This is a genomic window from Pseudoclavibacter sp. AY1F1 (genome assembly GCF_002931075.1).
Classification (GTDB): domain Bacteria; phylum Actinomycetota; class Actinomycetes; order Actinomycetales; family Microbacteriaceae; genus Pseudoclavibacter.
The window spans coordinates 57,672-115,016 of the sequence record NZ_PSTQ01000013.1 but is presented as its reverse complement, the minus strand read 5'-3'; the positions used below and the strand labels follow the sequence as shown (position 1 = coordinate 115,016).

The following is a 57,345-nucleotide window of genomic DNA, read 5'->3' as shown; positions in this document are numbered from 1 at the left end:
CAACTCCGCACCCCCAGCGGCAAAACCCTCACCGACCAACCCGAACACCACGACGTCTACTCCACACCCAACAACGTCTCTTCCACACCCAACAACGTCCACTTCACACCCAGCGACGACCGCATCAGGCCGGGGGAGACGTCGTCCTTGAGCGGTGGGACGACTCCGCCCGCTGCCGGGACTCCGAGGACGTCAGCAGCAGATGAACCACCGTTCTGACCGAAGCCACAAAGGCGCGGAACGCCGGCGGCGCCGCTTGGCGAGGCCTCACGACAGAGGTGGACAGCTCAGTCCCCGCCGGGGAGGAGTTCGGCGACGCAGCACGGAAAGGCGGCGCGTCGCGCGGGATCTCATCGCACGAAGTCTCATCGAACGAGATCTCGACGTACGGGACCTCATCGAACCGGACCAATTTTCGGAGACCGAATTGCAGCAGGCCGAGTCGAAGCAGTCGGAGTCGAAGTACACAGGGTTGACGTAGGCAGAGTCGACCTAGGCCGAGTCGAAGTACACAGGGTTGACGTAGGCAGAGTCGACCTAGGCCGAGTCGAAGTACACAGGGTTGACGTAGGCAGAGTCGACATAGACACGGTTGACGTAGACAGGGTTGTAGACAGGGTTGACGTAGACAGGGTTGACGTAGGCAGAGTCGAAGTAGACAGGGTTGACGTAGACCGAGCGACGCAGACCGAGTCGACGTAGGCCGAGTTCAAGTAGACAGAGTCAAACGGGGATCTTGTCGGACGGGGACCCAGCGCCCCGATGCGGCGGGAGAGCGGCGGGAGAGCGGCGTCCATCGAGGCGTGTGGGCCTAGCGGCGCTTGCGCTTCCCGCCCGAACCGCCCGCCTTCGCGCGCTTCGCGGCGAGCTGGGCGCCGCGGCTCGTGCCGGACGACGTGCCGATCCGTTTCGCGGTTGCCTTCTTCTTCTGCTGTTCCTTCACACGGCGCTCCGCCTCGGCCAGCGCCTGCTGCTCCTCGCGCTGCAGCGCCGCCGACTTCGCGCCCGTGCGGCCTCGCGAGCTCCCAGCCGTGCGCCCACGCACGATGCCGACGAACTCCTCGGTGTCGAGGCGATCATCCTCGGCAGCCCAGACAATGGAGACGGGCACGCGGGGGAGATCGCTGATAACCCGGTACGTGACGTCCTTGCGCGCATGCTGCCTCGCCACCGACTGCGGCACGATCGCAACCCCCGCGCCTCCCGCGACGAGCTCCATCGCATCCGCCGGATCAGTTGTCATAGCCGACGCACCGGAGTCGAGCCCCAGCCGTTCGGCGGCTTCCGCCCAGTCCGGAGTCCAAGGCGCGAGGACCAGCTGCCAGTCGTCAAGCTCTTCGAGCCGCAACGGCTCGTCGATGTCGAGATCCGACTCGACCGCGACCACCGCGACAACGTCCTCAGCAAACAGGTCGATGGCGTTCAGCCCTTCACGCTCGAAGGGATGCCGCACGAACGCGACCTGCGCGCCGTCGCCAAGCACAAGCTGCCGGGCCTCAGCCGCATGCAAGGTCATGAACTCAAGCGGCGTCTCTGCTCGTCGCTCCTCCCACACTCGAGACCACTTTCGCGGGTTGATGCCGGGGGCGAGAGCGACCGTGAGGTGCGTCGGAGTCTCCATGCCCGCAAGGCTACTGGGTACGATGCTCAAATGAGTGAATCAGAGGGCCAGACCGCCGCGGACCGCGGGTCGGAACAGACGATGAAGCCGGCAACCGCCGCAAAGAAGCTCGGCATCTACCTGCCGGCCACCCCCGAAGCGTTCCAGGAGACCCCGCTGAGTCGCAGCGCCTTCCTCGAACTGCAGGAGACCCCACCAGAATGGCTGCAGGAACTGCGCCGCACCGGCCCCCACCCGCGCGACGTCGTCGCCCGCAAGCTCGGCATCACCAATTCCGGCCTTGCGAGGGGCGGCGTCACCGAAGCGCTCACGACCGCCGAGATTCAGGCCCTCCTCGAGGGAGCTCCCTCGTGGCTCTCCCACGAACGCGGGGTCCAGGCCAAGGTCCGCGCCGAGAACGCCCGCGTCGCCGAACTTCACGCCAAAAACGCCAAGCGCTCCGACTGAGCCAGCCTTGGCCCAACTGCTCGCCATCTGCGCAGTCGCGCAGCTCCGCCATGACCCCGGCAGCGTCGGCGTCACCGCCATCGACAAGCGCCCCATCGAGGGCGCCATCAAAGTGGGGCGCTACGGGGTCTACGGCGATGTGCAAGCCGACCGGAAGCATCACGGCGGCCTCGACCAAGCCGTCTACGCCTACTCACAGTCCGACGCCGAGTATTGGGCCGGCGAACTCGGGCGACCACTCCAGCTCGGATTCTTCGGTGAGAACCTCCGCATCGACGGCCTCGACGTCAACGAGCTCCACATCGGCGACACCCTCCGCATAGGCGACCCGAACGCCGCGGGTTCTTCCCGTGTCGTGGAACTCGTCGTGACCGCCCCGCGCGTCCCCTGCCAGACCTTCGCCAGATGGGTCGGGGGACCGGACGAGCGCGGCTGGGTCAAGCGTTTCAGCACGGCAGGTCGCGTCGGCGCCTACCTGCGCGTCACGAAGACCGGCAAGATCGCGGCCGGCGACCTCGTCGAGGTCCTCACGCAGGATCCGAACAGCCCCACCGTGCGCGACATGTTCACCGGCGCCGACGCCTGATGTTCACCGGCGCCCACGCCTGACGTTCACCGGCGCCGACGCCTGACGTTCACCGGCGCCCACGCCTCAGCCCGACCGTCGAGCGCGACGTGTTCGCCGACGCGTGAGCGCCGGCACTTGGGCGCGGGCGCCAGCAGGCCATCATGCGTAAGGGGCCGGCGATCGCTTCTCGCGCGCCGGCCCCGAAACTTCACTGCTACTCGGGCCGCCCGTAGCCCTCGAGCAGACGCAACCACAACTCGCTCATGGTCGGGAACGACGGCACCGCGTGCCAGAGCCTGGACACCTGGACTTCGCCGACCACCGCGATCGTCGCCGCGTGCAGCAGCTCGCCCACATCGGGGCCGACCATCGTGAACCCGACCACGACACCGCGGTCCTCGTCCACGAGCATCCTCGCGGTGCCCTCGTAGCCTTCCGCGTGCAAGGAAGCGCCGGACACATTGCCGATCGGCACATCGACCGAACGCACCCGCACCCCCTGCTTCTCCGCCGCAGTGCTCGTCAGCCCGACCGCCGCCACCTCGGGGTCCGAGTAGACAAGCTGCGGCACCGCCGCATGGTCGGCCGTCGCCACGTGCGTGCCCCACGGCGCGTCGTCGAGCTGGCGCCCCGCGGCCCGAGCCGCGATCGCGTCGCCTGCCGCCCGAGCCTGGTACTTGCCCTGGTGGGTCAGCAACGCGCGGTGGTTGACGTCGCCTGCCGCGTAAAGCCAGTCACTGCCGCGCACGAGCATCGTGTCGTCCACGTCGATCCAGCCGCCTGGCTCCAGCCCGGCAACCTCGAGCCCGAGATCCTCCGTGCGCGGGACGCGCCCCGTCGCGACGAGCAGCTCCTCGCTCTCCAGCGTCCGCCCGTCCTCGAGCGTCACCGTGACCCGTCCCGCCTCGTCCCTGGCGACGCCAGAAGGGGAGGCACCCGTGATGATCGTCGCCCCGCGCGAACGCAGCGCTTCGGCGACCGCCTCCCCGGCGAACTCCTCGAAACCGCCGAGCACACGGCTCCGGACAACAAGCGTCACCTGGGCACCGAGGTCCGTGTACGCGGTCGCGATCTCGACCGCGACGACCCCGCCCCCGATGATCGTGATCGACTCAGGGATGCTCGCGACCGCGGTCGCCTCCCGGCTCGTCCACGGCGAGGCCCCGGCGAGCCCGGGGATGTCCGGGAGCAGCGCCGCGGACCCCGTCGCCACGACGACCGCAACCCGCGCCGAATACCGGGTGCCGTTCACCGTCACCTCACGTTCGCCGGTGATGCGCGCGTGCCCACGAACCAGGTCGATGCCCGCCCCCGAGAGCCACTTCACCTGTCCCTCGTCGCTCCAGTTGGACACGTACGAGTCGCGCCGAGCGAGCACCGCCCCCACGTCGAGGTCGCCGACGGCGGCCTCACGAGCGCCGGGCACCGCACGAGCCGCCCGGAGTGCCGCGCCGCTCCGGAGGAGCGCCTTCGACGGGATGCACGCCCAGTACGAGCACTCGCCGCCCACCAGCTCCTTCTCGACGATCAGCGTGCTCAGACCGCCCTGCACCGTCCGGTCGGCGACGTTCTCCCCGACGGGGCCCGCGCCGATCACGATCACATCGAACGTTGTCGCCGCCCCGGAGCCGTTCTGGTCGTCAGTGGCCACGCGTGATCCACTCCTCGAGGTGGGGCGCTTCCGCGCCGATCGTCGTCGCGTCGCCGTGACCCGTGAGCACCGCCGTCTCGGCGGGGAGGGTCAGCAACCGCCCCGAGATCGACTCGATGATCGTCCCGAAGTCGCTGTAGCTGCGCCCGGTGGCACCGGGGCCTCCGCTGAACAGCGTGTCGCCACTGAAGAGCGTTCCGAGAGCCGGCGCGTAGAAGCAGACCGAGCCGGGGGAGTGCCCAGGCGTGTGAAGCACCTGAAGGTCGACCTCGTCGATCAGGATGCGGTCGTCGTCCGCGAGCTCGACATCGGGCGCCGAGTCCGGATAGACCGCGTCCCACAGCATCCGGTCTCCGCCGTGCAGCGCGATGGGCGCGTCCACGAGCGTCGCGAACTCCTGCGCCGCCGCGATGTGGTCGTCGTGCCCGTGCGTCAGCAGGACTCGCCGCACCCGGCGAGTGCCCACGGCGTCCCTGACAGCCTGCGCGTCGTGCGCCGGGTCGATGACCACGACGTCGGCATCGTCACCCACGAGGTACACGTTGTTGTCGACGTCCCACGTTCCACCGTCTAGGGAGAACGTGCCGCTCGTCACGATGCGATCAATTCGCACCTTGCCGTGGTCGCTCACAGCTCCACCACCGACCGGAGAACCGTGCCGTCCTTCATGCGCGCGAACGAGGCCTCGATGTCCTCGATGCCGATGCGCTCCGAGACGAAAGCATCGAGGTCCAGCCGACCGAGCCGATACTGCTCGACGAGCATCGGGAAGTCGCGGCTCGGCAGGCAGTCGCCGTACCAGGAGGACTTGAGGGATCCGCCTCGGCCGAAGACGTCGAGCAGCGGCAGCTCGAGCGTCATCTCGGGCGTCGGCACCCCGACGAGCACGACGCGACCCGCGAGGTCCCGAGCGTAGAACGCCTGCTTGTAGGTCTCCGGGCGCCCGACCGCCTCGATGACGACGTCAGCCCCGAAGCCGCCCGTCAAGGCGCGAACACCCTCGACGACGTCCTCTTCGCGGGAGTTGATGGTGTGCGTCGCGCCGAAATGCGCCGCCCGCTCGAGCTTCGCAGCATCGATGTCGACGGCGATGATCGTGGTGGCTCCCGCGAGGGCGGCACCGGCGATGGCCGCCATCCCGACCCCACCGCAGCCGATGACCGCAACCGACTCGCCGCGCTTCACCTCACCGGTGTTGATGGCTGCCCCGATACCGGCCATGACCCCGCAGCCGAGGAGGCCGACCGCAGCCGCATCCGACTCCTCGTCGACCTTCGTGCACTGACCAGCCGCGACCAGCGTCTTCTCGATGAACGCGCCGATACCAAGAGCGGGGGAGAGCTCCGTGCCGTCCTCCAGCGTCATCTTCTGCGTCGCATTGTGCGTGTTGAAGCAGTACTGCGGCTGCCCCTTCGCGCAGGCGCGGCACTCGCCGCACACCGCGCGCCAGTTGAGGATGACCCGGTCGCGGACCTCGATCTCGGTCACGCCCTCGCCGATCGCCGACACCCGGCCCGTGGCCTCATGCCCGAGCAGGAACGGGAAGTCGTCGCTGATCCCACCCTGCTGATAGTGGAGATCGGTGTGACAGACACCGCTCGTTATGATGTCGACCACGGCTTCGCCTGGCCCCGGATCGGGGACCAGCACCGTCTCAATCGACACCGGTTCGTTCTTGCCACGGACAACTGCACCTTTGACACGGGAGACCATGTGGCAAGGGTAGTCGCAGTCTCCCTCAACGTATTCTTCAGCAATGGTCATCCTGATCGATCCACCCGTCTGGCCCGCGCACGGCACGACCTTCTCGCACCTCGTCTCCGACTCCGCCGTCGACGAGCTGCACGAGTTCGCCGCCCGGGCGGGCATCCGCAGCCGGGCGTTCGACGTCGACCACTACGACGTACCGGCCGAGCAGTACGAAGCGCTCGTCGCCCTCGGGGCCGAGCCGGTCTCGGGCTCCGCGCTCGTGCGACGCCTCGTCGCCGGCGGCGTGCGAGTGCCCGCCAGGGACCGCCCAAAGCGCGCCCGTCTCACGCTGCAGCGCCGCTGGGACGAGCTCGGATTGGGCAACGATCGACAGTCGGCGGCGGATGCTCTCCGGGACGACCTGCTCGACGCCTGGTCTGCCCCCTCCCGCCACTATCACGACGCCACCCACCTGCTCTCAGTGCTCGACGCCATCGACACCATGCGCCTGCGTGCCGCCGAGCTCAGCGCCCCGCTGAGCGAGCGGGAGCTGCTCACGGCACGGCTGGCCGCCTGGTTCCACGACGCCGTCTACGAGGGTGCCGCTGGCGACGACGAGCGAGCGAGCGCCGCCCTCGCCGTCAAGCGGCTCGGCGCCCTGGGCTGCGACGCGGACCTCGTCGGCGACGTCGAGCGCCTCGTGCTGGCGACGATCAACCACGAAGTCCAGCAAGGCGATGCGGCGGGGGAGATCCTCATGGACGCGGACCTCGCCGTGCTCGCCAGGGCTGAAGACGGCTACGCGCGCTACGTCGCCCTTGTCCGCCGCGACTACGCACACGTGCCGGACGAGCACTGGCGTGTCGGCCGAGCCTCCGTGCTCAGGGCCCTGCTGAGGTCCCCGCGCCTCTTCGTCTCGCCCGCGGCACCCGAGGAATGGGAGCCGCGGGCGAGGCGCAACCTCGAGCGCGAGCTGACGGGTCTCGAGGCGAGCACGAGCTGACCAGCCGCCGTGAGCTACGCCCCCACGTAGCTCGCCAGGTGCTGACCCGTAAGGGTCGAGGCATCGGCGACCAGCTGCGCCGGAGTGCCTTCGAACACGACGGAACCCCCGTCGTGGCCCGCCCCGGGGCCGATATCGATGATCCAGTCGGCGTGAGCCATGACGGCCTGGTGGTGCTCGATGACGATGACCGACTTACCGGACTCGACAAGCCTGTCCAGCAGCGAGAGGAGTTGCCGCACGTCCGCGAGGTGCAGACCCGTCGTCGGCTCGTCGAGCACGTACACGCCGCCCTTCTCAGCCATGTGGATCGCGAGCTTGAGGCGCTGCCGCTCTCCACCGGACAGGGTCGTCAGGGGCTGGCCGAGGCCAAGGTAGCCGAGCCCGACGTCGACGAGGCGAGCGAGCACCTTGTTGGCAGGGCCCGTGGAGAAGAACTCGTGGGCCTCCGCGATCGACATCGAGAGCACCTCACTGATGTTCTTCCCGTCAAGTGTGTAGGCGAGCACCTCGGCCTGGAAGCGCTTGCCCTCGCACTCTTCGCAGACCGTGGAGACCGCGGCCATCATCGCGAGGTCGGTGAAGATCACGCCGAGGCCGTTGCACTTCGGGCAGGCGCCTGACGAGTTCGCGCTGAACAGGCCGGGCTTGACCCCGTTCGCCTTCGCGAAGGCGGCGCGGATCGCATCCAGCACCCCCGTGTAGGTGGCCGGCGTGCTCCGGCGGGAGCCGCGGATCGCCGTCTGGTCCACAACAACCACGTTCGCCGACTTCGGGACCGACCCGTGGATGAGGGAGCTCTTGCCGGAACCAGCGACGCCGGTCACGACCGTGAGCACCCCGAGCGGGATGTCGACGTCGACGTTCTTGAGGTTGTGACGCGTCGCACCGCGCACCTCGAGGCTCGACTTCGACGCGCGAGTCTCGGTCTTCAGAGAGACCCGGTCGTCCAGGTGCTTGCCGGTCAGCGTTCCCGAGGCCCGCAGGCCCTCCACGGTGCCCTCGAACATCAGCTCGCCGCCTCCCGAGCCCGCGCGAGGCCCGAGGTCGACGACGTGGTCGGCGATCGCGATCGTCTCCGGCTTGTGCTCCACGACCAGGACAGTGTTGCCCTTGTCACGCAGCCGCAGCAGGAGCTCGTTCATGCGCTGGATATCGTGCGGGTGGAGGCCGACTGTCGGCTCGTCGAACACGTACGTGATGTCCGTGAGGCTCGAACCGAGGTGGCGCACCATCTTCACGCGCTGCGCCTCACCGCCGGAGAGGCTGCCCGACTCGCGGTCGAGGCTGAGGTAGCCGAGGCCGATGTTCACGAGCGAGTCGAGCGTCTCCTGCAGCGTCGCAATCGCGGGCGCGACCTGCGGGTCCTGCACGCTCGACATGAAGACCGCGAGATCGCTGATCTGCATCGACGAGCAGTCGGCGATGTTCTTCCCGTCGATGCGGCAGGCGAGCGCCGCCTGGTTGAGCCGCGTTCCGAGGCAGTCAGGGCAGGCAGTGAAGGTGACGGCGCGGTCCATGAAGCCCCGGATCGCTGGCTGCACAGCCTCCGGGTCCTTCGACAGGATCGACTTCTGGATGCGAGGGACGAGACCCTCGTACGTCATGTTCATGTTGAGGGCCGGCACGTGGACCTTCGTGGCTTCCTTGTAGAGGAAGTCGTGCAGCTCCTCGTCGGAGTAGTCCCCGATCTTCTTGTCGCCGTCGAGGAACGGCGCCTCCGAGTAGCCGCGCACCATCCAGCCGTCGACCTTGTATCCCGGAATCGTGATCGCGCCCTCGTTGAGCGATTTCGAGCGGTCGAAGACCTCGTCGAGGTCCAGATCTGTGACTCGTCCGATCCCCTCGCAACGCGGGCACATGCCTTCGGCGAGGTTGAAGCTGAAGTGGCCAGCGGGCCCGGCGGACGGAGCCCCGAGCCGCGAAAAGATGATGCGCAGCATCGTGTGCGCGTCCGTGGCCGTCCCGACCGTGGAGCGCGCGTTCGAGCCCATGCGCTCCTGGTCGACGACGATGGACGCGCTCAGCCCTTCGAGCACCTCGACGTCTGGCCTCGCGAGGCTCGGCATGAACGACTGCACGAACGCCGTGTAGGTCTCGTTGATGAGGCGCTGGGACTCTGCCGCGATCGTGCCGAACACGAGGGAACTCTTCCCGGACCCGGACACACCGGTGAAGACGGTCAGCTTGCGCTTCGGGATGTCGACGTCGACGCCCTTGAGATTGTTTTCACGGGCACCGCGCACGCGGATGGTTTCATACATGCAGTGATCGTAGCGAGCAGGCGGGGCTTCGGGGCCAACGGGTGCGGCTCCACGTCGAGCGGGAGGAATTCGGCGTGAGCAGGCAGCGCTGGGGAGGGAGCCGATGCGGCGCGGGCCACGGGCCCGACGCCTGAATGTGCTTGCATTCCCTCATGCCCCATCTCCATTCCCTCGACGATCTCGTCGAGATCGTCAGCAGCGACCTCTCACGCGGTGACCTGAGCGGGGCCGCGACAGCCCTGTCTCGCGCCCCGGTGCCGGACGTCGCCGTCCTCCTGGAGAGGCTCCCGGCGCGCGACGCCGGGGTCGCCTTCCGGTTGCTGCCGAAAGACGAAGCCATGACGGTCTTCGAGCGGATGGACGCGCCCGCACAGCGTGAGGTCGTCACGCAGCTCTCCGATGCCGACGTCGCGAGCGTCTTCGCCGAGCTCGACCCCGACGACAGGGTCGCCCTCATGGACGAGCTGCCCGCGAAAATCGCGAAACGACTTGTTCAGGACCTGCCTGCGGACGAGCGCGGCGAGACCGCCGTGATCCTCGGCTACCCGGTCGGCTCCGTAGGCAGGCGCATGAGCCCTGACTACGTTCACGTCTACCCGCAGGAGCTTGTCAGGGTCGCGCTCGAGCGCATTCAGGAGCGGGGCGGTGACGCTGAGACGATTTACACCATCCCCGTCATCGATGACGGTCGGCACCTGCTGGGCGTCGTGAGCCTCCGGGAGCTCTTCTTCGCGTCCCCGGACGAGACAGTCCAAGACCACATGGCAACCGCCCTCTACGCACACGCTGATGACGACGCCGAGGTGACGGCGCGCACCCTCGTCGACCGAGGCGTGCTCGCGATGCCCATCGTGGACAGCGAGGACCGGCTCCTCGGTCTGCTTACCGGAGACGACGCCCAACGCGTGGTCGAGGCAGCACGCGACGAGGACGAGGCGCACGCGGGAGCCTCCGAGCCGTTGAGGCGCCCGTACTTGACGACTCCGGTTTTCGCGGTCGTGCGCTCCCGGATCGTCTGGCTCTTCGTGCTCGCCGTCTCCGCCATCCTGACGGTGAGCGTCCTCGAGCTGTTCGAGGCCACGCTTGAGCAGCAGGTGGCACTCGCGCTCTTCATCCCGCTCCTCACGGGCATCGGTGGCAACACCGGCTCCCAGGCCGCGACCACCGTCACGAGGGCCCTCGCCATGGGAGAGGTGCGACCCAGGAATGCGTGGCCGGTAGCGCTCAAGGAGCTTCGGACCGGGGTTGTGCTCGGCGTCACGCTCGGAGCCGTCGCCTTCGCCATCGCGACGACCTTCTACGGCGTCGGCATCGGCACGGTCATCGGCCTCACCTTGCTGTCGGTCTGCACGATCTCCGCGACCGTCGGCGGAGTCATGCCGCTTGTCGCGAAATCGATCCGCGTGGATCCCGCCGTGTTCTCGACACCCTTCATCTCGACGTTCTGCGACGCCACTGGACTCATCGTCTACTTCTCCATCGCGAAGTCGGTCCTCGGCATCTGACATGGATGCCATGTGGGGACACGTTCCAGGTTTCGGCGGAGACACGCCCGAGCGGCAGATTCCCTCAGCGGGGCCCTTCGCCCCAAATCCCCGGTGAATTTATGGTGTTTCCCGTGTCTCCTGGTCGGAAATAGGAGAAATCGGGCAGGAAAAGGCCCACCAAATCACTGGATCCGGTGAAGCGACCCGAATGTCGATGTGAACGTATACAACGCATTTGTCCCCAAAACCGTATCGTGGACTGCGGCGCGAGACTGCAGAGCGACTTTCGGTCTCGCGCAGGACTCTGGGGGGAGTCCGCAGCGCCTGGCGCTGAGAATCAGCAGGAGAGAGAACGATGTCCACCAGCACGCTCAACGGCGACCAACGTGCGGGAGAGCCGTGGCAACTCGTCGAGCGCGACCGGCTATCCAGCCTCGCGTTGGATGGGCACGCCTTCACATTCATCGTCGGCATGCCCGGCAGCGGACGGACCACGCTCCTGAGGCAGATTCAGGGCAAACTCGAGGCCGCGCGGGAGGCCTTCGTCTGGTGCGCCTCGCGATCAGAGCTCCAACGGGTCCTCACCGAACTCGCGGATGGCCGCCACCAACGTCTTTCGGTTCTGTTCGACGACGTCATCGTCGCCCAGGATGACCAACTCTGGGCGCAGGTCAGGCAGTCTGGCTTGTCGCCGAGCGGCCGCACCGATCCGAGCCACCAGAGCGTTGGCGTGCGTTTCTTCATCTCCTCGCTGTCCATGCCGGACTGGGCGTACACGCTCGGGCGCGACGGGGTCGTCATCCAGCCGAGAGAGCTCGCCTTCGACGCCTCCGAGATCGGAGAAGTCCTCGAGCGCAACGAGCCGGGCGCGCCGGCGGAGCTGCGCACCCAGCTCCTCGACGTGCTTGCCGGCCACCCGCTGACGACCCGTCTCGCCCTCGAGCGCTTCCGTTCCGGCGCCAACGCGGAAGGGTGGTCCATCGTGAGCGGCACCTCGAGCGCCGCGATGACCCTGCAGGAGCTTCGGCGTTTCGATCCAGCAGAGCTGGAACGGGTTGATGGCGTGCGGATGGTGCGTGCCATGAGCGTGTTGCGTCGCTTCTCGAGAGAGGACCTGCACCTGCTTGCCCCGGAGCTCACCGGCGACCACTGGTTCGACCAGCTCGCGTCGTCCCCGTACGGGACGACCGAGGTCAACCCGATCTCGCTCGATATCGAGTTTGTGTGGCACGCCGACACCTTCGGGCGCCTCAGCGCCGAGCGCTCGCCGCAGGAGGTCAGAGCCCTCGCCGCGCGTGCGGTCGCCGCGTTCCCCGGTGAGGGAAACGTCATGCAGAGGCTCTTCCTCGCCCTCCGCGCCCGGGCCTGGGGTGAAGTCGAGTCGATTGCCCAGCGTCACTTCAGGACCCTCTACGAGTACGCCCCGCGAGAGACCGTCGAAGAGATGCTGCAGGCACCGGCCAGCGTTCTCCCACGCCTCGTGAGCACGCACCTGCTCATCGCCCTCTTCCGCTGGCGCAGTTTCGGCGCGACGAGGGGTGTCCTCCACAGCCTGCGCGAGTCCAGCATCGCGACGACGCGGATCGCCGCGAGCGACCCCGTCGGGCTCTTCTCTCAGGTCACCAGGCACTCCCTGGCGACGTCCTTCGGCGGCGACCGGGCGGCTGCCGAGCGATGCCTGCGCGACGCGAAGGCCCTCATCCGCGACTCAGACGGCAAGCTCCTCGGGGCCCTCCACAGCTCGCCCATCGCCCGGGGAAGGTTCGCGGCCGACTGCCTCGTGCTGATCTGGTCGGCGACCCTCGCCGACGACCTGCCCTTCGCACTCGAACTCGCAGAAATAGCGGCGGAGCACGGCGAGAGCTACAACCGCACCGATCTCGACGCGCTGAGGCACATCGAGATCATCGGGGTCATCTGCGGCGTGCAGCAGACCGACGCGGAGAAGCTCACGGGGCGGAGCCTGCCGGGATTCGCGGACTGCTTCGACCTGCTCGACAATGGCGAGGAGGCGACCGCCCGAGACCTCGCGAGGCAACTGCGCGACCTTCCCCGCACCGTCCTCCCACACGACACCGGTGCGAGCGTTCGCATCCTGCTGGAGGCTCTCGTCGGCGATGAAGACCCCATCGCGGAGGTCGACGAGCTGCTCGAGCTGAGCGCGACGTCCTGGCGGGACGGCTTGCCTTCGACGCTGCTCACCCTGGCTGCGACGACCTTCTACCTCACGCGCGGCCAGAGCGTCCGAGCTCAGAAGGCAGCCGACTACTCCGGCGCGGAAGGTGACTGCTACGTCAGTCTCTCGCGCGCCCTCGTCGAGCTCGCCAACGGTCGCCCCGGCGAGGCACTCGTGCACGCCGAGGCCTCCCTCGCCGACGACAAGATCGCCCCGAGGTTCGCCTCCATCGGCCGCACGCTCGCGGCGCTCTCGATGCTCCGGCTCGGCAACCTCGACGCGGCTGCCAACCGCATCGCGACGATGGCGACGCAATGCCTCGACGATCGCAACGCGAGGTTCGCGCTTCGATTCGCGACCACAAGCGACGCCGTCCTCATGACCTCGATCAGCGACAAGCTCCCGAAGCGCATCGCGGATCTGCTTATCGTCTCGGCGCTCGATTCCCGACCGCTCTCGGACTCCACCGTCGGTGAGGAGCTCTCGAGCGCCGAGATCGAGGTGCTGCGCCTCGTGGGGAGGAACTGGACGAACGCCCAGATCGCGGCGCAGCGTTTCGTGTCAGTGCACACCGTGCGCGCGCAGCTGCGCAGCGTCTTCCGCAAACTCGGGGCGAGCGACCGTCGCTCCGCGGTGGTCGCAGCAGAGCGGCGCGGACTCCTCGACTAGCGGGAGCGCGAGCTGCTCGGTGCGCGAGTCCCTCGCGCGTCCGAGGCCGCCGCCGTGTGGTCGGCGAGCCGCTGCAGGCCCTCCTCGAGCGACACGGCCGGCACCCAGTCGAGGTCCTCGCGGGTCCGGCGTTGATCAAACCAGTGCGCCGTCGAGAGCTGCTCGGCGAGGAACCTCGTCATGGGTGGCTCGTCCCGGCCGGGGCGGATACGCCACACGGCCTCGATAAGGGATCCGGCCGCGCGCGCGAGGCCCGCGGGCACGCGAAAGCGGGGCGGCGGGGCGCCGCCGGCGCGGCAGATGCCCTCCATCAGTTCAGCCACCGTCCGTGGCTCGCCGTTCGTGACGACGTAGCTGTTGCCGTGAGCTACTGGCACCCGTCGAAGCGCCGCCGCTATTGCCGAGGCTGCGTTGTCCACGTAGCAGGAGTCGATGAGGGCCGCCCCGCGGCCGAGCAGCGGCAGGGTTCCCCTCGTGGCGCGGTCGAGGATGCGGGCGATGAGCTGCGTGTCGCCCGGTCCCCAGACGAGGTGGGGGCGCACCGCGACGACACCGAAGCCCGCGACGTCGGCCGCTAGCGCCAGGAGCTCCGCCTCTGCCTTCGTGCGCGCGTAGTTTCCGTGCGCGAGCTCGGGGCTCGCCGTGTCCGCGCCTGCCCCGTGGATGGCCGCACCGAAGTGAGCGACCGAGGGGGAGGAGACCATCACGAAGCGCGTGGCGCCAGCATCTCGAGCCGCAGCGAGCAGTCGCCTCGTGCCGGCGACGTTGACCGCCTCGAACTCGGACTCCTGGCCGCTCAGGGAAACCTTGGCCGCGAGGTGGACAACACCCTCTGCCCCCATGACGGCACGTGCGACGGCGCCCTCGTCGGTGATCGATCCGAGCGCGTCCGTGACGCCCTGGATTCCGCTCGCGCCGCGCTGCATCGTCGTGACCTCGTGGCCTTCGTCACGCAGCTGAATGGCGACGGCTCGTCCGAGCATGCCGCTCGCACCCGTGACGAGCACCCTCATGGGGCCGAGACCCGCTCCCCGGACAGCGCACGCTCAGCCCAGCTGGCGAGCGCGGACCGGTCGATCTTCGAGTTGTGCCTGATGTCGGTGGGGAGCTCCGGCACGATGAGGGCGGCCGCGAGCGGCTGGGTCGTGGAGGCGCGCAGAGCGTCGGCAAGCGCAGCCTCGGCGACGCGCACGCCGCGGGAGCGCTCGCGCGTCTCGAGCACGGCGACTGCTTGCGCCGTGCCAGCCGGGCCGACGCCGACGACGGCGGCGCGACGCACCCAGGGCAGCGTCTCGAGGTCCTGCTCGGTGCCGACGGGGGCGAGCGGGCCATCCACCGTCACGAAGACGTGGGGGAGCCGCCCCTCGACCCAGAGCCGGCCTTCGGCGTCGAGGTGTCCGACGTCGCCCGTGCGGTGCCAGCGGACCGGCACCTGTCCGTCCTCAGCCTGCAGCTCGCGCAGAGCGGCACGGTCCGTCATCGCGAGCCGGTCGTAGCGCTCCTTGAGGTGCGGGGCGCTGATGATGATCTCGCCGAGCACCCCGGGTTCGTCGGAGGGCGCCCCGGTCGCCGCGCCGGAGGTGTCGAGCGCGCTGACGCGGACGATGTTGCTGCCGATCGGGGTGCCGACGCACACGCCGTCGTCTGGCGCGAGCGCCGCGGACGAGATGCCGTCTCGGTCGATGTCCGTCACGAGCAGGCACTCGGTCATGCCGTATGGGGTGTGCGCTTCGGCGTTCGGCATGAGCGCGCACGCATCGTCGAGCAGCCTCGCACCGATCGGTGCGCCGGTCGAGAGGAACGTGTCGACCCGACCGAGCGCCTCGCGTTGCGAAGAATCGAGGGCGTCGCGCGTCGCGACGACGTTGAGGATCGCGGCGGGCGAGAGGAACACGATGCGCGCATCCGCTGCCACGACCGCCTCGGCGACGGCGGTCGCCGTGAGCGTGCGAGGGGAGGTCACGTCCATGTCCGGCGTCACGGAGCGCGTCCCGAGGGCGGGCCCGAGGAGGGCGAACGGGGCGAACCCCGTCACGAGGCCGGACTCTGCCGTCACACTGTACGTGTCACGGAGGGTGTCCCTGACCGCCTGGAGCTGGCGGTGCGTGTAGACGACGCCCTTGGCAGGCCCCGTCGAGCCAGACGTGAAGAGCACGGCCGCGAGGTCCTCTGGGCCCGGTGCCTCAGGCAGCACGGCCCCGCGGCCGAGGTTGGCGATCTCGGCAAGCGAGTGCGCAACGCCGAGCGCCGCACGGCTGCTCGCCGGGATGCTTGTCGCGCTGATGCGAAGTCCGGGCCAACCGAGCGCCTTCGCCGCCGTCAGGCCAGGAACCTGGCCGATGATGACATCCGGCCACGCGCCGCGGACGGCGCGCGAGAGTCCCTTGACGCCGAGGCCCGCATCCGCCACGACGACGACCGCCCCGATGCGAAGGCACGCGTAGACGATGGCGGTCAGCGTGACGCCGGGCGTGACGAGCAGAGAGACGCGGTCCCCTCGGCGCACGCCGACGGCACTCAGGCCAGCGGCGATCTCATCGACCCGCCCCGCGAGTTGTCGCCAGGAGACCTTGAGCGGCTGGCCGCCCGGCCCCCGACCCATCTCCAGCGCGGCCACGGCTTCATCGTCCCGGTGTTCGTCGAGCGCGGCCCACATCGGCGCGGACTTTCTTGTGCTGTCCTCCGCGCCGCGGAGCGCCGGCTGCTCGCGGCGGCGGGCGCTGCCAGCCGCCACGTCGTCGAGCCAGGCCAGAAGGTGCCCCGCGTACGGAACATCCTCTGCGATGAGGTGACCGGCGCCCTCGAAGCGGTGCACCTCCGCGTGGGGGAGCCGTCGCATGAGGTCGCCGAGGTAAAGGTCAGTGAAGATCGGGTCGCGCGGGCCCCAGAGGAGCAAGGCGGGGACGTCGAGCCCGGCCACACCCGAGGAGACGGCCTGGAGGGCGTCGTAGCTCTGCGTGTTCTCGTCGACAGGGATGTCGGCCACGAACTGCTCGATGCCCAGGCGCGAGGCGCGGTCGAGGTACGGAGACGAGTAGGCGGCCTTCACGTCAGCTGAGAGAGGCGGGTTCGCGAGGGCAAGCGTTGTCTTGAGGAACGCCGGGCTCGTCGACGTCGAGGCGCGCAGCACCGGACCGAAGCGCGCGAGGCGCAGCGCCGCCGGGATGGGCAGGTCGCTCGGCTGGTCGACGGCCGTGTTGAGGGAGGCGACCGCGGTGAGCAGCTCGGGGTGACGCACCGCCCAGCCGAAGGCGACGACGCCGCCCCAGTCGTGGCCAAGCGAGATCACGCTGCCACTGAGGGCAAGTTCATCGGTGAGCGCGCCGAGATCGAGGATGCGCTGCTCGAGCGTCCGGCGGAGATCTGATCGCTCCGAGAAGCCCATGTCGAGCTGGTCGACCGCGATGACCCGCCAGGCGGTGCCGCCGGCCTCGGCGGCCGCGAGCGACTCATTGACCAGCGAACGCCACAGGTAGGACCACGTCGGATTGCCATGGACCGCGAGGATCGTCCCGGTCGGTTCCACTCCGAGCTCGGCGAGGGCTGCCCCTGTATCGAGGATGTGCCAGCCGCGGCGCGAGCCGGCGTCATCGCCGACGCCCGGCGTCTCGACGATGCGGCTGAGCCGCTCCTGGAGGCCGGGCAATCCGGCGGGTGGGCGCTTGGCCGACCTCACCACTTGAGCTCCATCATGGCCGTGTTGAGGCCGGAGCCAACGCCCATGAGCAGCACGCGGTCATCGCGTTTCAGTGTCTTCGACTGCAGGTCGAGGGTGATCGGGATGGAGGCCGGCCCCACGTTCCCGAGCGTCGGGTACGTCGTCGGCACCCGCTTCGCGTCGAGCCCGACCGCTTTCACGATCGCGTTTGTATGCACACGCGAGACCTGGTGGGTGATGTAGTGGTCCATCGACGACCAGTTCCAGTCGGTCTGCGCCTCCTTCCAGGCGGAGACGACGAGGTCGAGGCCACCGCGCAGCAGGGCCTTGGCGTCGGTGAACATTCCCTGGACGCTGCCCACGCACAGCTCGTGGAACTGGGTTGCCGCCCGCGTCACGCCGCCGAGGATCTGGTGGCCCTCCGGATGCTCGTCGGTGCGGCCGAGCACCGCCGCCGCGGCACCTGAGCCGAGCGTGAGGCTCGCGAACTCGCTCATGAAGTCCTCGCGGCCGATGTCGTCGCGCAGCAGGCGGTTGATGGTGTTGACCTGGATCTCGTCGGCGTCCTCGCCGTTGACGATGATGGCGTAGCGGATCTGACCGGCCTCGATCATCTGCGCGGCGAGCGTCATGCCGTTCACGAAGCCGAGGCACGCGTTCGCGATGTCGAAGTTGACCGCAGAGCTCGGCATGCCGAGTCCGTGGTGCATACGCACGGCGACGGAGGGCTCGAGGTGCGTGCGGGTGACGGAGGTGTTGATGAGCAGACCGATGTCGCTTGCGTCGACTCCCGCTCGTCGCAGCGCTTCCTGGCCTGCGGCGACGGTCGCCTCAGTGAACGACTCGCCCTCCGCCCAGTTCCTTCGCTCCGTGACGCCTGCCACGCGCTCGAGAAGGTTGCCAGGGAGCTTCAGCCGCTTCAAGCCGGCGGCGAGCTTGCCTTCGATGTCCGACGAGGCCGTGGCCTTCGACGGGAGGTGGCTCGCGACCGACAGCAGCGAGACGTTGTGGAAGCGAGTAGTCGCGTTACCTGTCATAGATGTAATTTGCGTCCTGAGCCGTGCAAAGAGTGTGGAGGGGCGTAACCAGGTCAGTCTAGGCGCACCACGATGACCGAACTCTCAGGCCGGATCAATAGCGTGCAGAGATGTTGCCAAGTGATATTCCTACCCATGAAGATCTGCTTGAACTCACCGAGTACCGGGGCGAGGGCAGCGTCAGCATCGCCATCCCCGCCTCGAGCGCTCCGAGTGAGTCGGAGGCCCTGCGGCTGGAGCTGAGGGCGGCTGTGAGTCAGGCCGCCAAGGAGCTCGAGCAGCTCGGTCTCGACAAGTCTCGGATCGCGAAGACCCTCGATCCCGCGAAGCAGCTCGAATCCGATCCGGAGTTCTGGCGGGCCCAGTCCCGCTCCCTCGTCATCCTCGCCTCACCCGACCGCTTCCGCACCTTCCGCCTCGCCAATCGCCTCGGGCAGCACGTCGCCGTCGGCGATCGGTTCGATGTCGGCGCCCTCCTGCGCGCCACGACGTTCCCGAACTGCGGGTTCGTGCTCGGGCTCTCGCGCGGCGAGGTGACGCTCTTCGAGGTGCTCGCCGACGCCAAGCCGCGCCAGCTTCCCATCGAGGGTCTCCCGGATGACCTCCCGACGGTGCTCGAGCACACGACCACTGGAGGGCGATTTGATCGGCAGCGTGCGCAGGGGACAACCGGCGACCGCATCGGCCACGAGCGCTTCGCGCGCATCGTGCAGGAGCAGGTCATCCCGATCCTTCGCGAGTCCGGCGCCCCGCTCATCCTCGCGGCGACCGGCGACTTCGATACCGCCTACCGTGCCGTGAACGAGTACCCGGGGCTCCTCGAGCAGCGCATCGGCGCGCATCCAGGGTCGCTTGCAGCCGGCGAGCTCGACGCCAAGGCCAGGGGAATCCTCGACGACCACTACCGAGGTGAGATCAACACGTGGCGGGAGGAGTTCGGGACGAAGCGCAGCAACGGGCACGCGACGACATCGATCAACGACGTCGCGAAGGCCGCCTCGCAGGGCGCGATCGCCGAGCTCTATTTCGACATGGACTCGACGCTCGAGGGCGAGCTCGACGAGCACGGCAAGCTCACGCGCGCCGACGTTCCCGGGCCGCACACCTACGCGATCGTCGACGAGATCGCCGCGCGCGCCCTCAAGCACGGCGCCAAGGTGAGGGCCGTGAGGCGAGGAGACCTCGTCGACGGGGCCGAGGTCGCCGCAACGTTGCGCTACCCGCTCGAGGCGACGGCGTAGCAGGGCAGACACCGAGGAAGCGGGGGCGCGGGCTTAGAGGGAGCCTGAGCCCCGCTTCCGCGTGAGCGGGCTTCTTCCACCCGAGCGGGCTTCCTCGACGTGAGCGGCCTCGCGTCACGCGCCGCCGAAGCGCAGGGCCTCGGCGTCGAGACGGTGCTGCGCCTGCTCGATCGTCCGCGACGAGTAGGTGCCGGACGATCGCGCGTCGAGCAACGCGAGCTGCGCGTTGTCGAGCAGGATGCGCGTGAGTTCCCGCCGCTGGACGTGCGTGTCCTCGGCATGCTCGGCGAGGTCGACGGTGTTCGAGAGCACGCGTCCCATGCGTGAGGCGACGGCCTGCACGTGCTCGAGCACCTCCGAGTCGTACTCACCGCCGTCCGCCCGCCGCAGGTCTGGGTTCGCGAGGGACTCCTGCGCGACCTCGAACACCTCGTCGGCGAGGCTCGCGAGCTCCCGCGCGTCGGCGTCGGCGTCGGTGCCCGTCACTCCGAGCTTCCTGATGAGCAGCGGCAGAGTGCCGCCCTGCACGACAAGCGTCACGATGGCGACCGTGAAGGCGATCAGGACGAGCTGCGGCCTGTAGGGGAAGTCGGCCGGCAGCGACTGCGCCGCGGCGAGCGTGACGACGCCGCGCATCCCGGACCAGGCGAGCACTGCGCCGCCGCGCCAGCCGAGCCCTTCGTCACGATAGAAGGCGATGTCGGCGCTCGCTCGTTTCGCGCGGTCGACGAGCCGCGGCTTGGCGCCCTCGTGGCCAGGAGCCGTGACCCGCTTGAGGAACTGCTCGACCCTGGGCGCCACGAGCTCGGCTCGGCGCTGCTCGCTCCGGAGCGAGAGCACGAGCGGGATCATGAAGAGCACCCTGATGACAACAAGCGCGAGCGTCGCCAGCAGCCCGATACCAACCGCGTGCAGCAGCCCGATGCCGTCCGCGTCGCCGTCGACCGACTCGATGAGCGACGAGAGCTCGAAGCCCATGAGCAGGAACACGCCGTTCTCGAGCAGGAGCTGGGCCGTGCGCCAGTTCGTTCGTTCGCTCATGCGGTCCTGCGGACTGAAGCGGCTCGCGCTTGCATGGCCGGTGATGAGGCCGGCCACGACGACCGCGAGCACACCGGAGCCACCAACCTCCTCGGTCGGCACGTAGGCCAGGAACGGCACGGTGAAGGAGATCGCCGTCGTGAGCACGGCGCTGTCGAGCTTCGAACGGACGTAGACGGTAACCGCCCCCACGGCCGCCCCGAGCACAACCGCAAGCGTCACGGCGAGCACGAAGTCGCCGACCGCACCCCAGAACGACAGCGCGCCAGCCGTCGCCGCGATGGCGCTGCGCAGCATGACGAGGGCCGTCGCATCGTTGACGAGGCCCTCGCCCTCGAGCACCGTCACGAGGCGGGGCGGGAGCCCGAGGCGCTTACCGACGGCCGTCGCGGCCACCGCGTCAGGCGGGCTGATGACCGCGCCGAGGGCGATAGCCGCGGCGAGGTTCAGGTCGGGCAGGAGCGCGTACAGCAGCAAACCGCTACCGAATGCCGAGATGATGACCAGCAGCACGGAAAGGCCCGTGATGGAGCGCAGGTTGCGCCTGAAGTCGGTCAGCGGCACGTTCACGGCGGCCGAATAGAGGATCGGCGGGAGCACGATCGCGAGGATCAGCTCCGGCGGGAACTGGAAGTCGGGGACGCCAGGCAAGTAGCCGACGCCGATCCCCACGAGCACAAGCAGGATGGGCGCTGCCACCCCGAGCTTCGGGGCGATGGCGGCGACCGCAACGATGATGAGGATCGCTGCGACGCCGAAGACTGCGAGTTCGAGCTCCATGGAACAGCAGACTAATCGGCCAGCATCGTGAGGCGAACGCCCCCCGCGCGTCGCAATGTTGCACTCCATTTCGGCGGGTGACGTCGACGGGCCTCCCGCGCCGACGCTGCGCCATACGATCGGGCAACCCCCGAACGCTGCAGGCCTCTGCGCTCAGCAGAGTCCGGGCCCGATCCCGTGAGAGAGGCACCATGTCGAGACGCCAAAGCCCCGGACGGTTCACGATCGGACTCGCGCTCCAAGGCGCGGGCTGGCACCCAGCGGCCTGGACGGTCCTGCCGAGAGGCGACGGCGCCAGGCTCTCCGAGCTCGGCTACTGGCGAGACCTGGTCCAGCACGCCGAGCGAGCCGGCATCGATTACGTCACGTTCGAGGACGCCTTCCAGATCGAGGGGAGCGCCCCAGACTGGGAGGCCGCCCGCGAGCTGGCCGAGGTCTCGCTCGACGCGACCCTCCTCGCCGCGGCGCTCGCGCCGCAGACGAAGCGCATCGGACTCGTCCCCACGATCGGGCTCACCCACGCCGAGCCCTTCCACGCGGCCACGAGCATCCAGACTCTTGACCATGTCTCGCTCGGACGAGCCGGCCTGCGGGCGAAGCTCAGCGCGAGCGCGGCCGAAGCGGCGAGCTTCGGACGCAAGAGCTCCCTGGGCCTCGACGCGATCTTCGCGGAGGGGGCCGACTCGGTCGAGGTCATCCGCCGGCTCTGGGACAGCTGGGAGGATGACGCCGTCATCCGTGACGCCGACACCGGGCGGTTCATCGACGCCGACCGCCTGCACTACGCCGACTTCGAGGGTGAGCACTTCAGCGTCAAGGGCCCGTCGATCGTGCCGCGCTCGCCACAGGGGCAGTCTCCGGTCTTCGCCCTCGCGCAAACTGAGGAGTCCTTCGATTTCGCGGCACGGCAGGCCGACGTCGTCTTCGTCACCCCTGGCCGTTCGACGGTCGCCGAGCTGGTCGCAGCGATCAGGGAAGCAGAGCTGCGCGTCGGGCGCACGGGAGAGCCGCTGCGCATCGTCGCCGACCTCGAGATCTTCCTCGGCGACGAGGACGGCTCCACCGAAGAGCACTTCAGGGCCCTCGACGAGCGCGTCCGCGCGGATTCCGGGTACCGCAGCGACACGCGGGTCGTCGTTCGCTCGAACGTCACGACGGCCGAGCTCATCGCCAAGTACGCGGAAGCCGGCCTCGATGGTGTTCGCGTCCGTCCCCTCACGCACGGCGACGTCGCGGAGTTCGTCGACAGGGTGCGCCCGATGCTCGAGGCGCGCGGCATCGTATCGCCTCCCAACCCGCGCGAGAAGTCGCCGAGTCTGCGCAAGACGCTTGGGCTCGTTCCCCGCCCGGCGAACCGCTTCGCCACAGGAACATCCAACGCAAGAAAGGCGCAGCGCGCATGAGCGGAACCCCCCTCAAGCAGGTCCACCTCGCCGCACACTTCCCCGGCGTGAACAACACGACCATCTGGACGGACCCCGACGCGGGCAGTCAGATCGACCTCGCCTCGTTCCGCGCCTTCGCAGAGACGGCCGAGCGCGGCAGGTTCGACTACCTCTTCCTCGCCGAGGGCCTGCGGCTCCGCGAGCACAAGGGGCGAGTCCACGACCTGGACGTCGTCGGTCGCCCGAACACGCTGGTCATCCTCGCCGCTCTGGCAAGCCTGACTTCGCACATCGGCCTCGTGGGCACGCTCTCCTCCACGTTCAACGAACCCGCCGACCTTGCGCGTCAGCTCGCGACGCTCGACCACCTCTCCGAGGGCAGGGCCGGCTGGAACGTCGTCACCTCAAGCGACGCCTTCCACGGCCAGAACTTCCGCCGCGGCGGCTTCCTCGAGTACGCCGAGCGCTACGAGCGTGCGGAGGAGTTCGTGCGGCTCTCGAAGCGGCTCTGGGACTCGTGGGAGTCCGACGCGATCGCCGCGAACCCTGGCCGGGGCGAGTTCTTGCGCGCCGAGGGCGTGCACCGCGTCAACCACGTCGGCAAGCACTTCGATGTCGAGACCATCTCGAACGTCCCGCGCAGCCCGCAGCGCTACCCCGTGATCGTGCAGGCGGGCGACTCCCCGGCTGGACGCGACTTCGCCTCAGCGAACGCCGAGATCATCTTCTCGCTGCACGCCGCCTTCGAGGACGGCAAGCGCTTCTACGACGACGTCAAGGGGAGGCTGCCTGCCGTTGGCCGATCGCGAGACTCCCTCCTGATCATGCCGGCCGCGACCTTTGTTGTCGGCGACTCCGAGGCGGATGCTCGCGAGCGCTCGCGCGAGGAGGCGCTCGCCCAGGTCAGCCCGCAGACGGCCATCGCGATGCTCGAGCAGGTGTGGGGGAGGGACCTGTCAGGCATCGACCCGGACGGTCCGCTTCCCGACCTCGAGCCCGGCGACGAGCTCATCCGCGCCGGACAGGCCAACGACCTTTCGAAGCAGCGCGCGCAGATCTCGAAGTTCCGGGAGATCGCGGAGCGTGAATCGCTCAGCGTGCGCGAGCTCATGCTCAAGCTCAACACGAGGCACACCTTCGTCGGCACCGGCTCGCACATCGCCGACGAAATCTCCCGCTACGTGCAGGGCGGCGCCTCCGACGGCTTCGTGATCGTGCCGTCGCTCATCCCCAACGGCCTCGACCGCTTCGTGGACGAGGTCATCCCCGAGCTGCAGGAGCGTGGCGTGTACCGCGAGGACTACACGCCTGGCGCCACCCTGCGGGACACGCTCGGCCTGCCGGCAGACCCGCCGTCTGCCGAGGCACCCAGCGGTCAGCTGCTCGGTGCCGGCGGTGCCGGTGGTGCCTCCGGGGCGTGACGCTCGAGGAACTCGTACACCTCGACCTCATCGACTCCGGGGAACGCCCCTGTCGGCATCGCCGCGTGCAGTGAGGTGTGCATGCGCGCGTTCGGGAACGACGCGCCAGCCCACCGCGCCGTGAGCGTCTCGGACGGGCGCCTGCAGCAGTCTCCGTTCGGGCACGTCGACGTGTGCCTGCGCGTCGTCTCTCGTCCCGAGAACCATTTCGAGTGTTCGAACGCGGTGCCGACGCTCACCGAGAAGGTGCCGCGCGGGGTGGTCTGGATGTGGGAGGTGCACCAGTAGGTGCCGACCGGCTTGTCGGTGTACTGGTGATACGGGCTGAAGCGGTCTTCGACGTCGAAGACGCGCCTCGCGCTCCACTGCCTGCACACGAACTGGCCCTCGACGGCCCCGAGCGCGTCGGTGGGGAAGGTGACGCTGTCGTTCTCGTAGGCCTTCGAGATGACGCCGGACTCGCTGACCTTGAGGAAGTGGACCGGGATGCCGAGGTGGTGCGTGCTGAGGTTCGTGAAGCGGTGCGCTGCGGTCTCGTAGCTCACGCCGTAGGCGTCTCGCAGGTCCTCGACCGAGAGCGCGCGGCGCTCCTTCGCTCCAGCCATGAGCTTGGCCGCACCCTGTTCCGGGATGAGCATGGCACCCGTGAAGTAGTTCGTCTCGACCCGCTGGAGCAGGAACTCCGCGTAGTCGCGGGGCGCCTCGTGGCCGAGCACGTAGCTCGAGATGGTCTGCAGGATGATCGAACGCGGGTCCGCGTCCGGCGACTGTGCGAGGGGCACGTAGATCCGGCCGTGCCTCCGGTCGACCACGGAGCGCGTGGAGACGGGGAGGTCTCGCACGTAGTGCAGCGTGAGCCCCAGGTGTGCGGCGATGTCGGCTGCCGTGCGCTGCGACAGCGGGCCGTCCTCGTGGCCGACGCTCGCGAGCAGCGCTCCCGCTCGCTCCTCGAGCTCCGCGTAGTAGTTGTCACGTTCTCGCATGGCGAGGCGGAGCTCCGTGTTCGCCCGCCTTGCTTCTTCCGGCGTCGCCGCCCGCTCCGAGTCGATCCTCGCGAGCTCGCGGTAGAGCGACAGGATCGTCTCGATCGCCTCGTCGCTGAGTGCGCGTCGGATGGGAAGCGGTTCGAGGCCGAGGGCAAGCGCGATCCTCCCCGCCTGCACGCGCTCGAGCTCCACCTCGAGGGTCGCCCGTTTCGAGAGCGGCGCGTCGGAGAGCAGTTCGTCGACCGTCACACCGAACAGTCGTGCGAACGCCTGGAGCTCTGAGAGCCGCACCTCGCGCTTTCCCGTCTCGATCGCGGAGACCTGAGACGGCGCGCGCTCGATGGCGGTGCCGAGTGCCTCGAGGGTGAGGCCCCGCTCCTGTCGGATCGAGCGGATGCGTCGGCCGAGGGTCAGAACGTCGATGTCCATGCTGGCCACCGTGCCACACGCATCCTTCTGCACGCTAGAAGAATTAGCAGATTTCTAGCGACTATCTCCAGATTCGGCGGCTGATTCGGCACAGGATCAACACATCCCCAGTTTTTCGAGCAAAGGAGCTCAGCATGAACACGACGACCCACCAGGCAGCCGAGTCGGCGCAGGCGAAGGCGGCGGCGGCGATCGAGACGGCCTGGAAGACCGAGGCACGCTGGAGCGGCATCACCCGCGACTTCTCCGCAGAGGACGTCGTCGCGCTGCGTGGAAGCGTCGTCGAGGAGCAGACGCTCGCAAGGCGTGGAGCCGAGCGCCTGTGGGACATGGTCACCGAAGACGACGGGAGCTGGGTCGCAGCTCTCGGTGCCCTCACCGGCAACCAGGCCGTGCAGCAGGTGCGGGCCGGCCTGAAGGCCATCTACCTCTCGGGATGGCAGGTCGCGGCAGATGCGAACGTCTCCGGCCAGACCTACCCGGACCAGAGCCTTTACCCGGCGAACTCCGTCCCCGTCGTTGTGCGCCGCATCAACAACGCCCTCCTGCGAGCAGACCAGATCGAGACGGCCGAGGCTGGCGCGCCGAGCCGCGACTGGCTCGCGCCCATCGTCGCCGACGCCGAGGCCGGCTTCGGTGGCCCGCTGAACGCCTACGAGCTCATGACCTCCATGATTCAGGCGGGGGCCGCGGGCGTGCACTGGGAGGACCAGCTCGCCAGCGAGAAGAAGTGCGGGCACATGGGAGGCAAAGTGCTCGTGCCGACCCAGCAGCACATCCGCACCCTCAACGCCGCGCGCCTCGCGGCCGACGTCGCCGGACGTGCCCAGCATTATCATCGCAAGAACCGACTCTCTGGCCGCTAACCTCATCACGAGCGACGTCGACGAGCGCGACCGGGCGTTCCTGACGGGGGAGCGCACCGCCGAGGGCTTCTACGAGACGAAGCCGGGCATCGAGACCGTCCTCGCACGCGGCCACGCCTACGCGCCGTTCGCCGACCTGCTCTGGGTCGAGAGCGGCGAGCCCGATCTCGAGCTGGCCCGGACCTTCGCCGAGAGCATCCACGCGGAGTTCCCTGGCAAGAAGCTGGCCTACAACTGCTCGCCATCGTTCAACTGGAAGCGCCACCTCGACGACGCGCAGATCGCGGCGTTCCAACGCGAGCTCGCGGCGATGGGGTACACGTTCCAGTTCATCACCCTCGCCGGGTTCCACGCCCTCAACCACTCCATGTACACGCTCGCCCGCGACTACAGCGCCCGCCACATGAGCGCCTACGTCGACCTGCAGGAGGCCGAGTTCGCGAGCGAGGCCGACGGCTACACCGCCACCAGGCACCAGCGCGAGGTCGGGACCGGCTACTTCGATCGCCTCTCCTCGAGCCTCAACCCGAGCAGCTCGACCCTCGCGCTCGTGGGCTCCACCGAGTCCGAGCAGTTCTCCTGACACCGTGACCGAACAGACCGTGACCGAACAGACCGTGACCGAACAGACCTTGACTGAGCAGACAGGAATCACCACCATGAACAGCACGCCAGAGCCACGACTCAAGGTCACGGGACCCACCGGCGACCGCTTCGACGAGATCCTCACGCGGGAAGCCCTCGATTTCGTCCTCCGACTCCACGACCAGTTCGCCGGGAGGCGACACGAGCGCCTGCTCGCCAGGATGGACGGCCGGAAAGCCGTCGAGAACGGTCGCGACTTCCGCTTCCTGAGCGAGACGGCCGCCATCAGGGAGGACCGCAACTGGCGCGTCGCGGGGGCAGGCCCCGGCCTCGAGGATCGACGCATCGAGATCACGGGCCCCACCGACCGCAAGATGACGATCAACGCACTCAACTCGGGCGCCAACGCCTGGCTGGCCGACCTCGAGGACGCCACGAGCCCCACCTGGCAGAACATCGTCGGTGGCCAGGTCTCCCTGCTCGACGCTGTCAGGGAGCGCATCGAATACACGAGCCCAGAAGGAAAGGAGTACACGGTCACGGCAGAGGCGACCCCGACGATCATCGTGCGGCCGCGGGGCTGGCACCTCGTCGAGAAGCACCTGAGCTACACCGACCGTTCCGGCCAGCAGAGGCCAGCCTCAGGCTCCCTTGTTGATTTTGGGCTCTACTTCTTCCACAACGCGAGTGAGCTCATCACCCGGGGCCGCGGTCCGTACTTCTACCTGCCCAAGCTGGAGAATCACCTCGAAGCGCGCCTCTGGGACGACGTCTTCACCTTCTCGGAGCGGGCGCTCGGTATCGACCACGGCACGATCAGGGCAACCGTGCTCATCGAGACGCTGCCGGCCGCCTTCGAGATGGACGAGATCCTGTACGAGCTGCGCGAGCACTGCGCCGGTCTCAACGCAGGGAGATGGGACTACATCTTCAGCTTCATCAAGCACTACCGCTCGCGTGGCCCTCAGTACGTCTTCCCCAACCGGGACAGGATCACCATGACGGTCCCGTTCATGCGTGCCTACACGGAGCTGCTTGTGCGGACCTGCCACGCACGCGGCGCGCACGCCATCGGCGGCATGAGCGCCTTCATCCCCAATTCGCGCGAGCCGGAGGTCACGGCTCGCGCGCTCGAGAAGGTGCGGGCCGATAAGTCGAGGGAAGCTGCCGACGGCTTCGACGGCTCGTGGGTTGCGCATCCCGGTCTCATCGACGTCGCCCGCGCCGAGTTCGACGCCGTGCTCGGCGGCCGGGCGAACCAGCTCGATCGTGACCGCTCGGACGTCGAGGTGACGGCGGCTCAACTACTTGACGTCCGCTCGCTCGAGAAGCACGTGACCGACGAGGGGGTGCGCGCCAACGTGTCGGTCGCGCTGCGCTACATCGAGAGCTGGCTTCGGGGCGTCGGCGCGGTCGCGATCGACAACCTCATGGAGGATGCGGCGACGGCGGAGATCTCGCGATCGCAGCTCTGGCAGTGGATCGCTCAGGAGACCGTCACGGACTCGGGCACCAAGGTGACGCGAGGTCTCGTCGCCTCACTGCTCGAGGGTGTGCTCAGCGACGCGCCGAGGTTCGAGGGGAACCGCCTCGACGCCGCGGCGGAGATCTTGCGACGCGTGTCGCTCGAGGACGAGTTCCCGACCTTCCTGACGATCCCCGCCTACGCGCATCACCTCTGCGAGCGGCCCGTGGCACGCAGCGTGGCGCGCGAGGCCCACCTCGCAGCCGCCTAGGAGTGTCAGACACGCCCTCGTCGTCCGAGCTGCTGACGGTCGGGTCCCGTACCTGGCCGTCAGCGCTCGAGCGGCGAGAGTCCGCGTGCGTCGAGGGCGGCCTCGAGGATGCCGACGGCGCGAGGTCCGACGCCGTGGAGAGCAAGCAGGTGCTCCCGGCTGGCCCCCGCGACGTCGGCGAGATTCAGCTGCCCTGCCTCGGCAAGCGCGCGCGTCGCGGGGGCTCCGATGCCGAGGCGTGCCAGCGGCTCGGCGTCGCCAGGCGAGGCCGCGGAGGCGACTCGGTGCACGCCGAAGCGGTCCTCGGGGTCGATCCTGCCGAGCAGCTTCTGCGAGATCCGGCCGAGCGTGCTGAACTCCTCGGGCGTGAGCGCGTCGACGATGAGCTCACGCACCTTCGCGACATGGCCCGGCGCCGTCTCCTCGAGGAAGGACATGCCGGCGTCGCTGAGCTTCGCGATCTTTGCTCTTCGGTCGCCAGGGTGGCTCATTCGCTCGACGTACCCGCGCTGCTCGAGGCCGAGGACAACTCTCGAGAGTCGAGGCAGCGTGGCGTTGGTGCGCGTCGCGAGGTCGGTCATGCGCAGGCTCCGACCGGGCGACTCCGAGAGCACCGCCATCACGAGATACTCGTAGTGCGTGATGCCGGCGTCGTTGCCGAGTTGCGTGTCGAGCGCGCCGGGGAGGAGCTCGACGACCCCGATGAAGTGCAGCCAGGAGTGCTGCTCGTCTGCGGACAGCCATCTCGGTTCGGTCATGACTCCATTCTCACGACTTTTACTTGTAGATGCAAGTTTTTGAGTGCTACGGTTCCAGCCATGACGACATCAGATGGCGACAAGCTCGACGCAGGCACCGGCATGGGCCTCGTCTCCCTCCACGTCGGCGACCTCGCCGCCCAATCCGAGTACTACCGCAGCGCTCTTGCCCTTGAGCCCATCTCGGAGTCCAACGGAGAGATCACCCTCGGCCGCGGTTCAGTGCCGCTCGTGCGCCTCCGCCACACTCCAGGCCTCCCGTCCCGTCGCGCCGCGCCGCCGGACTGTTCCACACAGCCCTCCTCTTCGAGACTCCGAGCGACCTCGCCGCAACCGTGTACCGGGCGGCGCAGCACAAGCGCTCGCAGTTCGTCGGCTCCTCCGACCATCACGTGAGCGAGGCGTTCTACTTCACCGATCCCGAGGGCAACGGCATCGAGCTCTACACCGACCGTCCGCGGAACACGTGGCTCGACGCATCTGGGCGCATCGCCATGTCGACCGAGTTCCTCGACCCGAACGCATACTTGCGCGCCAACCTCGTCGAGGCGACGGCGGATGCGCCCGAGAGCGCCGGAGCTGACGTCGGTCACGTGCACCTGCAGGTCGGCGACGTCGACACCGCGAAGGGGTTCTACGTCGACACGCTCGGTTTCGAGACCACGACGACCTACCCTGGCGCACTCTTCGTGAGCGCAGGCGGCTACCACCACCACGTTGCCCTCAACGTCTGGAACAGCGCCGGTGCGGGCCCGAGGGCCGCGACCCTCGGCCTCGGCCAACTCACCATCGAGGTGCCGGAGCGCTCGGAGCTCGACGCGGTCGCCGATCGGCTGCGCGGCGCTGGCCTGCAGTTCGCCGACGATGGCGCGGCCATCACGGTCCTCGACCCCTGGAGCTCAGAGGTTGTGCTTCGCACTCGTGAGCAGGCGGTGGCCGCGTGAGCGACCTCAGCATCACGACGGCCCTGTCCTCCTTCGCCGGAAGCAAGAGCGGTGCGGTGGGCAAGCGGCCGATCCTGCTGCTCATGCACGGCTACGGCTCCCACGAGGACGACCTCACGAGCCTGCTGCCGGCGATCAGCACGGGCTTCGACTGGGCCTCGCTGCGCGCCCCCATTGTGCTGCGCGAGCAGACGCCGGACGAGGTGGGCTCCTACGCGTGGGTTCCCATCGATCGCCCTGGCCTCCCGGACCCGGCCAGCGCCTCGGCCGCGACCGACGCGGTGCTCGCCTGGCTCGACGCGAACACGCCACCGGGGGCGAACGTCATCCCCATCGGCTTCTCGCAGGGCGGACTCATGGTGACCCAGCTCCTGCGCCGAGACCCGCAGCGCTTCGAATGGGGCGCAGTGCTCTCCGGCTTCTCCCTGCAGGGAGAGCAGCCCGGCGACGAAGCGCTCGCCCGCATCCGCCCAGCCGTGTTCTTCGGTCGGGGCGACCGGGACCAGATCGTCAGCGACGCGACCTTCGAGCGGACCACCGGCTGGCTCGCAGGGCACACCACCGCGACCGAGCGGCTCTACCAGGGCCTCGCCCACGGCATCTCGCCCCAGGAGCTCCAGGACCTCACGGCGTTCCTCTCCTGAAGGCTCACCGGAACTATGTGACCCCGCATGTCCTCCTGGTACCCGAGGTTTCGGCCGCCCGCTTCCGCGGGCGGCCGTCTTCTTAGTCTCGGGACATTCCCCACCACGAAGGAGTCCAGATGACCCGCTCGACCAGATCCCTCTCCGCTGCCGCCCTCGCTGCGGTCGGGATGATGGCCCTGGCGTCGTGCGCCGGGCAGTCTGGGGCGACTCCGGCGGCGGATGCGGACCCCGTGCAAGGCGGAAACCTCCGCGTCGGCATCCTCAGCGACATCGGATGCATCGACCCCGCGCAGGTCGGGAACAACAACAACGTCAACATCGCCCGTCAGACCGTCGCGTCGCTCACGACGCAGGACGTGGAGACGGGGGAGGTGCTGCCGTGGCTCGCCGAGTCGTGGCAGATCTCCGACGACGCCAAGGAATTCACCTTCAAGCTCGCCGAAGGTCCGACCTTCGCGGACGGAACCCCGATCGACGCGGAGGCCGTCAAGGCGAACGCCGAGGGGGTCCAGGCGCTCGGCGCGAAGTCCGCGCTCGGCAACCTCTACCTCGCCGGACTCGAGTCGGTCACTGTCGTCGACCCGCAGACCGTCACCTACACGTTCGCCGAGCCCTCCGCGCAGTTCCTGCAGGCCACCTCGACCTTCACGCTCGGGCTCGTCTCCACGGAGAGCACGAAGCTCAGCCAGGAGCAGCGCTGCGCAGGCGACTTCATCGGCTCCGGCCCGTTCTCCGTCGAGTCCTATACGCCGAACGCCGAGACGGTGCTCTCCGCGCGTGAGGACTACGCGTGGGGAGCATCCACGACGGGCAACACCGAGCGCCCGTACCTCGACACCATCACGTACTCCGTCATTCCAGAGGCATCGACGCTCACCGGTTCGCTCCAGTCCGGCCAGCTCGACGTGTCGACCGACGTGTCCTTCGTCGACCTCGACCCGCTCAAGAGCGCAGGAGCAAGCGTCGAGAACCGCGCGAACCCCGGCGTCGTGTACAACCTCATCCCGAACGCATCTCACCCGATCCTGTCGGACGAGAAGGTGCGCCTCGCAGTGCAGAAGAGCATCAACCGCGAGGAGCTCCTCGCGCTCCTGACGCCGGAGGACAGCCCCGCGACGAGCGTGCTCGCCACGTCGACGCCCTACTACAGCGACAAGAGCGACATCCTCGAGTTCAACCCGGAAGAAGCGGCCAAGCTGCTCGACGAGGCGGGCTGGACCGAAGGAGCGGACGGCGTCCGCGAGAAGGACGGGCAGAAGCTGAGCTTTGAGCTCAACTACTGGCAGCCGACCACGAACGTGCTCGAGCAGGTGCAGGTGCAGCTGGCGGCCGTCGGCATCGACCTGCAGCTCCGCGAAGGCGCCATCGCCGACGTCACCGCCATCAATGACGGTACGCAGCCGTTCACTTGGGCCAACATCACGCGCGCCGACCCCGACGCGCTTCGCGTCTTCTTCTCGGCCGAGGGCGGCAACAAGTACAACTACCGCGAGGTCGGCCCGATCGACGAGGTCCTGGGCTCGCAGGCAGCCGTGATCGACGCGGATGCACGCCAGACCGAGGTCGACGCCGCCGTCACGCAGCTGCTCGAGGAGGGCTACGCCGTGCCCGTCATCCAGCTCTCCACGAACCTCGTCCAGGCGCCTGGCGTCCAGGGTGCACAGTTCGAGGCATCAAGCCGACTTGACTTCTCGGCAGCCTGGAAGGCCGCGGAGTAACTCGATGGTCCGCTACTTCGCTGCCAGGTTCGCCCTGGGGATCCTGGTCCTCTGGGCGGCCTTCACGCTCTCGTTCCTCCTGCTCTATCTGCTCCCCGGTGACGCGGCGGCTGTGGCCGCCGCCGGTGGAGGTGAGGGTGCTGCCGACCCCGCCGCCATCGAGGCGCTGCGCGCCGAGCTCGGACTCGACGCCCCGTTCCACGAGCAGTACCTCGCGGCCCTCGGCGGCGCGCTTGTCCTCGATTTCGGAAGCTCCGTGCAGAACGGAATCCCCGCGACCGAAGTGCTTGCCCGTGCCCTCCCGTCCACGGCGACGCTCGCCGGGGCGGCGCTTGTCCTCTCCATCGTCGGCGGCGTCGGCCTCGCGCTCGTCAGCAACCTCGTCCGATCATCCTGGCTGCGCGGCATCCTCCAGTCGCTGCCGTCGCTCGCCATCGCCGTCCCGACGTTCTGGTTGGGCCTGCTCCTCCTGCAGGTCTTCTCGTTCCAGCTCGGCTGGGTGCCGGCCTTCGGAAGCACCGGGTTCGTCGGGCTCATCCTGCCCGCGCTCACGCTGTCCATTCCAACGGGGGCCTACCTCGCGCAGGTGCTGACGCGCAGCCTCCACGAGACGCTCGCGCGTCCGTTCGTCGAGCAGGCCAGGGCGAAGGGCGCGGGAGACACGCGCATCCTTGTCCGCCACGCTCTTCGCAACGCAGCCCTTCCGACGCTCACGATCGGCGGTGTGCTCGTGGGCCAGCTCCTCGCCGGCACCGTCGTCACCGAGACCGTCTTCTCCCGTGACGGCGTCGGCCGCATGATCGTGACAGCCGTCGCGAACCGCGACATCCCGCTTGTCATGATCGCTGTCGTCTTCGCCGCGGTCGTGTTCGTCGTGACCAACCTCATCGTCGACGCGCTCTACCCGCTCATCGACCCGCGCCTGACGCATTCCACGAAACAGCAGCGTCCCTCGTCCAAGGGCCGCTCAGCGTCGACGCTGACCCCCGGGCTCGCGCCGAGCGAGCCAGCCAAAGCGAGCAAGAACGAGGTCCCAGCATGAGCCAGCCTCTTCTCGAGACCGTGCCGGGGCTCGCCCCGCTCAGCCGCACGGAACGCTACATCGCGCCCAGCGCCCCGGAAAACCGCGACAACCCGGAGAACCGCGACAACCCGGAGAACCGCGACAACCCGGCCGGGCAAGGTCACGGGACAGCTGAGCGGGCGCCGCAACCGGTGCCAGAAGGGGTCAAGTCGTCGTCGTTTGCACGCTTCAGCGGCCTCCTGCGCCTGCCGTCCCTCATCCTCGCGCTCGCCGTGCTCGCCACGGTCATCGCCTGGGCGATCATCCCGTCCGTCTTCACGCCGTACGACGCGATCAACGGAACGCTCCTCGACCGCCTGCAGCCGCCGAGCGCCGCGCACCCGTTCGGTACGGACAACCTCGGCCGGGACACCCTCGCTCGCTTCATCTACGGATCGCAGACCACCCTCCTGGCCTCCGGCCTCGCCGTCGTCATCGCCCTCGGCACCGGCGCGCTTCTCGGCCTCCTCGCCGGCTACCTGCGCGGGATCGTCGACGAGGCGATCATGCGGTTCATGGATGTCATCCTCGCGATCCCGGCGCTCCTGCTCTCGCTCACCATCATCACGGGCCTCGGCTTCGGGACGCTCAACATCGCCATCGCGGTTGGCCTCGCGTCCACCGCAGCCTTCGCACGCATCATGCGCTCGCAGGTGCTCTCGGTCGCGACGGCCGGGTACATCGAAGCAGCGAAGCTGTCCGGCGCCCGCTGGCCCAGCATCATCTTCCGACAGGTGCTGCCCGCCGCGATCACCCCGGTGCTCGCGCTTGCCGCCATCGAGTTCGGTGCAGCAGTGCTCGCCATCTCCGCGCTCAGCTTCCTCGGTTTCGGCGCCCCGCCGCCCCAGCCCGAGTGGGGCGCGCTCATCTCAGAGGGACGCGACTACCTGCAGGCCGCCTGGTGGCTCACGACGCTGCCCGGCCTCGTGATCGTCGCCGTGGTGCTCTCCACAGCCCGCCTCTCCCGCTGGCTCCAAGACCGAGGAGACCGCTCATGACCTTAACGCACTCGCCCATCTCCGGCGGGGATCCCGCCGAGCCCCTGCTCTCCGTGCGCGGCCTACAGCTCGCCTACAAGGGCGCTACGACGCTCGCCGTCGCCGGCGTCTCCTTCGACGTCTACCCGGGCGAGCAGGTCGCGATCGTCGGCGAGTCCGGCTCGGGCAAGACGAGCGTCGCGAAGTCGATCGTCGACCTCCTGCCGTCGAGCACCGACGTCAGCGCGGAGGCGCTCCGCTACGACGGACTCGACCTCACTGCCCTCACCCCACTCGAGTGGCGCGCCGTGCGCGGCGCGCGCATCGGCCTCATCCCGCAGGACCCCTCCGCCTCGCTCAACCCGCTGCAGACGGTCGGCTCGCAGGTTGCCGAAGTGCTCCTCATCCACGGACTTGCCACGAAGAGGGATGCACGTGCGCGAGCCGTCGAGCTGCTGGCCGATGCGGGCATCCCGGACGCCGCCAAGCGAGCAGCCCAGTACCCGCACCAGTTCTCCGGCGGCATGCGGCAGCGCGTCCTCATCGCGGCGGCGCTCGCAGCCTCGCCGGGCCTCATCATCGCCGACGAGCCGACAAGCGCCCTTGATGTGACGGTGCAGCGCCAGATTCTCGACCTCATCGCGGAGCGCGCCGCCGTCGCCTCCACGGCGGTGCTCTTCATCACCCACGACCTCGGCGTCGCCGCCGACCGCGCGGACCGCATCCTGGTCATGCAGCACGGCGTCATCGTCGAAGCCGGCCCGGCCGCCCAGGTGCTCGAGGACCCGCAGCACCCGTACACGAGGAGACTCGTCGCGGCGGCGCCGACGAGGAGCTCGACCCGGCTCGTGCCGGCGCAGGGCTCCCTCGCGAGAGACCGGAGCCGGCCAGTGCTCGAGGTCTCCGGCCTCAGCAAGACCTTCCGGCTCCCCGGCGGAGCACGCGTGGACGCGACGAAGGACGTCTCGTTCTCGATCGCGCGCGGCGAGAGCTACGCGCTCGTCGGAGAATCGGGCTCAGGCAAGAGCACCACGGTGCGACTCGCGCTGCTCCTCGAACGGCCGGACCAGGGCGGCATCCGCCTCGACGGTGTCGAGGTCGCGGGAGCACGAGGCGCCGCGCTCAGGGCATTTCGGCGCAGGACGGGGCTTGTGCATCAGGACCCGTACTCCTCGCTCGACCCGCGCTTCACCGTTGCCGAGTCCATCGAGCAACCCCTGCGCGCGTTCGGCGTCGGCGACAAGGCATCACGGCGAGCGCGCGTGCTCGAGCTGCTCGAGGACGTCGCGCTCCCCGAGAGCTTCGCCGAGCGGCGCTCCACGCAGCTCTCCGGTGGGCAGCGCCAGCGCGTCGCCATCGCCAGGGCGCTCGCGCTCAAGCCCGAGTTGATCGTGCTCGACGAGGCAGTGTCGGCGCTCGACGTCTCCGTGCAGGCCCAGATCCTGCAGCTGCTGGTCGACCTCCAGGCCGAGCACTCACTGAGCTACCTCTTTATCACGCACGACCTCGGCGTCGTCCGGCAGATCGCCGACCGGGTCGGCGTGCTCCGCGGGGGAGAGCTGCTCGAGGAGGGCACGGTTGACGAGGTCTTCGAGCGCAGCACCAACACCTACACGCGGGCGCTCGTCGACGCGATCCCCGGTGGTCGGCCCACCGAGCGAGTCCTCGAGGCCATCGCATGACATCCGCCGCCAGGCTCATCGACGCCGACAGCAGCAAGGGGGCCCGGTGCATCGCGGTGCTCGGCGCAGGACCTCGTGGCGCCGGTCTCCTCGAGCGAATCGTCGCGAACTACGACGCCGACACCACCGGCCAGCTCGTCGTGCACCTCATCGACCCCCACCCGCCAGGTGCCGGTCGGATCTGGCGCGACGCCCAATCCGGCCTCCTCAAGCTCAACTCGCTCGCGGCCGACGTCACGATGTTCACCGACGAGACGAGCACCATCGAGGGGCCGGTCCGCGAAGGACCATCACTCGTCGAGTGGGCGCAGCTGGCCACGAACGGTGAGCTGCCTGGCTACGACCTCGACGAGGAGGACCCCTTGGTCGCCGCCGAGGTGCGGACCCTCGGGCCGGCGAGCTTCCCGACGCGTCGACTCCAGAGCCGGTACCTCGGCTGGTTCTTCGAACAGGCCGCAGATGCCGCGCCGCAGGGGTTGACCGTGCTGGTGCACACCGCGCAGGTGACGGGCGTCACGACGCTCGAGAACGGCTCCCAGCGAGTCGAACTCGATACGGGCGACGGGCTGACGGTCGACGTGGTCGTCTACGCGCTCGGGCACTCAGGCACCCTCGTCCACGAGGGAACCAGGGCCGCCGAACTGAGCGACTTCGCCGCTCGCCACGACCTCGCCTACGTGCCTCCCTCGTTCACGGCAGACGCCGACTTCAGCGCAGTCGAGGCCGGTGAACCCGTCATCGTCCGCGGGCTGGGCCTCGCCGCCGTCGACCTGCTTGTGCTCCTCACCGAGGGCAGGGGCGGAACGTTCGTGCAGGGCGCAGAAGAGGGACGCCTGACGTACCTCCCGTCCGGGCGCGAGCCGCGCATCCTCGTCGGTTCCAGGCGAGGAGTGCCGTACCACTCGAAGGTCACGAGCGTGCTGCAGGGCGAGCCGTTCGAGACCCGCTACTTCACCGCAGATATCGCCAGGGAGGTCGTCGCGCAGCACGACATCCTCGACTTCCGCACCCACTTCTGGCCGCTCCTGGCGAAGGAGATGCTCCACGGCTACTACCGCGAGCTCTTCACCGGGCACCCGGAGCGCGTGCGCGTCTCCTGGGTCGAGTTCCGGGCCGACCTCGACCGCTACGGCGCGCAGTCGCCAGAACTCCACGAGGCAGTCGTCGCCGCCCTCGTCGACCCGAGCGACGAGCTCGACATCGAGACCTTCGACCACCCGCTGCGCGGGGCCGCCGCCACCGACGTCGGTTCCGTGTCCGTCGCTCTCCACGACTACATCCGCGAAGACCTGCGGCGAAGGAACAGCCAAGGGAACAGCGAGAGTCAGGGGCTCTTCCTCGCGCTGCTCTTCTCGTTCATGACGTTCGTCGAGTTTCAGGATGCGCCCAACTGGTCCCCGGCATCGCTCGCCGGTGACGTGCGTGTCTGGTGGAAGGGCTTCTTCAGCTACGTCGCGTCCGGCCCGCCGGGGCACCGCCTCGACGAGCTCCTCGCGCTGAGCGAGGCCGGCGTCGTGCACTTCCTCGGCGGCGACCTCCGCGTGTGGGAGGACGAGGAGGCCGGACTGTTCCGCGCGAAGGGCACAACGCTCGAGCGCCAGTTCTCGGCCCGCGCGCTCATCGACGCCTGGCTACCGGACTCGGACGTCGCGCACACCGACAACGAGGCGCTGCGCCAGCTCATCGAGTCCGGCGAGGGTCGCGAGCGGATCGCGGCCACCCCGGAGGGAAGCCTCGCCACCGGCGTCATCGAGGTGCGGCGCGCTGACTCGCGCATCGTGCAGAGTGACGGCACCGTTCATCTGCGCCGGTTCGCGGTCGGCCCCTACACATCGAACCCGTTTGTGGGAGCGTTCTCGCGCCCGCGGACAAACGCCGTGTCGTTCCGCGAGAACGACGCGGTCGCCTTGAGTACCTTGAGACTCATCGGCGAGATCAGCAGAGAGAACGAGGAGAGGGAGCAGCATGAGCACGCAGCAGAGCACCACTACAGGAGACCAGTTCGCCGAGCGCTGGGCGGCCTGGCACGGCAGTCGTGAGGGTGCAGTCCGAGCCCCGTACGGACCGGCAGCCCTTGTCGCCACGAACTGGCTCGCCGACGGCATCGAGCTCGAGCTCGACACCGTAGCGGGAGCCTGGACGATCGAGGACGGGGCTGTCGTCGGCAGTGGCCTCGCCGCGAGCGGGTACACGGACGCCTCCGGCGAAGCCGTCGGGGACCGGGCCACGCTCACCGCCGGCGCGGAACTCCGCGACGGCGAGCGCATCCTCCGCGCCTTCGCACGCGACGACCAGCGCGCACTCCGCGTGCTGGACCCGGCGTCTCCCGGACGCGCAGCACTCCTCGGCATCGACAGCTACGCCCCCGGCGACGACTACGTCGTCTCCGCCACCTTCCGCCCGTCCACCGAGCAGGTCGACGTGCTCCAGGCCGACGGCTACGTCTCCAAGAAAGACCTCGGCGGGAAGCTCGACTTCACGCTCGGCGGATCCCAGTTCTCGATCGACGCCGACCACTCCGAAGCTGGCCTGCAGGTTGTCTTCGCGGATGCGACCAGCGGCGACGAGAGCTACCGGTTCCGGTTCCTCACCGTCCCAGCGGCGGAAGCCGACGGCACGACAACGATCGACTTCAACCGCGCGTACCTGCCGCCGTGCGCCTTCAGCGACCAGTTCGTCTGCCCGACGCCCGCCGCAGACAACCGCCTCACGGTGCCCGTGCGAGCGGGGGAGCGCAACGCCATCAAAGGCTAGGTCGTGTCTGACTGTGTCTCGCCTCCTCCGATCGCCCTGATCGCTCGATCTGCTGTCAGACACTCCCTAGGCGGGATGCCCTCCGACAGGGCACGGGCGGCCGACACGCGTCGGCCGCCCGCTCACTCGTCTGTGTCCCAGGGCTCCGGGTCGATCTCGCGGCCGCGGATCCGGTCGATCTCCCGACGCTCCCGCTTCGTGGGCCGGCCTGCCCCGCGATCGCGGAATCCGATGGGAGCCGTGAACTCGCGCGGGGGAGGCGGTGGGGAGTTGTCGATGAGCGCTTTCGCGGCGACGGGCGCGCCGACCCGTTTCTTGAGCAGCTCCCGTGCGACGAGGATGCGATCGCGGTCGGTGCGCACACGCACCTCGTCGCCGACGTGGATGCGCTGCGCCGGCTTGGCCCGGTCGCCGTCGATCTTCACGTGCCCTGCCTTGCAGGCCGCCGTCGCCGCGCTGCGCGTCTTGTAGATGCGCACGGCCCAGAGCCACACGTCGACGCGCACGGAAGCTGGGCCTGGCTGGTGGTAGCCGTGCTCGTCGGGGTCCATCCGCTGATCGTATCGAGTTCACCGCGCGAGTCTGCTGCGCACCCCTCCCGCCTGGCCCAGCTGCGCACCCCCTCACGCGTGCCCGGTGCTCACCCGTGCCACCTGCTCACCCGTGCCCGCTGCTCACCCGTGTCACCTGCTCACCCGTGCGGGTCGAGCACCCGGCTCTCGCCGTGCGAGTCGACGGCGACCTGGAGCTTGGCAGAGATCTGCTCCTGCATGGCCTCGACGTGGCTGATGACGCCGATCGTCCGCCCTCCGCTGCGGAGGCGGTCGAGCGTGGCCATGGCTGCGCCCAGCGTCTCCGCATCGAGTGAGCCGAATCCCTCGTCGATGAAGAGCGTGTCGAGGCGAACGCCACCGGCGCGGGCCGTGACCGTTTCGGCGAGGCCCAGGGCAAGCGCGAGGGAGGCGAGGAACGTCTCGCCCCCCGAGAGCGACTCGGTGGCCCTGGAGCGTCCCGTGTAGGCGTCCGCGATGCGCAGACCGAGGCCCGACTGGGCCCCTCGGTACTGGAGGCCGTCGTCGTGCTCCAGGCTGTAGCGTCCCGCGGTCATGCGCGCGAGCTGGGCGTTCGCGGCGGCGACGATCTCCTCGAGCTCGGCTGCGAGGACGTAGGCCTCGAGGCTCATGCGCTTCTCGTTGGGCTCCTGGCCGGACAGGGTGCCAGCGAGCACGCGCAGCGTCTCCGCGCGAGCGAGCAGCGCCTCGCTGGTCGTGAGCTCCTCGGCGAGCTGTCTGACCAGCTCGCCGAGCCGGTTGGCCTGCTCGCCGAGACTCGTCTGCCTGGCGATCTGCGCTTCGTGGGCGCGCCCCGCCGACGCCCTCGCCTCCACTGCCGCCGCGACGTCGGAGGGCTCCTCCGGTAGGTCGTGCAGGCTCGGATCGGCCAGGGCGGTGGCTGCCGCAGCTGCCGCCTGCTCGTGCTTCCGGATGCGCGTGTCGAGTTCGTCGGCCTTCGCCCTGGGGAGCGTCGCGTCGCTGGCGGCGAACCGGTCGGCGAACGGCGACTCGGCGAGCGCCGCCTCGAGGTGCGCTTCGGCCTCCTCTGCAGCGTTCCTGGCTGCGTCGCGGTCGCGGGTGACGCCGAGGAGCGACACCGCGAGCTCCCGAGTTCGGCCGACGTGGTGCGCTCGAGCGCTGATCGATGCGAAGCCCTCGAGCCCGGCGTCGACTCGAGCGGTGTCGGCGAGGATGCGCGCATCAAGAGCGCTGATCTCTGCGGCCAGCTCCCCATCGCGCGATCGCGCCCTCTCCTGCTCACCCAGCAGCGACTGCTCGCGCCTTTCGAGGTCAGCGAGATCCTTGCGGTGCTTGTCCAGCGCCAGCGCCGCTTCCCTGGCGGTCGCGACCAGCTGCTTCGCCTCGGCGAGGGCAAGGTCGAGCTGCTCGCTCGACTGCCCATCGAGGCGTGCCTCCAGGGCGCTCGCCCGCCGCACAAGCGCCGAAAGCTCAAGCTGAGCTTCTGCGTGCTCGTCGTTCGCCTTCGCCGCTGCCGTGCGCGCCCGTTCGAGCGCCTCGTCGCTCACGTCGCTCAAGTTGCTCACGTCGTCTGCGTCGTCTGCGTCGTCCGTGCCTCCAGAGGCCGGTGCGGGATGCTCGCGGCTGCCGCAGACCGGGCACGGCGTGTCCTCGAGCAGCTCCTGCGCGAGCACAACCGCGCTGGAGGCGAGGCGCCGTGCGATGAGTGCACGTTCGGCGGCGGCCTGCGTGCTCGCGAGGTCACCGAGTCGCGCGCTGCGCGCCAGCGCCTGGACCTGCTCATCCGCGAGGCGCGCGTGTTCGACGCCGACCGCGATGAGCTGCGTCGTCAGCTCGAGGCGTTCCTCGGCGCTCTTGGCGGTGGCCGCCTGGACCTCACTGCTCGTGATGGAGTCGTGGAGGCGAGATCGGCGCTCGGGGAGCAGAGCGAGCTCGGCGGACACCTTCTCCAGCTTCGCCCCTGCGGTGGTCCGCGCCGAACGCAGCTTGTCGAGTTTCGTCCTGGACCCCGGCAGCGCGTTCTCCAGGCGCAGGAGGTCCTCCATCGACCCGAGGACACGCGTCGACTCATCCACAAGTTCAGACAGGGATGCGACGCTGAGTTCGACTCCGGCGCCATCGTCGGCCGCATCGTCGGCCGGGGCGTCGACCACGACGTCGGCCGGGGCGTCGACTGCGGCGTCGACCGCGGCGTCGAGCAGAGCGTCGAGCACGACGTCGGGCAGGTGCGCGACAAGGGCCCGCGATGCGCGGGAGCGAGCGGCGTTCAGGTCTCCGAGCTTGGCCGTAGTCGAGGCGCACCGCTCGAGGCCAGTCGCCAAGGGCGCCGCGGCGCCGGCAAGCGCGAGGCGACGTCGGGATTCCGCGATCGCGTCCGCCTCGAGGGCGAGCCTCGCGTGGTCCTCCGTGAGGCGCTGCCGCCGGGTCTGCAGCTCCAGGACTCGCCTCGCCTCGCCGAGCTCAGCCTCCGCGCGCTGCTGCCTGGCGGCCGTCTCGGCCGCCTGCACGGAGGCGCGGGCCGCCGCAAGCGCGACGAGGGCGAGTCGGGCCTCTGCGTCTGCGAGGGAGAGCGGTGCCGTCGATTCGGCCCGGTCTTCTGGCTCCAGGGCAAGCTTCGGGGCGGCCTCCGAGCTCAGGTCAGGGCCCGACTCAGGGCCCGACTCAGGGGGCTCACCCGCGAGTGCTTCCGCTGGGGCGAGTGTCTCGATCTCGAGCGCGATGCGCTCCACGTTGGCTGTCGCAAGTGCCGCGGCATCGACGGCTTCCCGCCGAGCGTCGACGACGCTGGCCGTGAGGCGCTTGAAGCGGTCAGTCGCGAAGAGGGCCCTCAGCACAGCCTGCCGGTCCCCGGTCGTCGCGTGCAGGAACTCCTGGAAGCGGTTCTGGGCGAGCAGCACTACCTGCAGGAACTGCGCCCGAGAGAGCGGGAGCACCTCCGAGAGCGCCTTGGCGACATCCACGGGCCTCGCCGCGATGCCGTGCCACTCGCCCTCGACTCGCTTGGAGAACTGCGCAGCTGCGCTGTGCTTGGTCGTTCCGGTGCCGCGCCGCTTCGGACGCTCGTACTCTGGCTCGCGTCGGAGGAGGTACCTGGTGTCTCCGAGCTCGAACTCGAGCTCGACGTAGCTCGGGTCTTCTGGTGCGGCGTGATGGCTGCGGATGCCGTGGCCGCTGAGGCCTTCGTAGCGGGGCACACTGCCGTACAGCGCGAACACGATGGCGTCGAGCACACTCGACTTCCCCGAGCCGGTCTTCCCGCTGATCAGGAACACGCCGTCGCCCGCGAACTGCTCGAAGTCGATGCGCTGCTCGGCGCGGAAGGGGCCGAAGCCCGCGATCCTCAACGCGGTGATCCTCATGACTCTGCCCCCAGTTGCGCGAGCTGCTTCGTGACGAGGTCTCGCTCGTCGTCGCTCAGGCCGTTGCCGCGCCTGACAAAGGCGAGGAACCCGTCGACGAGATCCGTGTCGCTCCTGCCCGCGCTCACCCTCGCGGCGTAGCCGGCGGCGGCGTGCTGCTCCGGGGAGCTCGGCGCGAATTCGATGAGCGCGCAGTAGGGGAAGCGCTGCTGGAGGCGGCGCATTGAGTCGAGGGGACGCACGTCGTCCGTCAGCACCGCACGAACCCAGTGCTGTTCCGCGGGCGCGTGTGCGGGGGAGGCGAGCAGCTCATCGAGCGTGCCGCGGAGCGTCGTCATCTCACGCGGGACGGGAAGGTCGACCCAGGTGACCCGCTCGAGCCCGCCAGCGCCGACATCCACGAGCCAGCCGCCGCGGGGCTTCCCTCCCTCGCCGAACGTGAAGTGCAGCGGAGCGCCGGAGTACCTGATGGAGTCCGTGAGCGTCTGCCTGCCGTGAATGTGGCCGAGCGCCGCGTAGTCGACACCTTCGAACGTGCTCGTCGGCACGATGTCCAGGCCGCCAGCCGTGATGTCGCGCTCGAGCCCCTCCGCTTCCGCGAGGCTGGCCCCAGCGAAGCAGTGAGCGAGCACCAGCGAACGCACGCCGCGCGCAGCCGCGTCGGTGCGCACCGCGTCCATGGCGACCTCGAGGACACCGGCCTGCGTGCTCGGCGTTCCCTCGGGGAGGCTGCCCCTGAGGAGGAGCGGCTCCAGGTACGGAATGCCGTAGACGGCGACCTCACCGTGCTCGTCGGTCAGCAGCACCGGCTCCTGGAGCGTCGCTGCGCCCGCGACGGCGCGCACGTGCACGCCGCCGAACGCCGCCCACTCGGATTGGAAGCCGAGCCTCGCGGCCGAGTCGTGGTTGCCGCTCGAGAGGACCACGACGGCACCTGCCGCGCGGATCGCGCGGATCGCCGCCGTGAGGACCTCGAGGGCCGCCCCGGAAGGTGTGGTCGAATCGAACACGTCACCAGCGACGAGTACTGCGTCGACGTGGTGCTCGCGCACGATCGAAGGGATCGCGTCGAGTACGCCGGAAAGCGCCTCGAGCGTCGAGTAGCCGTGGAAGGTGCGCCCGATGTGCCAGTCGGAAGTGTGCAGGAATCTCATCGAGGACAGCCTACGAACATCCACCGACACGCTGGCCTCCCCAGCACAGGAGACCGACTCGCTGAGACAATGTGCGCATGGGACAGGAGCAGCAGGAGGCCCCGATGCGGTGGGCGACGCTGCCGAACGCCATCTCGGTGGCCAGGCTGCTCGTCTTCGTCCCGCTGACGATCTGGCTCGCCGCCGACGGTCGTGAGCTCGCAGCCACGCTGAGCCTCGCCGCGTTCGGCGCGACCGACTGGATCGACGGCTTCCTCGCTCGCCGCCTCGGGCAGGTCTCGCGTGTCGGCGAGATCCTCGACCCGGTCGCTGATCGCCTCGGCATCATCATCATCGGGCTCGGCCTGGCTCTTCTCGGCTACTTCCCGTGGTTCGTGCTGATCACGATCTTCCTGTGCGACGCGGCGCTGCTTGTCATCGGGCTCACGCGACTCGAGCGGGTCAGGGAGGGACGCGTCAACCTGCTCGGCAAGGTGAGGTCGGCGTTCATCATGGTCGCGATGCCCCTGCACCTGCTGTCGTTCGCGGCTCAGGTGCCAGCGGAGCCGCTTCGCGGGATCACCTGGTGGATGCTCCTGATCGGCACGGTGCTCCACGTCGCGGCCGGTGCCGTGTACGCGGTCAGGTACCTGCGTCGCCAGGCTCCGTGACGAAGTCGATGAGCTCCTCGACCCGCCCGAGGAGCGATGGCTCGAGGTCGCGGTAGTCGCGGACCCGCTCCAGGATGCGCTGCCACGCTCTCGCGGTGTCCGCCTGCTCTTCCGCCGGCCAGCCGAGTGCGCGGCAGATGCCCTTCTTCCAGTCCTGCCCACGGGGGATGACCGGCCACGCCTTGAGCCCGAGCCGCTCCGGCTTGACGGACTGCCAGACGTCGACGTACGGGTGCCCGACGACGCGCACGTGAGACGCGCCGAAGCGTTTCGTGATGTCGTCCGCGATGCGCTGCTCTTTCGAGCCCTTGACGAGGTGGTCAAGCAGCACGCCGACGCGCCGGGTGGGGCTCGGCCCGAAGACCGTGAGCACCTCGGCGAGGTGATCCGCGCCCTGCAGGAACTCGACGACGACCCCGTCGATGCGCAGGTCGTGGCCCCACACCTTCTCGACGAGCTCAGCGTCGTGCTTGCCTTCCACGAAGATGCGTCCAGACCTGGCCGTGCGAGCCTTCGCGTCGGCGACATGGAACGAGCCTGAGGCGCTACGCGCGCGCCCGGACGGCTGCTTCGCGGCAGGCGGGCCAAGGAGCACCGCCTCGTCCTCGAGCAGGAAGATCGAGTCGGCTGGGAAGGCTTTGCGCTGTCCGTCGAAGTCCTGCAGCGTGACCGTCTGCTTGTTGGCGGAGGCGAGACGCCCGTAGAAGCCCGTAGCCGCATCCTCGAGCCACATGCCGCTCGCCATGGGCACCTTGCGTGTCAGCGGCGCGGACTTCCGTTCGCGCATCCGCGCGATGGGATCACCGCCGTAGCGGTCGTCGAAGTCAGCGCGATCGCCGGAAGCAGACAGGTCTAGCACTCAGGAAGTGTACCGAGGGCGCAATGTTCGCCGAGGGAGAAAGGCGCAACGATTTCTGCTCTCGTTTCGACAACACTCAGTCGTCTGACGCACAATGGCTGGCGGTGCTTGTGCAGTTAACCGACCGGAATTCGGGCACCCCCGATTCCGCTACGCTTGAGCACCGACTCGAGGAGGCAAATATGGCTGGTTCTGACGCTGAGGCGCGGACCCCTGAAGGCGACGGCGTTGTCGATGAGCAGACGCAGTCTTCGACGATGTCGTTTACGGGCGATTTCAGCGCGCAACTCGCCGCGCTCATCGCTGGCGGCGTCTCGAAGGAGGAGATGGAGTCCATCAGCGCACTTCCCTCCGGCTCCGCACTCCTGATCGTGCGCCGCGGATCCAACGTCGGGGCCAGGTTCCTGCTCGACACGGACCTGCAGGTCGCCGGACGACACCCGAACGCGGAGATCTTCCTCGACGACGTCACGGTCTCCCGCCGCCACGCAGAATTCACGAGGCACGGCCGCGAGTTCCACATGCGTGACCTCGGCTCGCTCAACGGTACGTACTACAACGGTGAGCGCATCAACTCCGCTGTGCTCACGAATGGTGGAGAGGTGCAGGTGGGTAAGTTCCGCCTCACGTTCTACAGCTCGCCCCTCGACACCAGCCTGACCTCCGCGTCTGCCGGGAACTGAGCGTGGCCGCTACCGCGGCGGCTTCTCCCAGAGGACAGGGCCGCACGCTCAGTATCGGTCAGGTCCTGCAGCGCCTGAACGTCGAGTTCCCCGAGCTCAGCCCCTCGAAGCTCCGCTTCCTCGAGGACAAGAACCTCGTGCATCCGGAGCGCACGCCGAAGGGCTACCGGAAGTTCTCCGCGAGTGACGTAGCTCGTCTGCGCGAAGTGCTCACGATGCAGCGCGACCTGTACCTGCCGCTCAAGGTGATCGCCGAGTACTTCGACGCACTCGACCGCGGCCTTGAGCCGGAGCTCCCTGGGTCGAGGGCCCCGCAGCGGCAGACGATGCTCGCTGCAGGGACCGTGCTTGACCGCGCGCAGCTCCTCGAGCGCTCGGGGGCGAAGCCTGCATTGCTCGAGCAGGCAGTGAGCGCTGGGCTCATCCCGGCGGCGAGCCGGTACCAGGACGACGAGCTCACGATGCTGAGCACGCTCGTCGAGCTTGAGAAGGTCGGGATCGAGCCACGCCACCTCCGTCCGTTCCGTGCCGCCGCGCACCACGAGTTCGGCCTCATCGAGCAGGCGCTTTCCACCAGCTCGAGGCGCTCTCGCTCCGGTGGCGAGACGCTCGAGCGGGCGAATGAGCTCGCAGAGCACCTCGAGTCGGTTCGCAGGTCGCTCATCCGTCAAGCAGTTCGAGGCCGCAGATAGGTTCACCCTCCACTTGAACCTCAAGTGGATTCGCGCCGACGCATTCTCAGTTGCGACACGCCGCCAGGGCCCCCAGGATGCCCGAAATTCGGGGCGAGTCAGGGTCGGGACCACATCGTTGTCGTTCGGAAGTGGCCGAGTCGCATGCGCTCCAATAGAATCGACCAAGACGGCTCGGGACTTACCTCAAGTTCCCTTGTGGTAAGCCAAAGTGCTTCTACCTAAATGCTTCCGCCCCAGCACAGCTGGGCGCTGGCCGTTCGAAAACGTGTGAAAGGTGCAGGCATGAGCGAGCAGGGACAGGGCGACGCGCCAACGGGCGGCGAGTTGGTCTTCACCGACGGCATTCCGGACCTCGATCCTGGCTCCGGCTACCGCGGCGCCGTTGCCGCGCGTGCAGCCGGCATCACCTACCGCCAGCTCGACTACTGGGCACGCACCGGGCTCGTTGAGCCGACCGTCCGCGGGGCGAAGGGGTCTGGGTCTCAGCGCCTCTACTCGTTCCGAGACATCCTCGTGCTCAAGCTCGTGAAGCGCCTGCTCGAGACCGGCATTTCGCTCCAGCAGATCCGCACCGCAGTCGACCAGCTCCACGAGACCGGTGTTGTCGACCTCGCGCAGACCACCCTCATGTCCGACGGCGCCAGCGTCTACCTGTGCACGTCGAACGACCAGGTCATCGACCTCGTGCACCGCGGCCAGGGTGTCTTCGGCATCTTCGTCGGCCAGGTGCTCCGCGAAGTCGAGTCGACGCTTGTCGACTTCGAGCAGCAGACGATCGACCCCGTCGACGAGCTGGCCGCCCGCCGCGCCAGCCGCGCGAGCTAGCTACTTCGTCGATCGGCCCCGCTGACGCTCACGCGTCACCGGGGCTTCTTCGTCTGCGTCGCCGGTCTCGGTATAGGGGCCGAGTCGGCCAGCGCGCATGATGCGCTCGAGGATCGTGTCGAAGCTCGCCGCCATCTCCTCGGCGGAGCTGCCGGGCCAGAGGTGCACCGGCTTCGCGGCGCCCTGGGCCTGCTGCAGCGACGTACGCTCCGGCAGCGCCGGCGAGAGCACGAGCGGGCCGAACATGTCGCGGAGCTCGCCGAGCCGGAACTGGTGCTCGATCGACTGGTGCTTCGCGCGGTTGACGATGATGCCGAGCGGCTGGAGCCTCGGCGAGAGCTCGCGCCTGATCTCGTCGACGGCACGGAGCGCGCGGTCAGCGGCGGCGACCGAGAAGAGCCCGGGCTCGGTGACGACCGCGACGCGGTCGGACGCCGCCCAGGCGGTCCTCGTGAGCGCGTTGAGCGATGGTGGGCAGTCGATGAGCACGAGGTCGTAGTCGGCTTCGACGACGGCCAGCGCCTCTTCCAATCGCCAGATCTCACGGATCGATGGGTTCGGGGTGTCGAAGCTCAGCGCGGCGGGGCTGCCGACCATCAGGTCGATCACGCCGTGGCTTCCCTCGCCCCACGAGGAGCGAGCGATAGCAGCCCTGACGGTGCTCGGCTTGGGGGAGCGCAGGACGTCGGCGATGGTCGCCCCGTCCTGCGCGCGCGCGTCAAGCCCTGTGGACACGTCGGACTGGGGATCCAGGTCGACGACGAGGGTTCTGAGCCCGCGGGCCCACGCGGCGGAAGCGAGGCCAAGGGTCACCGTGGTCTTGCCGACGCCGCCCTTGAGAGAACTGATGCTGAGGACGAACACCAGCCCAGGCTACATTCACTAGGCTGGCGTCACGTTGCTGCATGCCCCTGTCGTTGTTGTCGGAAGGTGGAACACCGGTGTTCAAGAAGATCCTGGTCGCGAATCGAGGCGAGATCGCGATCCGCGCATTCCGCGCCGCAGTTGAGCTCGGAGCGCGGACGGTCGCGGTGTACCCCTACGAGGACCGCAACTCCCTCCACCGCCTGAAAGCTGACGAGGCGTACCAGATCGGTACCGTCGGGCAGCCCGTACGGGCGTACCTCGATGTCGCAGAGATCCTGCGCGTTGCAAAGGAATCCGGAGCGGACGCGATCTACCCCGGTTACGGGTTCCTGAGCGAGAACCCAGAACTCGCGCGAGCTGCCCACGAGGCGGGAATCGCGTTCATCGGGCCGCCCCCGCGCGTGCTCGAATCGGCCGGCAATAAGGTCACGGCCAAGAACCAGGCGATCGCCGCCGGTGTTCCCGTCCTCGCCTCGAGCCAGCCCTCCACGGACCTCGACGAGCTGTGCGCCGCGGCCGACGAGATCGGGTTCCCGATCTTCGCCAAGGCAGTCGCGGGCGGCGGTGGGCGTGGGATGCGCCGCGTCGAGCGTCCGGAGGACCTGCGCGAGGCGCTCGAGGCGGCCATGAAGGAGGCGGACAGCGCTTTCGGTGACGCAATCATGTTCGTCGAGCAGGCGGTCCTTCGCCCTCGCCACATCGAGGTGCAGATCCTTGCTGACGAGCACGGCAACGTCGTGCACCTGTTCGAGCGGGACTGCAGCGTGCAGCGTCGCCACCAGAAGGTCGTCGAGATCGCCCCGGCACCCAACCTGTCGCAAGAGGTCAGGGACAAGCTCTACGCCGACGCGGTGGCCTTCGCGAAGTCAATCGACTACGTCAACGCGGGCACCGTCGAGTTCCTCCTCGACACGGCGGGCCCTCGGGCCGGTCAGCACGTTTTCATCGAGATGAACCCGCGCATCCAGGTCGAGCACACGGTCACCGAGGAGGTCACCGACGTCGACCTCGTGCAGGCACAGATGCGGGTCGCCTCCGGCGAGCGCCTCGACGATATGGGCCTCGAGCAGCACCAGCTGGCGTTGCACGGCTTCGCACTGCAGTGCCGCATCACCACTGAGGATCCTTCGCAGGGATTCCGTCCGGACACCGGCGTGATCACGACCTACCGCTCCGCGGGCGGCTCCGGCATCCGCATCGATGGCGGCACGATCGCGACCGGCGCCGAGGTGCTGCCGCACTTCGACTCGATGCTGATGAAGCTCACGGCCCGCGGCCGTGACTTTCCCGCCGCGGTTCGGCGCGCCCGCCGTGCGCTCTCGGAGTTCCGCATCCGCGGCGTCGCCACGAACATCCCGTTCCTCCTCGGTGTCCTCGACGACCCAGATTTCCAGCGCGGCGACGTCGCCACCGATTTCATCGAGAAGCGCCCGGGCCTGCTCGAGTACCGTCGCCCCGGCGACCGGGGCACGAAGATCATCAACTGGCTCGCCGACGTCACGGTCAACGCGCCCCACGGCGCCAGGCCCACGTCCGTCGAGCCACGCACCAAGCTACCGGCCCTCGACAGCGCGCTGCCGCTGCCTGCCGGTCGTCGGCAGGAGCTCCTCGACCTCGGCCCGGTGGCGTTCGCCGCCAAGCTGCGCTCGGAGCGACGCCTCGCCGTCACCGACACGACCTTCCGCGACGCCCACCAGTCGCTTCTCGCCACCCGGGTGCGGACCCGCGACCTCGTCACGGCGGCGCCGTACCTCGCCAGGCTCACGCCGGAGCTGCTCTCCATCGAGGCCTGGGGCGGCGCGACGTACGACGTCGCGCTCCGCTTCCTCGGGGAGGAGCCGTGGGAGCGTCTCGCGAGCCTCCGCGAGGCCGTGCCGAACATCCCGCTCCAGATGCTGCTCCGCGGTCGCAACACGGTCGGCTACACGCCGTACCCGGAGGCCGTGACCAAGGCGTTCGTGCACGAGGCCACGGCCACGGGTGTCGACATCTTCCGGATCTTCGACGCGCTCAACGACGTGTCGCAGATGCGGCCGGCTATCGACGCGGTCCTCGAGACTGGAACCTCGATCGCCGAGGTCGCGCTCTGCTACACGGGCAACCTTGCCGACCCGGACGAACCCTTCTACACGCTCGACTACTACCTGCGTCTGGCAGAGCAGATCGTCGACGCCGGCGCGCACATCATCGCCATCAAGGACATGGCGGGGCTCCTGCGCCCGCAGGCTGCCTCGAAGCTCGTGACGGCCCTGCGGGACCGCTTCGACCTGCCGGTGCACCTGCACACGCACGACACGGCAGGCGGACAGCTCGCCACGCTCCTCGCCGCGAGCGAGGCGGGCGTCGACGCCGTCGACGTGGCGAGCGCTCCCATGTCGGGAACGACGAGCCAGGCCAGTCTTTCGGCGCTTGTCGCGTCCCTCGAGCACACCGAGCGGGACACGGGCATAAGCCTCACGAACGTCACCGACCTCGAGCCGTACTGGGAAGCTGTCCGCCTGGTCTACCGCCCCTTCGAGTCCGGCCTGCCCGGCCCGACGGGTCGTGTGTACAAGCACGAGATCCCGGGCGGCCAGCTGTCGAACCTCCGCCAGCAGGCGATCGCTCTCGGGCTCGCCGACCAGTTCGAGCGCATCGAGGACATGTACGACGCAGCGGACAAGATCCTCGGCCGCATCCCCAAGGTGACGCCGTCGTCGAAGGTCGTCGGCGATCTCGCGCTGCACCTCGTGGCTGTTGGCGCCGACCCGGTCGACTTCGCCGAGAACCCCGGCAAGTACGACATCCCGGACTCCGTCATCGGCTTCATGGCGGGAGAGCTCGGAGAGCTGCCCGGCGGGTGGCCTGAGCCGTTCCGCAGCAAGGTACTCGAGGGGCGCGACGTGAAGATCGAGGTCACCCCGCTCTCCACGGCCGACGAGGCTGGCCTCGCGGGCGACAGCCTCGAGCGCAGGCGCACGCTCAACCGGCTCCTCTTCCCGCAGCCCACGGCGAGCTACGAGGACACGGTCCGCCTCTTCGGCGACCTGTCGGTGCTCGACACCCTCGACTACCTGTACGGGCTCGAGCCGGGCGAGGAGCACGTCATCCACATCGGCAAGGGCGTGCAGCTCTTCGTCGGACTCGAGGCCATCGGCGAGCCGGACGCGGACGGCATGCGCACCGTCATGGCCACCCTCAACGGGCAGCTGCGACCAGTCTTCGTCCGTGACCGGAGCATCAAGGTCGACACCATCGAACGGGAGAAGGCGGACAGCGGCAACCCAGGCCACGTCGCGGCCCCGTTCTCCGGTGTCGTGACGCTTCGCGTCGAGGTCGGCGACCGCGTCGCCCAGGGGCAGACGGTCGCGACCATCGAGGCTATGAAGATGGAGGCGGGTATCACGGCGCCCGTCGCCGGCACCGTGGAGCGTCTCGCCATCTCGTCGCCGCTCGAGGTGGGCAACGGAGACCTGCTTGTTGTCGTTCGCCCAGGACCAGAGAGTGCAGATGCCTGAGCTGCCGGACACCGAGCACTTCGACCTGCTCATCATCGGGGCCGGGTCAGGTAACACCCTCCCTCCAGGAGGCGAGAGCGGGCCGACAACCGCGATCGTTGACGACGGCGCCCATTTCGGCGGGACCTGCCTGAATGTGGGGTGCATTCCCACGAAGATGTTCGTGCACGTCGCCGACGTGGTTCGAAACGCTCGGGATGCTGAGCGCCTCGGCGTCCACGACGTGCGCGTGCGCCCGTCGTGGCCGGAGGTGCGCGACCGCGTCTTCGGTCGTATCGACCACATCAGCGAGAGCGGGGAGCACTACCGCGAGAGCGGCAACCCCCGCGTGACGCTTGTGCGCGAGCGCGTCGAGATGCTCGGCGACCGTGAGGTGCTGACCGCGTCTGGGCGGCGCCTCAGCGCCGACACCCTGGTGATCGCCGCTGGCAGTCGGGCTCGTCAGCACGACGTCATTCCGCTCGAATCGGCGTTGGTGCACACCTCGGACACGATCATGCGCGTCGAGGATGCTCCTCGCCGCCTGGCGATCATCGGCGGCGGCTCGATAGCGTCCGAGTTCGCCCACGTGTTCAACGCCTTCGGCTCCGAGGTCACGCAGCTGGTGCGCGGCCGGGTGCTGTCCTCCCTCGACGCGGATGTCGCTTCGACCTTCACGGAGGCCGCCCGCGAGCGTTGGCGGGTCGAGACCAACACCACCGTCGTCGGGTTCTCCGACGAGGGTGGCGTGGCGACGCTCACGACGGACGCGGGGGAGCAGATCGAGGTCGACGCCGTGCTCGTCGCGATCGGGCGCATCCCGAATACCGACACACTCGGCACCTACGAAGTGGGCTTCGACCACCACGACGATGGGCGACTGCGCGTGGACGCCTACCAGCGTGTGCTCCGTGACGGTCACCAGATTCCCGGCGTCTTCGCGCTCGGCGACATCGACTCGGAGCACCAGCTCAAGCACGTCGCGAACCACGAGGCGCGGGTCGTCGCGCACAACATCTCCGTCGAGCCCGGGCGCCGCCTCATGAAGAACACGCTTGGGCCCGTGCCCGACGTCGTCTTCACAGAGCCGCAGATCGCGAGCTTCGGGGTCACACTGGAACGTGCGGAGCAGCTCGGCTACGACGCCTTCGAGGTTGTCCACGAGTACGGCTCGACTGCCTGGGGCTGGGCGCTCGAAGACAAGCGCAGCTTCTGTAAACTCGTCATCGCGCGTGGGAGCGCGACCATCCTCGGGGCGCACATCGTGGGCCCTGATGCGGCGGTCCTGCTCCAGCCCCTCGTCCTCGCGGCGAGTTTCGGGCACTCCATCAGGGGCCTCGCGCGCGGCCAGTACTGGCCACACCCCGCGGCTAGCGAGGTGGTCGAGAACGCGCTGCTGCGCGCCGAGGAGGAACTGTGACCGTTCGCCCAATCCGCTACTACGGAGACCCGGTGCTCCGCACGCCCGTCGAGCAGATCATGGTGGTCGACGACCGCATCCGCAGCCTCGTCACCGACCTGCTTGACACGACGGCGATCGAGGGTCGGGCAGGGGTCGCGGCGCCGCAGATCGGCGTCGGGGTCGCGGCCTTCTCCTACAACATCGACGGCGAGACCGGCTACGTCCTCAACCCCGTGCTCGAGAGCACCTGGGGCGAGCTCAGGGAGATCGACGAGGGCTGTCTCTCCGTGCCAGGGCTCTGGAACCTGACGCCGCGGTACGAGCACGCGCGGGTCACGGGCATCGACCTGGACGGCGAGCCCGTCGTGCTCGAGGGCTCTGGTCTTATGGCGCAGATGCTGCAGCACGAGACGGATCACCTCAGGGGCGTCGTTTATGTGGACACGCTTGTCCCCGAGCACCGGAAGGCCGCGATGCGCGAGATTCGCGGCAGCGAGTGGTTCGCGCCCGCGACGGCCGCCGCCGGGGCAGCAAAGCCGAGCGCCTTCGGCCGTTCGTCTCGCTGACAAGTGCTGACGAGCACTGTCGAGCACTGACGAGGTTGGCCGAAGGCGCTGGCTTGAGCCCGCGAACTGCTTGCTACTTAAGCGTGATGCCCTGCGTGGCGGGGGCGGCGTTGTAGATGCCCTCGATGATCCCTCGGTGCTTCTCGAGGATCACGTGGCGCTTGATCGACAACTTGGGTGTCAGCATTCCGTTGGCCTCTGTGAACTCTCCGTCGAGCACAACGAACTTGCGGATCGACTCGGCGCGGGAGACCCGCGTGTTCGCGCGGTCGACGGCGTGCTGGATCTCAGCAAGCACCTTGGGGTGCTCTGCCGCCTGAGCAACCGAGATGTTCGGGTCCTCGCCGTTGTTGCTCAGCCAGGTCTTGAGCATCTCGGGGTCGAGGGTGACGAGCGCGGAGATGAAGGGCCGTTGGTCGCCGACGACCACGATCTGGCCGACCAGCGAGTTGGCGCGGATCGGGTCCTCGAGCGCAGCGGGGGAGACGTTCTTCCCACCGGAGGTCACGATGATCTCTTTGATGCGGCCGGTGACGGTGATGTAGCCATCGTCGTCGATTGTCCCGAGGTCGCCCGTCTTGAACCAGTCGCCGTCGAACGCGGCGGCCGTCGCTTCGGGGTTCTTCCAGTATTCCCGGAAGACGTTGATGCCCTTGACCTGCAGCTCGCCATGCTCGTCGGTGCGGACCGCGACGCCTGGTAGTGCCGGTCCGACGGTGCCGATTTTCGACTTCTCGGCGAGGTTCACGGAAGCGGGCGCCGTGGTTTCTGTGAGGCCGTAGCCCTCCAGGATGTTGACGCCGATGGCACGGTAGAAGTGGCCGAGCCTGGAACCGAGCGGAGCCGAGCCGGACACGGCGTGCTTCACTCGGCCACCCATGACTTCGCGGAGCTTCGAGTAGACGAGCTTGTCGAAGAGCTTGTACTGGAGCCCGAGGACAAGCGGCGTCCGCCCTGCATCCTGCGACTCCGAGTAGCGCACGGCGACGTCGGCCGCCTTGCGGAAGATCTTGCCGCGGCCGCCGGCTTCGGCCTTCTGCTCCGCGGAGTTGTAGACCTTCTCGAAGACGCGCGGCACGGCGAGGAGGAACGTCGGGTGGAAGGTGCCGAGCGACTCGACGAGCTTCGACGTGTCGTGCTGGTGGCCGACTTTCACCCCGCCGTAGATGCACAGCACCGAGATGAAGCGGGCGAAGACGTGCGCGAGCGTGATGAAGAGCACAGTGGACGCGCCGGGGTAGATGAGTGCGCCGAGGGGGTCCTTCACGTTGCGGCACAGCTCGACGAAGTTGGAGTGCGTGATGACGCAGCCCTTCGGGCGGCCCGTCGACCCCGAGGTGTAGATGAGGGTCGCCATGTCCGCCCCGGTGGCGATGCCCCGACGTCGCTCGATCTCCGCGACGTCGACGTCGACGCCGAGACGGATGAGCTCCTCGATGGCCCCCGCATGCAGGGCATACCGAATTCGAAGAGCGGAGACGGTGTCGCCGATCTCGTCGAGCTTGTCGTCGTGCTCTGGGAGCTCAGAGATGATCCCGACGGCGTCGGAGTCCTCGAGCATCCACTCGATCTGCGCCGACGAGCTCGTCTCGTAGACGGGAACCATGACCGCACCCGCGTACCAGAGGGCGAAATCGACGAGCGTCCATTCGTAGTTGGTCTTCGCCACGAACGCGATGCGCTCGCCCGGCTCGATGCCGGCGGCAACGAATCCCTTCGCGAGGTCGAGAACCTTGGCGTGGAACTCCCGAACGGAGACATCCCGCCAGGTCTCGCCTTCCGGCAAGGCGAAGAGCGGGAGGTCCGGTGAGTCACGCAGCCGGTACTCGAGCATGTCTGTGGTGTTCCAGCTCGGCTCGGGGCTGACTACGGCGGGGGTCTCGGATAGCTTCATTGCAACTCCTGAGTATCGTCCTGGTCGTGAGCCGCCTGAACGTCTCTGAGCCTGGTTGTCCAGGTTCGGGTTCAGTGGTCCCCAACCCTACCGTTTCGGACACGGCGAGCGGCGCAACGGGGCGGGCATGTCCCGAGTACACTGATGTGCCATCGCCTATCGGGAGGCCACGCATGTTGTATTGGGTGCTCAAGCATCTCTTCGCAGGTCCCTTGGTGCGCGGAACCTTCCGCCCCTGGGTGCGCGGCGTCGAGAACATCCCGGCGAAAGGGCCGGTCATTCTGGCGTCGAATCACCTCTCGGTCATCGACTCCTTCTTCATGCCGCTCTCGATCGACCGCCGCGTCTTCTTCCTCGCGAAGAAGGAGTACTTCACGGGTACGGGAATCAAGGGCTGGCTGACCGCGCAGTTCTTCAAGAGCACTGGGATGCTCCCCATCGATCGTGGTGGCGGAGCTGCCAGCGAGGCTTCGCTGCAGACTGGCCTCCGGGTACTGAGCGAAGGCAAGGTGCTCGGCATCTATCCCGAGGGGACACGCAGCCCAGACGCCCGCATGTTCCGGGGCCGGACAGGCATCGCCCGCATGATCATGCAGGCGGACAAGCCGGTCACGGTTGTGCCGGTTGTCATGGTCGACACCGAGCGGGTGCTGCCGATCGGCGCGAAGGTGCCCCGCCTCCGCAAGGTCGGCATGGTGTTCGGCGAGCCCCTCACGTTCACCCGCTACGAGGGCATGGCGGCCGACCGCTTCGTGCTCCGCTCGATCACCGACGAGATCATGAGCGAGCTGCACGCCCTCAGCAACCAGGACTATCGCGACATCTATGCCTCGTCCATCCGGAACAAGATGGACGCAGACTCCAAGGCTCTCGCCGCCGCCCAGAAGCCCTGAGCGATCAGCCGAGCGCCGAGCGAGCTGCCCCGAGTATCGTCGGGGCCGTTCAGCGTGAGATTCAGAACCACCAGTGCTGCAGCCAACGAGCTGTCGGTATGAGATCAGAGACATGAGATCAGAGAAGCGAGCATGAACGAATTCACTTCCACCCGCACCGAGTCGATCCCGACGCCCCCTGGCGTGCTCGAGGGCCTCGACGCCTG

At 68.6% G+C, this 57,345-nt stretch carries 43 protein-coding genes and 2 pseudogenes (1 of these 45 cut by a window edge); 28 read left to right on the top strand and 17 right to left on the bottom strand.

Annotation, left to right across the window (positions count from 1 at the left end; translation table 11 throughout):
* The coding region (locus C5B85_RS19435) for a hypothetical protein (protein ID WP_219819430.1) at positions 1–219 on the top strand (219 nt) is incomplete at its 5' end.
* A 592-nt stretch (positions 220–811) separates the two neighbouring features.
* Here the strand turns inward: C5B85_RS19435 and C5B85_RS16350 are convergent.
* A complete protein-coding gene (locus C5B85_RS16350) occupies positions 812–1,621 on the bottom strand; it encodes a LysR substrate-binding domain-containing protein (RefSeq protein ID WP_104287070.1) in 810 nt (269 codons plus the stop codon).
* Between the two features lie 30 nt (positions 1,622–1,651).
* Between C5B85_RS16350 and C5B85_RS16345 the strand changes: the two genes are divergently transcribed.
* Both C5B85_RS16345 and C5B85_RS16340 read left to right on the top strand, forming a co-directional pair.
* Entirely contained in the window at positions 1,652–2,068 is a 417-nt protein-coding gene (locus C5B85_RS16345) for a DUF5997 family protein (RefSeq protein ID WP_104287069.1), read from the top strand.
* Positions 2,069–2,075: 7 nt separating this feature from the next.
* Positions 2,076–2,654 carry an MOSC domain-containing protein gene (locus C5B85_RS16340; protein ID WP_104287068.1) on the top strand — a complete coding sequence of 193 codons (579 nt, stop codon included), beginning with the start codon at positions 2,076–2,078 and terminating at the stop codon, positions 2,652–2,654.
* A 196-nt stretch (positions 2,655–2,850) separates the two neighbouring features.
* On the opposite strand, the gene C5B85_RS16335 is transcribed toward C5B85_RS16340, so the two are convergent.
* Genes C5B85_RS16335 through C5B85_RS16325 form a run of 3 tightly spaced genes read right to left on the bottom strand, consistent with a single transcriptional unit; the run spans position 2,851 to position 6,000 of the window.
* A complete protein-coding gene (locus C5B85_RS16335) occupies positions 2,851–4,287 on the bottom strand; it encodes an NAD(P)/FAD-dependent oxidoreductase (protein ID WP_104287067.1) in 1,437 nt (478 codons plus the stop codon).
* Complete coding sequence (locus C5B85_RS16330; protein WP_258070857.1) at positions 4,277–4,918, bottom strand: MBL fold metallo-hydrolase; 642 nt, start codon at positions 4,916–4,918, stop codon at positions 4,277–4,279. The genes C5B85_RS16335 and C5B85_RS16330 overlap by 11 nt, the downstream gene beginning before the upstream one ends.
* Complete coding sequence (locus C5B85_RS16325) at positions 4,915–6,000, bottom strand: S-(hydroxymethyl)mycothiol dehydrogenase (RefSeq protein WP_104287066.1); 1,086 nt, start codon at positions 5,998–6,000, stop codon at positions 4,915–4,917. Before C5B85_RS16325 ends, C5B85_RS16330 begins: the two co-directional genes overlap by 4 nt.
* Before the next feature lie 43 nt (positions 6,001–6,043).
* On the opposite strand from C5B85_RS16325, the gene C5B85_RS16320 reads away from it, so the two are divergent.
* Positions 6,044–6,979, top strand: coding sequence for a DUF4031 domain-containing protein (locus tag C5B85_RS16320; protein WP_104287065.1), 936 nt, complete (start codon positions 6,044–6,046; stop codon positions 6,977–6,979).
* Positions 6,980–6,993: 14 nt separating this feature from the next.
* On the opposite strand, the gene C5B85_RS16315 is transcribed toward C5B85_RS16320, so the two are convergent.
* Positions 6,994–9,243, bottom strand: coding sequence for an excinuclease ABC subunit UvrA (locus tag C5B85_RS16315; RefSeq protein ID WP_104287064.1), 2,250 nt, complete (start codon positions 9,241–9,243; stop codon positions 6,994–6,996).
* A 152-nt stretch (positions 9,244–9,395) separates the two neighbouring features.
* On the opposite strand from C5B85_RS16315, the gene mgtE reads away from it, so the two are divergent.
* Both mgtE and C5B85_RS16305 read left to right on the top strand, forming a co-directional pair.
* Positions 9,396–10,748 (top strand): magnesium transporter, encoded by a 1,353-nt coding sequence (gene mgtE, locus C5B85_RS16310; RefSeq protein ID WP_104287063.1) that lies wholly within the window; start codon positions 9,396–9,398, stop codon positions 10,746–10,748.
* A 337-nt stretch (positions 10,749–11,085) separates the two neighbouring features.
* Positions 11,086–13,575 carry a helix-turn-helix transcriptional regulator gene (locus tag C5B85_RS16305; RefSeq protein WP_104287062.1) on the top strand — a complete coding sequence of 830 codons (2,490 nt, stop codon included), beginning with the start codon at positions 11,086–11,088 and terminating at the stop codon, positions 13,573–13,575.
* Here C5B85_RS16305 and C5B85_RS16300 read toward each other — a convergent pair.
* From C5B85_RS16300 to C5B85_RS16290, 3 genes are read right to left on the bottom strand one after another with little or no spacing between them, the layout of a single operon-like run.
* Positions 13,572–14,588 carry an NAD(P)-dependent oxidoreductase gene (locus tag C5B85_RS16300; protein ID WP_104287061.1) on the bottom strand — a complete coding sequence of 339 codons (1,017 nt, stop codon included), beginning with the start codon at positions 14,586–14,588 and terminating at the stop codon, positions 13,572–13,574. The two genes, C5B85_RS16305 and C5B85_RS16300, sit on opposite strands and share 4 nt — an antisense overlap.
* Positions 14,585–17,251 (bottom strand): alpha/beta fold hydrolase, encoded by a 2,667-nt coding sequence (locus C5B85_RS16295; protein WP_374953107.1) that lies wholly within the window; start codon positions 17,249–17,251, stop codon positions 14,585–14,587. Before C5B85_RS16295 ends, C5B85_RS16300 begins: the two co-directional genes overlap by 4 nt.
* A complete protein-coding gene (locus tag C5B85_RS16290; RefSeq protein ID WP_104287059.1) occupies positions 17,248–18,270 on the bottom strand; it encodes a 3-oxoacyl-ACP synthase III in 1,023 nt (340 codons plus the stop codon). Before C5B85_RS16290 ends, C5B85_RS16295 begins: the two co-directional genes overlap by 4 nt.
* Positions 18,271–18,380: 110 nt before the next feature.
* Between C5B85_RS16290 and C5B85_RS16285 the strand changes: the two genes are divergently transcribed.
* Positions 18,381–19,511 (top strand): hypothetical protein, encoded by a 1,131-nt coding sequence (locus tag C5B85_RS16285; protein ID WP_104287058.1) that lies wholly within the window; start codon positions 18,381–18,383, stop codon positions 19,509–19,511.
* A gap of 114 nt (positions 19,512–19,625) precedes the next feature.
* On the opposite strand, the gene C5B85_RS16280 is transcribed toward C5B85_RS16285, so the two are convergent.
* A complete protein-coding gene (locus tag C5B85_RS16280; RefSeq protein WP_104287057.1) occupies positions 19,626–21,332 on the bottom strand; it encodes a sodium:proton antiporter in 1,707 nt (568 codons plus the stop codon).
* A gap of 191 nt (positions 21,333–21,523) precedes the next feature.
* Here C5B85_RS16280 and C5B85_RS16275 point away from each other — a divergent pair, with 191 nt between their 5' ends.
* Positions 21,524–22,735 carry an LLM class flavin-dependent oxidoreductase gene (locus tag C5B85_RS16275; RefSeq protein WP_104287056.1) on the top strand — a complete coding sequence of 404 codons (1,212 nt, stop codon included), beginning with the start codon at positions 21,524–21,526 and terminating at the stop codon, positions 22,733–22,735.
* Positions 22,732–24,138 carry an NtaA/DmoA family FMN-dependent monooxygenase gene (locus C5B85_RS16270; protein ID WP_104287055.1) on the top strand — a complete coding sequence of 469 codons (1,407 nt, stop codon included), beginning with the start codon at positions 22,732–22,734 and terminating at the stop codon, positions 24,136–24,138. The genes C5B85_RS16275 and C5B85_RS16270 overlap by 4 nt, the downstream gene beginning before the upstream one ends.
* On the opposite strand, the gene C5B85_RS16265 is transcribed toward C5B85_RS16270, so the two are convergent.
* The gene (locus C5B85_RS16265; protein WP_104287054.1) at positions 24,093–25,553 is read right to left on the bottom strand and encodes an XRE family transcriptional regulator; all 1,461 of its coding nucleotides are present in this window, start codon (positions 25,551–25,553) and stop codon (positions 24,093–24,095) included. The two genes, C5B85_RS16270 and C5B85_RS16265, sit on opposite strands and share 46 nt — an antisense overlap.
* 134 nt (positions 25,554–25,687) lie before the next feature.
* Here C5B85_RS16265 and aceA point away from each other — a divergent pair.
* Positions 25,688–27,002, top strand: a pseudogene (gene aceA, locus C5B85_RS16260) (isocitrate lyase).
* A 76-nt stretch (positions 27,003–27,078) separates the two neighbouring features.
* On the top strand, positions 27,079–28,740 hold the full coding sequence (aceB, locus tag C5B85_RS16255) for a malate synthase A (RefSeq protein ID WP_104287076.1): 1,662 nt from the start codon (positions 27,079–27,081) through the stop codon (positions 28,738–28,740).
* 59 nt (positions 28,741–28,799) lie between these two features.
* Here aceB and C5B85_RS16250 read toward each other — a convergent pair whose 3' ends face one another.
* Positions 28,800–29,498, bottom strand: coding sequence for a MarR family transcriptional regulator (locus C5B85_RS16250; RefSeq protein WP_104287053.1), 699 nt, complete (start codon positions 29,496–29,498; stop codon positions 28,800–28,802).
* 60 nt (positions 29,499–29,558) lie between these two features.
* Here C5B85_RS16250 and C5B85_RS16245 point away from each other — a divergent pair.
* The 8 genes and pseudogenes from C5B85_RS16245 (at position 29,559) to C5B85_RS16210 (ending at position 39,283) form a co-directional block, all read left to right on the top strand.
* Positions 29,559–30,442 (top strand): annotated as a pseudogene (locus C5B85_RS16245) (VOC family protein).
* Positions 30,439–31,086, top strand: a complete 648-nt coding sequence (locus C5B85_RS16240; protein WP_104287052.1) for an alpha/beta hydrolase — start codon at positions 30,439–30,441, stop codon at positions 31,084–31,086. The pseudogene C5B85_RS16245 and the gene C5B85_RS16240 overlap by 4 nt, the downstream one beginning before the upstream one ends.
* Positions 31,087–31,205: 119 nt before the next feature.
* Positions 31,206–32,807 (top strand): ABC transporter substrate-binding protein, encoded by a 1,602-nt coding sequence (locus C5B85_RS16235; protein WP_104287051.1) that lies wholly within the window; start codon positions 31,206–31,208, stop codon positions 32,805–32,807.
* A gap of 4 nt (positions 32,808–32,811) precedes the next feature.
* The gene (locus tag C5B85_RS16230) at positions 32,812–33,849 is read left to right on the top strand and encodes an ABC transporter permease (RefSeq protein ID WP_104287050.1); all 1,038 of its coding nucleotides are present in this window, start codon (positions 32,812–32,814) and stop codon (positions 33,847–33,849) included.
* The gene (locus tag C5B85_RS16225; RefSeq protein ID WP_104287049.1) at positions 33,846–34,868 is read left to right on the top strand and encodes an ABC transporter permease; all 1,023 of its coding nucleotides are present in this window, start codon (positions 33,846–33,848) and stop codon (positions 34,866–34,868) included. Before C5B85_RS16230 ends, C5B85_RS16225 begins: the two co-directional genes overlap by 4 nt.
* Positions 34,865–36,529, top strand: a complete 1,665-nt coding sequence (locus C5B85_RS16220; RefSeq protein ID WP_104287048.1) for an ABC transporter ATP-binding protein — start codon at positions 34,865–34,867, stop codon at positions 36,527–36,529. The genes C5B85_RS16225 and C5B85_RS16220 overlap by 4 nt, the downstream gene beginning before the upstream one ends.
* Positions 36,526–38,568, top strand: a complete 2,043-nt coding sequence (locus C5B85_RS16215) for an FAD/NAD(P)-binding domain-containing protein (protein WP_104287047.1) — start codon at positions 36,526–36,528, stop codon at positions 38,566–38,568. The genes C5B85_RS16220 and C5B85_RS16215 overlap by 4 nt, the downstream gene beginning before the upstream one ends.
* A complete protein-coding gene (locus C5B85_RS16210; protein ID WP_104287046.1) occupies positions 38,495–39,283 on the top strand; it encodes a DUF1684 domain-containing protein in 789 nt (262 codons plus the stop codon). Before C5B85_RS16215 ends, C5B85_RS16210 begins: the two co-directional genes overlap by 74 nt.
* Before the next feature lie 122 nt (positions 39,284–39,405).
* On the opposite strand, the gene C5B85_RS16205 is transcribed toward C5B85_RS16210, so the two are convergent.
* From C5B85_RS16205 to C5B85_RS16195, 3 genes are all read right to left on the bottom strand, one after another.
* A complete protein-coding gene (locus tag C5B85_RS16205) occupies positions 39,406–39,834 on the bottom strand; it encodes an RNA-binding S4 domain-containing protein (RefSeq protein WP_104287045.1) in 429 nt (142 codons plus the stop codon).
* 140 nt (positions 39,835–39,974) lie between these two features.
* Positions 39,975–43,175 carry an AAA family ATPase gene (locus C5B85_RS16200; protein WP_104287044.1) on the bottom strand — a complete coding sequence of 1,067 codons (3,201 nt, stop codon included), beginning with the start codon at positions 43,173–43,175 and terminating at the stop codon, positions 39,975–39,977.
* Positions 43,172–44,329 (bottom strand): exonuclease SbcCD subunit D, encoded by a 1,158-nt coding sequence (locus tag C5B85_RS16195; RefSeq protein WP_104287043.1) that lies wholly within the window; start codon positions 44,327–44,329, stop codon positions 43,172–43,174. Before C5B85_RS16195 ends, C5B85_RS16200 begins: the two co-directional genes overlap by 4 nt.
* Positions 44,330–44,406: 77 nt before the next feature.
* Here C5B85_RS16195 and C5B85_RS16190 point away from each other — a divergent pair, with 77 nt between their 5' ends.
* A complete protein-coding gene (locus C5B85_RS16190; protein WP_104287042.1) occupies positions 44,407–44,979 on the top strand; it encodes a CDP-alcohol phosphatidyltransferase family protein in 573 nt (190 codons plus the stop codon).
* Here the strand turns inward: C5B85_RS16190 and C5B85_RS16185 are convergent.
* Positions 44,951–45,766, bottom strand: coding sequence for a DUF3097 family protein (locus C5B85_RS16185; protein ID WP_104287075.1), 816 nt, complete (start codon positions 45,764–45,766; stop codon positions 44,951–44,953). The genes C5B85_RS16190 and C5B85_RS16185 overlap by 29 nt on opposite strands.
* A gap of 254 nt (positions 45,767–46,020) precedes the next feature.
* Between C5B85_RS16185 and C5B85_RS16180 the strand changes: the two genes are divergently transcribed.
* The 3 genes from C5B85_RS16180 to C5B85_RS16170 all read left to right on the top strand — a co-directional run bounded on the left by C5B85_RS16180 (position 46,021) and on the right by C5B85_RS16170 (position 48,041).
* On the top strand, positions 46,021–46,521 hold the full coding sequence (locus C5B85_RS16180) for an FHA domain-containing protein (RefSeq protein ID WP_068478243.1): 501 nt from the start codon (positions 46,021–46,023) through the stop codon (positions 46,519–46,521).
* Between the two features lie 2 nt (positions 46,522–46,523).
* Positions 46,524–47,213, top strand: coding sequence for a MerR family transcriptional regulator (locus C5B85_RS16175; protein WP_104287041.1), 690 nt, complete (start codon positions 46,524–46,526; stop codon positions 47,211–47,213).
* Between the two features lie 285 nt (positions 47,214–47,498).
* Entirely contained in the window at positions 47,499–48,041 is a 543-nt protein-coding gene (locus tag C5B85_RS16170) for a MerR family transcriptional regulator (protein ID WP_104252811.1), read from the top strand.
* Here C5B85_RS16170 and C5B85_RS16165 read toward each other — a convergent pair whose 3' ends face one another.
* The gene (locus tag C5B85_RS16165) at positions 48,042–48,905 is read right to left on the bottom strand and encodes a ParA family protein (protein ID WP_104287040.1); all 864 of its coding nucleotides are present in this window, start codon (positions 48,903–48,905) and stop codon (positions 48,042–48,044) included.
* A 77-nt stretch (positions 48,906–48,982) separates the two neighbouring features.
* On the opposite strand from C5B85_RS16165, the gene C5B85_RS16160 reads away from it, so the two are divergent.
* The 3 genes from C5B85_RS16160 to C5B85_RS16150 are packed head-to-tail and all read left to right on the top strand — an operon-like array spanning position 48,983 to position 54,352.
* Complete coding sequence (locus C5B85_RS16160; RefSeq protein ID WP_104287039.1) at positions 48,983–52,405, top strand: pyruvate carboxylase; 3,423 nt, start codon at positions 48,983–48,985, stop codon at positions 52,403–52,405.
* The gene (locus C5B85_RS16155) at positions 52,398–53,804 is read left to right on the top strand and encodes a mycothione reductase (protein WP_104287074.1); all 1,407 of its coding nucleotides are present in this window, start codon (positions 52,398–52,400) and stop codon (positions 53,802–53,804) included. Before C5B85_RS16160 ends, C5B85_RS16155 begins: the two co-directional genes overlap by 8 nt.
* The gene (locus C5B85_RS16150) at positions 53,801–54,352 is read left to right on the top strand and encodes a peptide deformylase (protein WP_104287038.1); all 552 of its coding nucleotides are present in this window, start codon (positions 53,801–53,803) and stop codon (positions 54,350–54,352) included. Before C5B85_RS16155 ends, C5B85_RS16150 begins: the two co-directional genes overlap by 4 nt.
* A gap of 73 nt (positions 54,353–54,425) precedes the next feature.
* On the opposite strand, the gene C5B85_RS16145 is transcribed toward C5B85_RS16150, so the two are convergent.
* Positions 54,426–56,246, bottom strand: a complete 1,821-nt coding sequence (locus C5B85_RS16145; protein WP_104287037.1) for a long-chain fatty acid--CoA ligase — start codon at positions 56,244–56,246, stop codon at positions 54,426–54,428.
* A 173-nt stretch (positions 56,247–56,419) separates the two neighbouring features.
* Here C5B85_RS16145 and C5B85_RS16140 point away from each other — a divergent pair, with 173 nt between their 5' ends.
* Positions 56,420–57,139 carry a 1-acyl-sn-glycerol-3-phosphate acyltransferase gene (locus C5B85_RS16140; protein ID WP_104287036.1) on the top strand — a complete coding sequence of 240 codons (720 nt, stop codon included), beginning with the start codon at positions 56,420–56,422 and terminating at the stop codon, positions 57,137–57,139.
* 132 nt (positions 57,140–57,271) lie between these two features.
* Positions 57,272–57,345, top strand: partial view of a class II 3-deoxy-7-phosphoheptulonate synthase gene (locus tag C5B85_RS16135; protein ID WP_104287035.1) — the 5' portion only. Its footprint extends 1,312 nt past the window's final position; the window shows 74 of its 1,386 coding nt (coding positions 1–74); its start codon is at positions 57,272–57,274; the stop codon falls past the right edge of the window.

Bases quoted from the DNA above. Each gene is read 5' to 3' on its own strand.
- C5B85_RS16270 (WP_104287055.1), top strand. From the start codon at position 22,732: ATGAGCGGAACCCCCCTCAAGCAGGTCCACCTCGCCGCACACTTCCCC.
- C5B85_RS16155 (WP_104287074.1), top strand. From the start codon at position 52,398: ATGCCTGAGCTGCCGGACACCGAGCACTTCGACCTGCTCATCATCGGG.
- aceB (WP_104287076.1), top strand. From the start codon at position 27,079: ATGAACAGCACGCCAGAGCCACGACTCAAGGTCACGGGACCCACCGGC.
- C5B85_RS16185 (WP_104287075.1), bottom strand. From the start codon at position 45,766: ATGCGCGAACGGAAGTCCGCGCCGCTGACACGCAAGGTGCCCATGGCG.
- C5B85_RS16145 (WP_104287037.1), bottom strand. From the start codon at position 56,246: ATGAAGCTATCCGAGACCCCCGCCGTAGTCAGCCCCGAGCCGAGCTGG.
- C5B85_RS16225 (WP_104287049.1), top strand. From the start codon at position 33,846: ATGAGCCAGCCTCTTCTCGAGACCGTGCCGGGGCTCGCCCCGCTCAGC.
- C5B85_RS16345 (WP_104287069.1), top strand. From the start codon at position 1,652: ATGAGTGAATCAGAGGGCCAGACCGCCGCGGACCGCGGGTCGGAACAG.
- C5B85_RS16325 (WP_104287066.1), bottom strand. From the start codon at position 6,000: ATGGTCTCCCGTGTCAAAGGTGCAGTTGTCCGTGGCAAGAACGAACCG.
- C5B85_RS16140 (WP_104287036.1), top strand. From the start codon at position 56,420: ATGTTGTATTGGGTGCTCAAGCATCTCTTCGCAGGTCCCTTGGTGCGC.
- C5B85_RS16190 (WP_104287042.1), top strand. From the start codon at position 44,407: ATGGGACAGGAGCAGCAGGAGGCCCCGATGCGGTGGGCGACGCTGCCG.
- C5B85_RS16300 (WP_104287061.1), bottom strand. From the start codon at position 14,588: ATGAGGGTGCTCGTCACGGGTGCGAGCGGCATGCTCGGACGAGCCGTC.
- C5B85_RS16285 (WP_104287058.1), top strand. From the start codon at position 18,381: ATGTTGCCAAGTGATATTCCTACCCATGAAGATCTGCTTGAACTCACC.
- C5B85_RS16230 (WP_104287050.1), top strand. From the start codon at position 32,812: ATGGTCCGCTACTTCGCTGCCAGGTTCGCCCTGGGGATCCTGGTCCTC.
- C5B85_RS16200 (WP_104287044.1), bottom strand. From the start codon at position 43,175: ATGAGGATCACCGCGTTGAGGATCGCGGGCTTCGGCCCCTTCCGCGCC.
- C5B85_RS16210 (WP_104287046.1), top strand. From the start codon at position 38,495: ATGAGCACGCAGCAGAGCACCACTACAGGAGACCAGTTCGCCGAGCGC.
- C5B85_RS16170 (WP_104252811.1), top strand. From the start codon at position 47,499: ATGAGCGAGCAGGGACAGGGCGACGCGCCAACGGGCGGCGAGTTGGTC.
- C5B85_RS16320 (WP_104287065.1), top strand. From the start codon at position 6,044: ATGGTCATCCTGATCGATCCACCCGTCTGGCCCGCGCACGGCACGACC.
- C5B85_RS16220 (WP_104287048.1), top strand. From the start codon at position 34,865: ATGACCTTAACGCACTCGCCCATCTCCGGCGGGGATCCCGCCGAGCCC.
- C5B85_RS16180 (WP_068478243.1), top strand. From the start codon at position 46,021: ATGGCTGGTTCTGACGCTGAGGCGCGGACCCCTGAAGGCGACGGCGTT.
- C5B85_RS16290 (WP_104287059.1), bottom strand. From the start codon at position 18,270: ATGACAGGTAACGCGACTACTCGCTTCCACAACGTCTCGCTGCTGTCG.
- C5B85_RS16280 (WP_104287057.1), bottom strand. From the start codon at position 21,332: ATGGAGCTCGAACTCGCAGTCTTCGGCGTCGCAGCGATCCTCATCATC.
- C5B85_RS16315 (WP_104287064.1), bottom strand. From the start codon at position 9,243: ATGTATGAAACCATCCGCGTGCGCGGTGCCCGTGAAAACAATCTCAAG.
- C5B85_RS16305 (WP_104287062.1), top strand. From the start codon at position 11,086: ATGTCCACCAGCACGCTCAACGGCGACCAACGTGCGGGAGAGCCGTGG.
- C5B85_RS16265 (WP_104287054.1), bottom strand. From the start codon at position 25,553: ATGGACATCGACGTTCTGACCCTCGGCCGACGCATCCGCTCGATCCGA.
- C5B85_RS16205 (WP_104287045.1), bottom strand. From the start codon at position 39,834: ATGGACCCCGACGAGCACGGCTACCACCAGCCAGGCCCAGCTTCCGTG.
- C5B85_RS16195 (WP_104287043.1), bottom strand. From the start codon at position 44,329: ATGAGATTCCTGCACACTTCCGACTGGCACATCGGGCGCACCTTCCAC.
- C5B85_RS16250 (WP_104287053.1), bottom strand. From the start codon at position 29,498: ATGACCGAACCGAGATGGCTGTCCGCAGACGAGCAGCACTCCTGGCTG.
- mgtE (WP_104287063.1), top strand. From the start codon at position 9,396: ATGCCCCATCTCCATTCCCTCGACGATCTCGTCGAGATCGTCAGCAGC.
- C5B85_RS16350 (WP_104287070.1), bottom strand. From the start codon at position 1,621: ATGGAGACTCCGACGCACCTCACGGTCGCTCTCGCCCCCGGCATCAAC.
- C5B85_RS16235 (WP_104287051.1), top strand. From the start codon at position 31,206: ATGACCCGCTCGACCAGATCCCTCTCCGCTGCCGCCCTCGCTGCGGTC.
- C5B85_RS16215 (WP_104287047.1), top strand. From the start codon at position 36,526: ATGACATCCGCCGCCAGGCTCATCGACGCCGACAGCAGCAAGGGGGCC.
- C5B85_RS16275 (WP_104287056.1), top strand. From the start codon at position 21,524: ATGTCGAGACGCCAAAGCCCCGGACGGTTCACGATCGGACTCGCGCTC.